Origin of the sequence: Pseudoalteromonas sp. T1lg48 (assembly GCF_002964785.1) — a bacterium.
Lineage (GTDB): Bacteria > Pseudomonadota > Gammaproteobacteria > Enterobacterales > Alteromonadaceae > Pseudoalteromonas.
In genome coordinates, this window is sequence record NZ_PQCC01000018.1 from 461,372 (window position 1) to 519,042 (window position 57,671).

General features: G+C 50.8%; 47 protein-coding genes and 2 pseudogenes (2 of these 49 running past the window's edge). 21 read left to right on the forward strand and 28 right to left on the reverse strand.

Annotated elements, in window-relative coordinates; genetic code table 11:
- On the forward strand, positions 1 to 798 hold the 3' portion of the coding sequence (locus tag C2M29_RS11335; RefSeq protein ID WP_233998411.1) for a patatin-like phospholipase family protein. The gene continues 72 nt to the left of window position 1, outside the view; only the last 798 of its 870 coding nucleotides appear in the window; its start codon lies off the left edge, out of view; it ends in the stop codon at positions 796 to 798.
- A 13-nt stretch (positions 799 to 811) separates the two neighbouring features.
- On the opposite strand, the gene C2M29_RS11340 is transcribed toward C2M29_RS11335, so the two are convergent.
- The 10 genes from C2M29_RS11340 to glk form a co-directional block, all read right to left on the reverse strand.
- Positions 812 to 1,237, reverse strand: a complete 426-nt coding sequence (locus C2M29_RS11340) for a hypothetical protein (RefSeq protein ID WP_105189879.1) — start codon at positions 1,235 to 1,237, stop codon at positions 812 to 814.
- Positions 1,238 to 1,302: 65 nt separating this feature from the next.
- Positions 1,303 to 2,010, reverse strand: coding sequence for a signal peptidase I (gene lepB, locus C2M29_RS11345; RefSeq protein ID WP_105189880.1), 708 nt, complete (start codon positions 2,008 to 2,010; stop codon positions 1,303 to 1,305).
- Positions 2,011 to 2,103: 93 nt separating this feature from the next.
- Positions 2,104 to 3,309 (reverse strand): organoarsenical effux MFS transporter ArsJ, encoded by a 1,206-nt coding sequence (gene arsJ, locus C2M29_RS11350; protein ID WP_105189881.1) that lies wholly within the window; start codon positions 3,307 to 3,309, stop codon positions 2,104 to 2,106.
- Between the two features lie 10 nt (positions 3,310 to 3,319).
- The gene (locus C2M29_RS11355) at positions 3,320 to 4,324 is read right to left on the reverse strand and encodes an ArsJ-associated glyceraldehyde-3-phosphate dehydrogenase (RefSeq protein ID WP_105189882.1); all 1,005 of its coding nucleotides are present in this window, start codon (positions 4,322 to 4,324) and stop codon (positions 3,320 to 3,322) included.
- Between the two features lie 26 nt (positions 4,325 to 4,350).
- Positions 4,351 to 4,695, reverse strand: a complete 345-nt coding sequence (locus C2M29_RS11360) for a metalloregulator ArsR/SmtB family transcription factor (protein ID WP_105189883.1) — start codon at positions 4,693 to 4,695, stop codon at positions 4,351 to 4,353.
- Between the two features lie 139 nt (positions 4,696 to 4,834).
- Positions 4,835 to 5,839, reverse strand: a complete 1,005-nt coding sequence (gap, locus tag C2M29_RS11365) for a type I glyceraldehyde-3-phosphate dehydrogenase (protein WP_105189884.1) — start codon at positions 5,837 to 5,839, stop codon at positions 4,835 to 4,837.
- A 14-nt stretch (positions 5,840 to 5,853) separates the two neighbouring features.
- Positions 5,854 to 6,477 (reverse strand): bifunctional 4-hydroxy-2-oxoglutarate aldolase/2-dehydro-3-deoxy-phosphogluconate aldolase, encoded by a 624-nt coding sequence (locus tag C2M29_RS11370; protein WP_105189885.1) that lies wholly within the window; start codon positions 6,475 to 6,477, stop codon positions 5,854 to 5,856.
- A 26-nt stretch (positions 6,478 to 6,503) separates the two neighbouring features.
- Positions 6,504 to 8,366, reverse strand: a complete 1,863-nt coding sequence (edd, locus tag C2M29_RS11375; RefSeq protein WP_105189886.1) for a phosphogluconate dehydratase — start codon at positions 8,364 to 8,366, stop codon at positions 6,504 to 6,506.
- A 374-nt stretch (positions 8,367 to 8,740) separates the two neighbouring features.
- A complete protein-coding gene (locus C2M29_RS11380; RefSeq protein ID WP_105189887.1) occupies positions 8,741 to 9,778 on the reverse strand; it encodes a LacI family DNA-binding transcriptional regulator in 1,038 nt (345 codons plus the stop codon).
- A gap of 18 nt (positions 9,779 to 9,796) precedes the next feature.
- A complete protein-coding gene (gene glk, locus C2M29_RS11385) occupies positions 9,797 to 10,858 on the reverse strand; it encodes a glucokinase (protein WP_105189888.1) in 1,062 nt (353 codons plus the stop codon).
- 357 nt (positions 10,859 to 11,215) lie between these two features.
- Between glk and C2M29_RS11390 the strand changes: the two genes are divergently transcribed.
- Entirely contained in the window at positions 11,216 to 12,241 is a 1,026-nt protein-coding gene (locus tag C2M29_RS11390) for a LacI family DNA-binding transcriptional regulator (RefSeq protein ID WP_105189889.1), read from the forward strand.
- Between the two features lie 32 nt (positions 12,242 to 12,273).
- Here the strand turns inward: C2M29_RS11390 and C2M29_RS11395 are convergent, their stop codons facing one another.
- Positions 12,274 to 12,738, reverse strand: a complete 465-nt coding sequence (locus tag C2M29_RS11395; RefSeq protein WP_158684720.1) for a hypothetical protein — start codon at positions 12,736 to 12,738, stop codon at positions 12,274 to 12,276.
- A gap of 253 nt (positions 12,739 to 12,991) precedes the next feature.
- On the opposite strand from C2M29_RS11395, the gene C2M29_RS11400 reads away from it, so the two are divergent.
- Positions 12,992 to 14,356: a hypothetical protein gene (locus tag C2M29_RS11400; protein WP_105189891.1), complete on the forward strand. Its 1,365-nt coding sequence runs from the start codon at positions 12,992 to 12,994 to the stop codon at positions 14,354 to 14,356.
- A 69-nt stretch (positions 14,357 to 14,425) separates the two neighbouring features.
- On the opposite strand, the gene C2M29_RS11405 is transcribed toward C2M29_RS11400, so the two are convergent.
- The 5 genes and pseudogenes from C2M29_RS11405 to C2M29_RS11425 all read right to left on the reverse strand — a co-directional run bounded on the left by C2M29_RS11405 (position 14,426) and on the right by C2M29_RS11425 (position 24,674).
- Complete coding sequence (locus tag C2M29_RS11405) at positions 14,426 to 16,834, reverse strand: glucan 1,4-alpha-glucosidase (RefSeq protein WP_233998412.1); 2,409 nt, start codon at positions 16,832 to 16,834, stop codon at positions 14,426 to 14,428.
- Positions 16,835 to 16,848: 14 nt separating this feature from the next.
- The gene (locus C2M29_RS11410; RefSeq protein ID WP_105189892.1) at positions 16,849 to 18,336 is read right to left on the reverse strand and encodes an MFS transporter; all 1,488 of its coding nucleotides are present in this window, start codon (positions 18,334 to 18,336) and stop codon (positions 16,849 to 16,851) included.
- Positions 18,329 to 20,167, reverse strand: a complete 1,839-nt coding sequence (locus C2M29_RS11415) for an alpha-amylase family glycosyl hydrolase (RefSeq protein ID WP_105189893.1) — start codon at positions 20,165 to 20,167, stop codon at positions 18,329 to 18,331. The genes C2M29_RS11410 and C2M29_RS11415 overlap by 8 nt, the downstream gene beginning before the upstream one ends.
- Before the next feature lie 132 nt (positions 20,168 to 20,299).
- A pseudogene (locus C2M29_RS11420) lies at positions 20,300 to 21,801 on the reverse strand (tryptophan halogenase family protein).
- A 62-nt stretch (positions 21,802 to 21,863) separates the two neighbouring features.
- A complete protein-coding gene (locus C2M29_RS11425; protein ID WP_105189894.1) occupies positions 21,864 to 24,674 on the reverse strand; it encodes a TonB-dependent receptor in 2,811 nt (936 codons plus the stop codon).
- A gap of 657 nt (positions 24,675 to 25,331) precedes the next feature.
- Between C2M29_RS11425 and C2M29_RS11430 the strand changes: the two genes are divergently transcribed.
- Together C2M29_RS11430 and C2M29_RS11435 are read left to right on the forward strand one after the other, a co-directional pair.
- Positions 25,332 to 26,948 (forward strand): alpha-glucosidase family protein, encoded by a 1,617-nt coding sequence (locus C2M29_RS11430; RefSeq protein WP_105189895.1) that lies wholly within the window; start codon positions 25,332 to 25,334, stop codon positions 26,946 to 26,948.
- A 252-nt stretch (positions 26,949 to 27,200) separates the two neighbouring features.
- The gene (locus C2M29_RS11435; protein ID WP_105189896.1) at positions 27,201 to 27,437 is read left to right on the forward strand and encodes a hypothetical protein; all 237 of its coding nucleotides are present in this window, start codon (positions 27,201 to 27,203) and stop codon (positions 27,435 to 27,437) included.
- 107 nt (positions 27,438 to 27,544) lie between these two features.
- Here C2M29_RS11435 and topA read toward each other — a convergent pair.
- A pseudogene (topA, locus tag C2M29_RS11440) lies at positions 27,545 to 30,195 on the reverse strand (type I DNA topoisomerase).
- A 426-nt stretch (positions 30,196 to 30,621) separates the two neighbouring features.
- Between topA and C2M29_RS11445 the strand changes: the two are divergent.
- Positions 30,622 to 31,956: a dicarboxylate/amino acid:cation symporter gene (locus tag C2M29_RS11445; protein WP_105190254.1), complete on the forward strand. Its 1,335-nt coding sequence runs from the start codon at positions 30,622 to 30,624 to the stop codon at positions 31,954 to 31,956.
- 73 nt (positions 31,957 to 32,029) lie between these two features.
- Here C2M29_RS11445 and sohB read toward each other — a convergent pair whose 3' ends face one another.
- Both sohB and C2M29_RS11455 read right to left on the reverse strand, forming a co-directional pair.
- Positions 32,030 to 33,046: a protease SohB gene (gene sohB / locus C2M29_RS11450; protein WP_105189897.1), complete on the reverse strand. Its 1,017-nt coding sequence runs from the start codon at positions 33,044 to 33,046 to the stop codon at positions 32,030 to 32,032.
- A 100-nt stretch (positions 33,047 to 33,146) separates the two neighbouring features.
- Positions 33,147 to 35,570, reverse strand: a complete 2,424-nt coding sequence (locus C2M29_RS11455) for a VolA/Pla-1 family phospholipase (RefSeq protein ID WP_105189898.1) — start codon at positions 35,568 to 35,570, stop codon at positions 33,147 to 33,149.
- A 199-nt stretch (positions 35,571 to 35,769) separates the two neighbouring features.
- Between C2M29_RS11455 and C2M29_RS11460 the strand changes: the two genes are divergently transcribed.
- Positions 35,770 to 36,516 carry a YciK family oxidoreductase gene (locus C2M29_RS11460; RefSeq protein ID WP_105189899.1) on the forward strand — a complete coding sequence of 249 codons (747 nt, stop codon included), beginning with the start codon at positions 35,770 to 35,772 and terminating at the stop codon, positions 36,514 to 36,516.
- Positions 36,517 to 36,591: 75 nt separating this feature from the next.
- Here C2M29_RS11460 and rluB read toward each other — a convergent pair whose 3' ends face one another.
- From rluB to rnm, 5 genes are read right to left on the reverse strand one after another with little or no spacing between them, the layout of a single operon-like run.
- Positions 36,592 to 37,461: a 23S rRNA pseudouridine(2605) synthase RluB gene (rluB, locus tag C2M29_RS11465; RefSeq protein ID WP_105189900.1), complete on the reverse strand. Its 870-nt coding sequence runs from the start codon at positions 37,459 to 37,461 to the stop codon at positions 36,592 to 36,594.
- Positions 37,461 to 38,048 carry an SMC-Scp complex subunit ScpB gene (gene scpB / locus C2M29_RS11470; RefSeq protein WP_105189901.1) on the reverse strand — a complete coding sequence of 196 codons (588 nt, stop codon included), beginning with the start codon at positions 38,046 to 38,048 and terminating at the stop codon, positions 37,461 to 37,463. Before scpB ends, rluB begins: the two co-directional genes overlap by 1 nt.
- Before the next feature lie 25 nt (positions 38,049 to 38,073).
- Positions 38,074 to 38,925, reverse strand: coding sequence for a segregation and condensation protein A (locus tag C2M29_RS11475; RefSeq protein ID WP_105189902.1), 852 nt, complete (start codon positions 38,923 to 38,925; stop codon positions 38,074 to 38,076).
- The gene (locus C2M29_RS11480) at positions 38,922 to 39,542 is read right to left on the reverse strand and encodes an L-threonylcarbamoyladenylate synthase (protein ID WP_105189903.1); all 621 of its coding nucleotides are present in this window, start codon (positions 39,540 to 39,542) and stop codon (positions 38,922 to 38,924) included. The genes C2M29_RS11475 and C2M29_RS11480 overlap by 4 nt, the downstream gene beginning before the upstream one ends.
- Before the next feature lie 19 nt (positions 39,543 to 39,561).
- Positions 39,562 to 40,401, reverse strand: a complete 840-nt coding sequence (rnm, locus tag C2M29_RS11485) for an RNase RNM (protein ID WP_105189904.1) — start codon at positions 40,399 to 40,401, stop codon at positions 39,562 to 39,564.
- Between the two features lie 500 nt (positions 40,402 to 40,901).
- Between rnm and C2M29_RS11490 the strand changes: the two genes are divergently transcribed.
- The 6 genes from C2M29_RS11490 to trpA are packed head-to-tail and all read left to right on the forward strand — an operon-like array spanning position 40,902 to position 47,448.
- On the forward strand, positions 40,902 to 42,500 hold the full coding sequence (locus C2M29_RS11490) for an anthranilate synthase component 1 (RefSeq protein ID WP_105189905.1): 1,599 nt from the start codon (positions 40,902 to 40,904) through the stop codon (positions 42,498 to 42,500).
- Positions 42,497 to 43,087, forward strand: coding sequence for an aminodeoxychorismate/anthranilate synthase component II (locus C2M29_RS11495; RefSeq protein WP_105189906.1), 591 nt, complete (start codon positions 42,497 to 42,499; stop codon positions 43,085 to 43,087). Before C2M29_RS11490 ends, C2M29_RS11495 begins: the two co-directional genes overlap by 4 nt.
- Before the next feature lie 3 nt (positions 43,088 to 43,090).
- Positions 43,091 to 44,095, forward strand: coding sequence for an anthranilate phosphoribosyltransferase (gene trpD, locus C2M29_RS11500; RefSeq protein ID WP_105189907.1), 1,005 nt, complete (start codon positions 43,091 to 43,093; stop codon positions 44,093 to 44,095).
- Positions 44,088 to 45,464, forward strand: coding sequence for a bifunctional indole-3-glycerol-phosphate synthase TrpC/phosphoribosylanthranilate isomerase TrpF (gene trpCF, locus C2M29_RS11505; RefSeq protein ID WP_105189908.1), 1,377 nt, complete (start codon positions 44,088 to 44,090; stop codon positions 45,462 to 45,464). Before trpD ends, trpCF begins: the two co-directional genes overlap by 8 nt.
- Positions 45,461 to 46,645 (forward strand): tryptophan synthase subunit beta, encoded by a 1,185-nt coding sequence (gene trpB / locus C2M29_RS11510; RefSeq protein WP_105189909.1) that lies wholly within the window; start codon positions 45,461 to 45,463, stop codon positions 46,643 to 46,645. Before trpCF ends, trpB begins: the two co-directional genes overlap by 4 nt.
- Positions 46,645 to 47,448 (forward strand): tryptophan synthase subunit alpha, encoded by an 804-nt coding sequence (gene trpA, locus C2M29_RS11515; protein WP_105189910.1) that lies wholly within the window; start codon positions 46,645 to 46,647, stop codon positions 47,446 to 47,448. Before trpB ends, trpA begins: the two co-directional genes overlap by 1 nt.
- On the opposite strand, the gene C2M29_RS11520 is transcribed toward trpA, so the two are convergent.
- Positions 47,445 to 47,720 carry an HU family DNA-binding protein gene (locus C2M29_RS11520; RefSeq protein ID WP_105189911.1) on the reverse strand — a complete coding sequence of 92 codons (276 nt, stop codon included), beginning with the start codon at positions 47,718 to 47,720 and terminating at the stop codon, positions 47,445 to 47,447. The two genes, trpA and C2M29_RS11520, sit on opposite strands and share 4 nt — an antisense overlap.
- A gap of 135 nt (positions 47,721 to 47,855) precedes the next feature.
- On the opposite strand from C2M29_RS11520, the gene C2M29_RS11525 reads away from it, so the two are divergent.
- Positions 47,856 to 48,449: an inner membrane-spanning protein YciB gene (locus C2M29_RS11525; RefSeq protein ID WP_105190255.1), complete on the forward strand. Its 594-nt coding sequence runs from the start codon at positions 47,856 to 47,858 to the stop codon at positions 48,447 to 48,449.
- Positions 48,450 to 48,507: 58 nt separating this feature from the next.
- Complete coding sequence (locus tag C2M29_RS11530) at positions 48,508 to 49,146, forward strand: CPBP family intramembrane glutamic endopeptidase (RefSeq protein ID WP_105189912.1); 639 nt, start codon at positions 48,508 to 48,510, stop codon at positions 49,144 to 49,146.
- Between the two features lie 15 nt (positions 49,147 to 49,161).
- Here the strand turns inward: C2M29_RS11530 and C2M29_RS11535 are convergent, their stop codons facing one another.
- Positions 49,162 to 50,586 carry a sodium-dependent transporter gene (locus C2M29_RS11535; RefSeq protein ID WP_105189913.1) on the reverse strand — a complete coding sequence of 475 codons (1,425 nt, stop codon included), beginning with the start codon at positions 50,584 to 50,586 and terminating at the stop codon, positions 49,162 to 49,164.
- A gap of 244 nt (positions 50,587 to 50,830) precedes the next feature.
- On the opposite strand from C2M29_RS11535, the gene C2M29_RS11540 reads away from it, so the two are divergent.
- The 5 genes from C2M29_RS11540 (at position 50,831) to C2M29_RS11560 (ending at position 54,006) form a co-directional block, all read left to right on the forward strand.
- On the forward strand, positions 50,831 to 51,133 hold the full coding sequence (locus tag C2M29_RS11540) for a YciI family protein (RefSeq protein WP_105190256.1): 303 nt from the start codon (positions 50,831 to 50,833) through the stop codon (positions 51,131 to 51,133).
- Between the two features lie 191 nt (positions 51,134 to 51,324).
- A complete protein-coding gene (locus C2M29_RS11545) occupies positions 51,325 to 51,579 on the forward strand; it encodes a PepSY domain-containing protein (RefSeq protein ID WP_105189914.1) in 255 nt (84 codons plus the stop codon).
- Positions 51,579 to 52,253: a response regulator transcription factor gene (locus C2M29_RS11550; protein ID WP_105189915.1), complete on the forward strand. Its 675-nt coding sequence runs from the start codon at positions 51,579 to 51,581 to the stop codon at positions 52,251 to 52,253. The genes C2M29_RS11545 and C2M29_RS11550 overlap by 1 nt, the downstream gene beginning before the upstream one ends.
- Entirely contained in the window at positions 52,247 to 53,584 is a 1,338-nt protein-coding gene (locus C2M29_RS11555; protein ID WP_105189916.1) for an ATP-binding protein, read from the forward strand. Before C2M29_RS11550 ends, C2M29_RS11555 begins: the two co-directional genes overlap by 7 nt.
- Before the next feature lie 2 nt (positions 53,585 to 53,586).
- Positions 53,587 to 54,006, forward strand: coding sequence for a lysozyme inhibitor LprI family protein (locus C2M29_RS11560; protein ID WP_105189917.1), 420 nt, complete (start codon positions 53,587 to 53,589; stop codon positions 54,004 to 54,006).
- A gap of 45 nt (positions 54,007 to 54,051) precedes the next feature.
- Here C2M29_RS11560 and C2M29_RS11565 read toward each other — a convergent pair whose 3' ends face one another.
- Positions 54,052 to 55,059 (reverse strand): AI-2E family transporter, encoded by a 1,008-nt coding sequence (locus C2M29_RS11565; protein WP_442792560.1) that lies wholly within the window; start codon positions 55,057 to 55,059, stop codon positions 54,052 to 54,054.
- A gap of 299 nt (positions 55,060 to 55,358) precedes the next feature.
- On the opposite strand from C2M29_RS11565, the gene C2M29_RS11570 reads away from it, so the two are divergent.
- The gene (locus C2M29_RS11570) at positions 55,359 to 56,249 is read left to right on the forward strand and encodes a TIGR01777 family oxidoreductase (RefSeq protein WP_105189919.1); all 891 of its coding nucleotides are present in this window, start codon (positions 55,359 to 55,361) and stop codon (positions 56,247 to 56,249) included.
- Between the two features lie 19 nt (positions 56,250 to 56,268).
- Here C2M29_RS11570 and C2M29_RS11575 read toward each other — a convergent pair whose 3' ends face one another.
- A protein-coding gene (locus C2M29_RS11575) for an ABC transporter permease (RefSeq protein WP_105189920.1) crosses the window boundary here: on the reverse strand, positions 56,269 to 57,671 show its 3' portion. It continues 1,099 nt past the right edge of the window; only the last 1,403 of its 2,502 coding nucleotides appear in the window; its start codon lies off the right edge, out of view; the stop codon is at positions 56,269 to 56,271.

Sequence of the window (57,671 nt, forward strand, 5' to 3'; positions counted from 1 at the left end):
TTTTTAGAACAGAAATTCACCCCCTTTGATTTGAAAGTCGGCGTCTCAGCCGGCGCTCAAAACCTCGCTGCCTACTGTGCCAGAGCCCACCAATACGCACACACGGCAATCTCCCAACTGACTACAGAACAAAACTTTTTTCGCCCCGCCCGGTTTTTTACCGGTGGTAATGTGATCGATCTAGACTGGTATTTTCGTCAGATACAGCAAGAAGGCAGGGTGCGCTTTCCGACCACGCCCTCCAATTTAACCCCGCAGAGCAACTTTTACGCGGTGGCCAGTCATTTTGACTCATTTGCCCCCCACTATTTACATACCTGGCACGATAATATATTCGATCATCTTAAGGCTTCCAGTGCCATTCCGTTTTTATATCGACCCGGCGTTGAAGTGAAGGGGCATGGCTTGATGGACGGTGGCGTAGCCGATCCCATCCCGGTGCGCTGGGCTCACGAACAAGGTGCTAAGACCATCTGGGTGATCCGCACGGTGGAAGCCCATGACGATGGGAAAATGCCGATTCTGGAGCGATTAAAACCCATTATGAGTCGCATCAACCAATCGCCGCGAATGTTTGCCATGTATCATCACTATCAGCACCGTTATGCCGATGCGGTGGACTTTATGAATGCGCCGCCAGAAGGCGTCAACATAGTGCAAATAGCGCCCACCCGGCCACTGCATTCCATGACTCTGGGCTCGGATGCTAAAAACTTGCAAGATGATTACCGCCTGGGTTTCGAATTAGGCATGAAGGCAGTTAAAAAGTGGAGTGTTCCTCCGGCAGACGCGGGTTAAATGGCAAACGATATTAATCGAGCTCGATGAGGACCCGTTTTATGTCTTGCCGCACACCATGTAAGGTTTCGATCAGCTCATCGGCCTTTTTATCATCACGGCCCAGGTCTTGCCAATGTGCCGCCCAAAGGCGTTTTAATTGCTGAGTTTGGCGTTCAATATCGCCGCTGATCAAAACACTTAAATCGGTGATAAGTCCGACCTGAATCCAGCCCTTTCTTGGGTTACCTTCGACTTCATCCTCATCATAATGGGCTGCATAAATGATGCGCTCCAGCTCCCACAATTCCTTGAGCACCTCGAAGGAAGCGGTGCGAACAATATTATTATCCTCTGAAACCTCTAACCGCCAGGCATTATACGTAAAGCCAATAACGGCAAAAATAAGACTGATCACGGCAGTGAAGTAATAGCTTCTTAGCTTGGCTTGTGTATCCATAAGAACCCACCGACATTGGCATAGGCCTGGCGCCTTTAAAACCCGTGTATCCAGTGTAGTCTTTTTTATCGATAAAGGCTTTTGCCGAAACGCTCCGACCTGGGTAAATAATGCTCATCATAGTCCAGCGAATAAGCCACATGGTGCGCCTTACCCTTCAGCTCGTTTCGGGGCACTAAACCATAAAAGCGCGAGTCGGCGCTATTGCGACGATTATCCCCCATCATCAGGTAATAGTCCGCGGGAATATGCACAGAAGCAAAGTTGCCGCTGGCGCCGGAGCGTTTTTTATCGATACGGATGGCATGGTTCACTTCACCGAGTTGTTCTATAGCCAACAGCGCGTTGGTATTATCAAAGGTGACGCTGTAGCTCAGCGGCTCACCATTGATCGTCAGTATTTCATTTTCCATGGCGATGGTGTCTCCGGGTAAACCGAGAACCCGCTTGATCAACAACTCATCGGCGGCGGCGGACTGAAACACCACAATATCGCCGCGCTTTGGCTCACCGGTGCGCATCAGCGAGTATTCGGTAAAGGGAATACGTAAGTCATAAGCCATCTTATTGACCGTTATCTGATCCCCTATTTCTATGGTCGGCAACATGGAGCCGCTCGGCACCCTATACCAATCAGCAAAGGAGCTGCGCATGGTAAATAAACACGCAAGAAAAAGGATCAAGCCCCAGTTATTTTTAAGGGCCTTGTGCGAAATAAGAGATACGTTAGAAAGGGTTAGGGATGATGTTTTGGTCGCTTCTTTTTTTGCCATGGTGCGCTCCAATTAGGATTTTATATTCCTGGTTAGAGCGCCCCATATAAGAAAAGTTTAGCCGCAAATGTAACAACTTATATAGTCGTCACATTATCCTTCAGACAAATGCCGCGACACCCACCAGGTTGCCAACTGAAATACCAGGGCACAGACTAGGCAGGCCAGCAAGCCACTCACCTGATAGAGCCAACCCGACAGCAAGGTGCCAAGCAAACGACCACTGGCGTTAGCCATATAATAGAAGCCCACATCCAAAGACACGGCATCACGGTCGGCCAGCTTCACCACCAGATAACTGTGCAGCGACGAGTTAATAGCGAATACGGCGCCAAACAGCAGCAAGCCCACGACCAAAACCCAGGTTTGTGCACTGATGCTGTCTGCCATCAGGGTCAGGGCCAACAGCAATAAGGCGGTGACCGCAGCCAGCAAACCACTGTATCGTTTCGCCTGCACAAACACCGAGTGCGCGGCGCTACGGGTAAACTTAGGCGCCATGCTTTGTACCACGCCATAGGCAATGATCCACAGCGCCATAAAGCCGCCCACCTGCTGATGCTGCCAACCCAACTGGCTAATAAAAAACACCGGTAAGGCCACCACAAACCACACATCTCGAGAGGCAAACAGGAGTAAACGGGCCACAGACAAGCGATTTAAGGCGGCGCTTTTAGAAAACACATCCCTAAATTTAGGCTTAAACTTGCTGCGCCCAAGATCCTCACCGAGCAGCAAGGAGCTCATTATAAATCCGAGTGTTACCAAGGCAATTAACGACCATACCGCGCCTTGAAACGACAACAGGGATAACAACAGGCCGCCAAGAAAGTAGCCTAAACCCTTAAGCGCATTTTTCGAGCCGGTCAGCAATGCCACCCATTGATATAAACGCCCTTGCTGCTGCTCCTTGACCACCAGCTTGATGGCGCTTTTAGCACTCATTTTATTGAGGTCCTTGGCGATACCGCTGAGCGCCTGCGCCGCCATCACCCAGGGCACGGTCAACATGCTCTTATCCACCAAAAGCATGGCCAGGGCGCCAATTTGCAGTGCCATTCCCAGCTGCATGGTACGGTTAAGCCCGATGCGGGCACCCAGCCAGCCGCCGACCAAATTGGTGACGACGCCAAAGAACTCATAAAACAAAAACAGCATGGCTATCGCCAAGGGCGTATAACCAAGCTGATAGAAGTAAAGCACCACCAGCATTCGCAGGGCGCCGTCACTTAGGGTAAAGGCCCAGTAGTTGGCAGTGATCACCCCGTACTGCTGCAAGGGCGTTGATTTCATCATCATAGGGCCCTAATTACAGACTGGCTGCCACCTTGTGCACCAACTCGGCGCTGCGGTTGGCATAACCCCACTCGTTGTCGTACCACAAGTATAGTTTCGCCTGAGTGCCGTTCACCACCATGGTTGAGAGCGCATCAACGATGCTCGAGCGCGGATCGGTGCGGTAGTCGATGGACACCAGTGGCTTTTCCTCGTAGCCCAAAATGCCTTTTAGCTCGCCTTCTGCGGCAGCCTTAAACCAAGCATTTAGCTCATGCTCCGTGGTTTCGCGATTAAGCTCGAACACACAATCCGTGATTGAGGCATTGGCCAGCGGTACACGAATGGCGTGACCGTTAAGCTTGCCCTTAAGCTCGGGGAAAATATGGGTAATGGCGGTTGCCGACCCGGTCGTGGTGGGGATCAGGCTCATACCACAGGCGCGAGCGCGGCGCAGATCCTTGTGTGGCGCATCCAAAATGGTTTGCGTATTGGTGATATCGTGCACCGTGGTCATTGAGCCATGCTTAATGCCGATATTGTCCTGCAGTACCTTAACCACGGGAGCCAAACAGTTGGTGGTACAGGAAGCAGCTGTCACAATATCATGCTCATCGCCCTTATAAAGGTGATCATTCACCCCCATGACGATATTGAGCACGCCCTCTTCTTTAACCGGCGCCGTTACTACAACTTTTTTAACCCCTTGATCCAAATATTGCTGTAACAAAGCTCGGGTTTTCATTTTCCCCGAGGCTTCAATCACAATATCGCATCCAGACCAGTCGACCTCGGCGATGGTTTTATATTGTGAACAACTTAGACTTTGGCCATTAACCTGCATCTGCCCATCGCTGGCGCTTGGAGCGTGATGCCAACGCCCGTGCACCGAATCAAATTCTAATAAGTGCGCCAGAGTAGCCGCATCGCCGGCGGGGTCGTTGATCTGAACAAACTCGAGCTCGGGCCAGTCGAAGGCGGCGCGCATAATCAGCCGCCCCATGCGACCAAAACCGTTGATCCCTACTTTGATTGTCATCTCTGTCTCCTTTGGGTCTATTAACCCTAATTGCAGCATGAAGCCTGGCGTTCAGGCCTGGCTCCCATATTGTCTAAACCGGTTAAGGCCGCCGCCAACAGGTGTGGATTCTCGCTTAATGTAGTGTCTAATACCTGACGTTGCCACGCAGGCATATGCTCATTGATACGGTAATACACCCACTGTTTATGTTTGCGTGTACGCAACATCTGCGCCTCTTTTAACAGCGCCAAATGACGGGATATTTTGGGCTGGCTCAGGGCTAAGGCACTGACCAGTTCGCACACACACAGCTCCTGCTCGTGGAGGATCAACAAGCAGATAAGTAGGCGGGTATCGTCGCTTAGGGCTTTAAAAAAGTTAACGGCCATCGTGTATATATGAAAATTCGTATATTGCGAATACTAGCCCAGCTTATGTATATACGCAATAACGTATATACATAAGCTGTTCAAAACGAGGGCATAAAAAAAAGCCGCTCTAGGCGGCTTTGACATAACAACAATGGAATTATAAAAACTTGGCGAGGTTTTGCACCTGATCCAACATGCGGTTAGAAAAACCCCACTCGTTATCGTACCAGGCCATCACCTTAACCAATTTACCATCCACCCGGGTTTGTGTGGCATCGAATACCGATGACGCCGGGTTGTGGTTGAAGTCGATAGACACCAGCGGCAGCTCATTGTAGGCCAACACCTCGGCCATAGCACCTTCAGAGGCGGCCTTCACCGCGGCATTGACCTCGTCGATACTGGTTTCGCGCTTGGCAATAAAGGTTAAATCTACCAAGGACACATTAATGGTGGGCACACGCACCGCCATGCCGTCGAGCTTACCGGCTAATTCCGGCAGCACCAAACCCACCGCCTTAGCAGCACCGGTTTTGGTCGGGATCATCGACTGCGTGGCACTGCGCGCCCGATATAGATCCGGATGATAAACGTCTGACAGATTTTGATCATTGGTATAGGCATGAATGGTGGTCATGCTGCCCTGCTCTATGCCGATGGCATCATTTAACGCTTTGGCCACTGGAGCCAAACAGTTGGTGGTGCAGGACGCATTAGAAATAATGCTGCACTGAGCATTAAGCACTTGGTCGTTAACGCCATGCACCACGGTAGCATCCATGTCGGTGCCCGGAGCGGAGACTATCACCTTCTTGGCGCCCGCTTCGATATGCTTGGCCGCCGCTTCCCGACTGGTAAAAAGACCGGTACATTCCAAGACGATGTCCACGCCCAGTTGCGCCCACGGCAAGTTTGCCGGATCGCGCTCCTGCACCAACTTGATTTCATCATTGCCAATCAGCATCACATCATCTTGCAAGCTGACCTTTTTCGAAAACTGCCCGTGTACCGAATCAAATTGGGTCAGGTGTGCATTAACATGAGCCGGTGCCAAGTCATTGATGGCAACGATGGCGATAGTCTCATTGCGACCCGATTCATAGAGCGCACGTAGGGTGTTACGACCGATACGACCATAACCATTGATAGCTACTTTAATCATCTTCACTCTCCCCATTAATTATTTAGTTGGCTGGCTTGGCGTGCAAGTTCTTCGATGGCTTGCCAGTCCTTATTTGCGATTAATGTTTTATCCAGCATCCAGGTTCCACCGACACAGACCACGTTGTCTAATGCCAGGTACTCGGGCGCACTCGCCAGGCTGATGCCGCCGGTGGGGCAAAATTTGACACCGGGTAAAGGGCCACCGATGGACTTAAGCATGGCCGTACCACCCGCTGCGGCTGCGGGGAAAAACTTTAAAAAAGAGAAGCCACGTTCGGCGAGCCTCATTACTTCGCTTGGCGTGGCCGCTCCGGGCAAGAAAGGGGTGTCACTTTGGCTGGCCAAAGCGAGTAATTCGTCGTTAACGCCCGGGCTTACCATAAAGTCGGCACCGGCGTTGATGGATGCTTCAAAGGTGGCCTTGTCGATCACCGTGCCGGTTCCAACATAGGCTTGGGGCACGGTTTCTTTCATGATTTTTACCGCCTCGGCCGCCACCGGCGTGCGCAGGGTAATTTCCAGCGCACGTAATCCGCCCTTGTATAGAGCCTGAGCTAAAGGAGCTGCATCTTCAAGGCGCTCTATTACCACCACAGGGACCACGGGGGCCGATGTTAAAATCTGTTCTATTGTCATGTAAAAATCCTCATTCCCAGTGACGTTTATTCTTGTTCGTAGGCCGGTGCAAAGGCACTGGCTCCTAAATCAGCGCTGCTGACAATATTTCTAAATCCGGCAAACAACTCGCGGCCGGTGCCAAAGGTGGCGCCGCTGTGCACCAATTCGATATCCCGTGCGGCCAGCTCTTCGTCACTGACATGCACTTTCAGTACGCCGTTTGGTGCATCCAGAGTCAATAAATCGCCGTCTTTTATCTTGGCTATCATGCCCCCTTCAACCGCTTCCGGCGCCAAGTGAATGGCGGCGGGAACCTTGCCCGAAGCACCGGACATACGCCCGTCGGTAACGATCGCCACCTTGAAGCCCTGATCCTGCAAGCTGGCCATGACCGGAGTAAGCTTATGCAGCTCCGGCATGCCCTTCGCCTTGGGGCCCTGCTCTTTAATGACGGCGATAAAATCCTGGTTTAATTCACCACGGGCAAAGGCACTTTGCAGTGAGCCCTGATCGGAAAATACCTTGGCCGGCGCGCTTACCACCTGATGTTGCTCCTGCACCGCGGAAACCTTGATCACCGCCTTGCCGAGATTGCCGGTCAATAGTTGCAGGCCGCCGCTGCGGTTAAATGGGTTCTCTGCGGGGCGTAATACGTCTTGATCATGGGATTGTTCGGCGCAAGGCACCCATTTGACCTTGGCTGGGCCAGTGCTGTCAGAGACGATTAAATTCACATCTTTATCCAAACGTGGCTCCGTGGTATAGGCTTCAAGCCCCTCGCCCAGTATGGTTTTTACATCATTGTGTAACAGGCCTTTGGCCAGCAGTTGCTGCATCAAATAGCCCATGCCGCCGGCGGCCTGGAAGTGGTTTACATCGGCCGAGCCGTTGGGGTAAATGCGAGTTAACAGAGGCACTACTTCCGAGAGGTCCGCCATGTCTTTCCAGGTCAGCTCTACGCCTGCGGCCTTGGCCATGGCCACCAAGTGGATGGCATGGTTGGTTGAGCCGCCGGTGGCCAACAAGCCAACCAGACCATTGATAATGGTTTTTTCACTCATCACCTCGGCCATGGGCACCGCATTCTTACCATTAACTAACTGTTTAAGCATGGTCTCTACCGCATGCGCGGTCAAACCATCACGTAACTCGGTGTAAGGGTTGATAAAAGAGCTGCCCGGCAAATGCAGGCCCATGATTTCCATCAACATCTGATTTGAATTCGCGGTGCCATAAAAGGTGCAGGTGCCGGCGCTGTGATACGACTCGCTTTCGGCCTTTAACAGCTCTTCGCGACTGACCAGGCCCTGAGCGAATTTTTGTCTTACGCGGGCTTTTTCTTTGTTCGGAATTCCCGAAGGCATAGGCCCAGCAGGAAGGAAGAATACCGGCAAATGGCCAAATGATAAGGCGCCGATGACCAGTCCTGGAACGATTTTGTCGCATACACCAAGACAAAAGACACCATCGAATACATCGTGTGATAAGGCGATGGCCGTTGACATGGCAATGACATCTCGAGAAAACAGCGATAAATCCATGCCGTCTCGGCCTTGAGTCACGCCGTCACACATGGCCGGCACGCCGCCGGCAACTTGCGCGGTGGCATCAAATTTGGTGGCGATCTGCTTGATCAGCTCCGGGTATTCTTTGTAAGGCACATGGGCGGACAACATGTCGTTGTAGGAGTTGATAATGGCTAAATTTGGTTTTTCGTCGCCGCTGAGGCGGGCCTTATCGTCGCTACTGCAGGCCGCCATCACGTGGGCGAGGTTGCCACATCCGATACCGGCACGGACGCGCGTTTGTGATTTGGCCGCTTGCATGCGAGCCAAATAGGCGGCACGGCTTTCTTTACTGCGTTCGATAACCCGTTCGGTGACTTCTTTAATGCGCGGATGCAACATAGTTCTGCTCTTTCTTGCCAGTTAGTGGATAAAAGGCTCAGCACTTCAGTACAGACTCCTCCCACTGAGGTACTGAGCAGCTTTGATTACCCGTTCAAAGGTACGCTGTCAACTTGTCTCTCACAACCAAGCTGACACCGGTGTCAGAGCATTAACTCACAACCGTGACACCGGTGTCAACCTTCCTTGTAAATTTAGTCTAAAAAATCTATGTTGCGAGTTTTTGACTTTTACTGTTTGCCTTAACTTAAGCCAAAAAGAGCCCGGTAAAGATAGACACGACCTCACTCAGTCTGTGGCCCAAAAACAAAAAACCAACACCTGGTTTGACCCGGGTGTTGGTTTTTAATTTCCGTGCAATTGGGATTAAATCGTTAGGATTTCGGCGCTGCGGTAGACTCACGACAAATCAGTTTGGCTTCCAAGGTGATCTGCAGTGGCTCTTTTTGCTGCTCCTCATCACCGTTGTCACCCTGATTGATCTGCTCAATAAGATGCTCAACCGCCAACCTTGTCATTTCTTCTACCGGCTGGGCTATGGTGGTCAGCCCCGGCCAGATATGGCGCGCAATCGGGGCATTGTCAAAACCGGCAATGGCAATGTCGTCGGGCACCTTTAAGTTCATCTGCGTGGCCGCCTTGAGCACCGCCGCCGCCATGTAGTCGTTCGACGCAAACACGGCTGTCGGTCTGGGGTTTAAATGCAAAATGGTTTCGGCACTGTCGGCACCGGAGTGATAGGAGAAGTTCCCCTCCTCCACAAGCCGCTCCTGATACTCGATACCATGTTGAGCCAGGGCTCGGCGATAGCCATTAAAGCGCTGCTCGGTGGCACTGTGATCCGGGTGACCCTTGATAAAGGCGATGTCTTTATGGCCAAGCTTAATAAGCAGCTCGGTTATCTCAAACGCGCCCTGCTCATCATTGCTGCGCACCGAAATCGAATCATCATCGAGTTTCACTGACGCAACACGGGCAAAGGGCACCTTTTTCTGGCGCAAAAATGCCACTAATTCGCCATGATCGGAAAACGGTGGTGTTAACACCAAACCGTCAAGTCGCGAGGTTTGCAATAACTGTTCTATATTATCGAGCAACGCCTGGCCACGCAGTTCACAAGGGTGGATCAACAAATTGAAACCATGCTGATGACAGGCCGCCAAGGCTCCGCTTTGTAAGCGGGTGATATAACTCTTGGACGGGTTATCATACAGGCAGGCAATAATAAAGCTGCGATTACGGGCCAGTCCGCGGGCAATAGGGTTCGGTGTATAGTCGAGCTCTTTAAATGCCTTTAGCACCTTTTCCCGGGTTACGTCACTGACATTGGGCTCGTTATTAAGCACCCGGGAGACGGTCTTTTTCGATACACCAGCATAGCTAGCAACACTGTTTATAGTTATCTTTTTCATCGTTGACTAGTATCTTCCTTAATCGCCTTGCCCGGTTGGGGAACCCGTCGGGGACCCCATTTGGGAGACCGATTGGTAACCCTGATGGATACAGGCGGCGGCCCCAATAAAGGGGATATGTTCTTGGCATACCAAGGTGACAGGGATTTGACTGTTATACTGCGACATCACCCCTTTAGCAATAAATCGTTCATTAAATCTGCTATTTAGCAGGCGCTGTTGCATTCGAGGTAAAATGCCACCGCCGATAAACACTCCGCCTAGGGCACCAAAACTTAAAGCAATATCGCCGGCAACGCTGCCGAGCCAATCACAAAAGTGGTTCAAGGTGCGATCGGCAATCATGCATTGTTTATTTTCTGCCAATGCCGCTATCTGCGCCGCATCGATATCTTCCACCTGCTTTCCATGCACCTTGGCCATGGCTCGGTATAAACGGGCAATACCCGGGCCGGCAAAAACATTTTCCACCGACACATGCTGCAGATCTTCACGCAATACATTATGCAGCTGACGATCCAGTTCGGTGACCGGAGCCAAACTGATGTGCCCCGCTTCACAACTCATGACTGCCTGTTGACCTTGCGAGCGCACCAGGCAAGCGGCGCCAAAACCGGTGCCAGGGCCGAACACGGCGATATTGGCATGCGCCTGGGCAATGCCCTGTTTCACGCAGATATTATCGCGTTCATTCAAGTAAGGGGCGGCATAAGCAAAAGCGGCGAAATCATTGATCACCTGTAAATTGGCAAAACCAAAACGCGCCTTGAGCTGGTTGACGTTAAATTGCCAACCCAGGTTTGTGAGTGTCACCTCCTCGCCCTTAACCGGACCGGCTACGGCAAGACAGGCTCGGGTAATGCTGATGGCGTTAACCTGAGATAAATAGGCATCGACCGCATCTTCGAAAGATTTAAATTCGCAGCTTGGAAAGGTGTGCTGGTGATCGATAGCGAAAGCGTTACTGCTACTGCAATAATCGGTAATTAACGCAAAACGGGCGTTCGTGCCGCCAATGTCGGCGACTAAAATAGGTGCAAAAGCCACCTTGCTACCTGCCTGTGGACCTGATGAGCTCATTGTCGTTTCTCTTTTTTAATTTATACCAAGTCTTGGGGTCGTCTGGGGTTATCCAGTGACATAGCTTGTACCCACCATTGACTTACTTGGTATAAACTTATTAAGTTTATGTTAGCAGTTCTTTTTTCGCGCTACTGAAAAAAGTGCTGCCCGGGCAGCGGGCAGCCAAACCGTTTTGTGACAACAAAATGATAAAACGCCAACATTATGACACCGGTGTCAGATGAGGATCAATAAAAATTTTCAGTTCGCCGGAAAAATAATGCAAAATGCGCCCCCTATTAAATCCGTAGGCTGCGTGCTGAACGCACAACTATCAGTTTTAACTGGGTTGGTTACCAACCCATGAGGAAGTACATGAAAGGCAAAGCCACCTCTTTCGATATCGCCCACTATGCAGGGGTATCGCAATCAACGGTCTCTCGGGCACTGCGCGGCAGTCCCCTGGTCAATGAAGAAACCCGCCGCCGGGTGGTCGAGGTGGCGCGTAAGCTCAACTACAAGGTCGACAAAAACGCTAGCAACCTAAGGGCGCAACAAAGCTCGACCTTGGCCGTGCTGCTGTTCGAAGACCCGACGTCAGACGAGTCGCAAATCAATCCCTTCTTCTTGTCCATGCTCGGCTCCATTACTCGCGCCTGCGCCAAGGCCGGATATGATCTATTGGTTTCATTTCAATCCAGTAGCAACGATTGGCACGCCGATTATGCCGAAAGTCACCGCGCCGATGGCATTATCCTGCTCGGCTATGGCGACTATATTGATTATCAAAGCAAGTTTGACCGCCTGCTTGAGAGCAACACCAAATTTGTCTGCTGGGGTGCCAATGTTGAAGGGCGTCCGGAATTAACCGTGAGTTGCGATAACAGTCGCGGTGGCACTCTGGTGGCCGAACACTTTATTGAATTAGGGCGGACCGACTGCGCCTTTATTGGCGATACGTCGCATCATAGCCCGGAATTCAGCGCCCGCTTTAATGGCTTTGCCGAGCGCCTAAAAGCCCATGGCGTGCATGTGAGTGAGCGCAAAATTGCCACCGCCATTTCCACCGAGGAATCCGGCTATCAGGCAACCAAGTCTTTGCTGGCCAATAACATTAAATTCACCGCCCTGTTCGGCGCCAGCGATTTAATTGCCATTGGTGCCATTCGCGCGCTGCAAGAGGCGGGGCTCAGGGTGCCTCACGATGTTTCTGTGGTCGGTTTTGACGACCTGGCGGTGGCTCGTTTTTGCACCCCGCCACTGTCTACAATTCAGCAAAACACCACCTTGGCAGGACAAATGTTGGTGGCTAATTTACTTAACCTGATTGCCGATCAAGAGGTAGATGTTGCCAGCAGCGTGCTGCCGCCGCAATTAATCGTCAGGCAGTCAAGCAAGTAGGTTATGCGGTTTTGTCTAAAAGAAACGCATAGTTAAAGGATAATAACCTTTGCTTTTAGCCCTTGCGGCAAGGGTAAACCGAGTTTACTTTTGCCTCTTATCTCCCATACCTCATCCACATCGGCGGCATCGACCTCTAATATAAAGCCATCTGATAGGCTTATAAATCCTAGTCTCGATGCAAGCTGTTCATCATGGGTTATTAAACCAAATGCTTTGGAAAGAGAACGATATCCGCAAATGATAAACTCGTGCCCCTTGTAACGCCCTCTTGTTTCTACTTCATAAGCATTGCTCATATCTGCAATTTTGATACTTTTACAATAGCGGTCTTCCTTCTCATCCAGTGTAAACCCTCTGATATAACCTAACTTTTTTGCATAGGAGATTTCTCTCATCTTGTCTATTTCAGGGTCTGATATGCCATGCCCATAACACTCCCTGACCAGCATATGGGTATTATTATACAGGGTGTAGGTCCCATTTCTTATTTCCACACCATTACCTCGAGTAAACCTGGTTTCTCTCGTTTATATCTACGCCAGCTTACACCAGGTAAATTCATTACGCCTAGTTTAAAGACCGCAACTTAAGAGCTAAAGAGTAAACAACGAAGAATACTAGCAGGATTATAACGCACACTTTGATACACATGTTAATTAACTACCTGTTTTATTTACAATAATAAATCTAGGGCTATTATGAAAATGACCCTCTTAGTCAATAACAAAAAAAGAAGGAACTTGTCCGATGTATCGCAGCTTTATCCTAAGTGCATTAAGCATTGCCGTGTTAGCCGGTTGTGGTGGCTCAGGCGATTCTAGCTCAACAAAAACTCCTGAGCCCAGCGGTAAAACGTTAACCATTACCGCTGTGTACAGGGACGCCTGTGGCAACGAAACCCCGGACAGGGATGCAGCCCTGATCATACATAATGCCGATTATTCCAATAAAGCCACGGTTTATGCCGATGATAATGGCGTCATTAGCTACCCAACCACGAATGGCTCTGAAACATTTTCTTTAGTCAGGCTAGTACAAGAGAAAATCGATGGTATTACGCCCGTAGATTTGCTCACCTTTGTTGACCACCCTGTGATTGATCTAGGAAAAAACGCTTTCCAAACGGGTGATTCCAGCGCATGTGAATGTAGGACAAGCAATGTACAAGTAGACGTCCCCGCACGCGTTAACAGCTATGTAGAAAGAAGCATGTTGCGTGGTGCAATGTTCGACACCTACCAGAAAGGGACTGGTTCAGTCACGTATCAAGCAGTTACTCAGTGTAAACAAAGTGGTTCCGAGCAATGGCCGCAGCTTTCTGTGGTTAACCAGTTTAGCTCGCCTGAGCAAGCGTATGGCGCTTTATTCGCCGACCTCAATGACGGTGGCACAACAGAGGTTGCAGCGGAGCTTATCGGCACCCCTGTTGTCATCAATTCTTATATGTCCTACAAACAAGTCTCTGCTATCGTGGATAACGGAAACCACTTGTACAATTATGCATTTAACGGCTCAAACGATGTCTACGCTTTCACCCATGAGAGCATCGAAAATCACAGCATTACTGCTTACGAATATGAGAATTTAGACAATCCAACCGGTGATGGATACATATTCACCTCATCAACTGTCAGAACAAAAGAAGTAAATCAAACATTTGATTTACCACCCATAGCTCTGAGTGTAGATGACCTGGCCTCTGTACTGACGCTTGACGGTCAAGATTATGATATAGCCGAAAGCGGAGTAGACTACGCTTTCATTTTCATTGGCATGGAAGCTTCTTACAATAATCGTCCACTTCTTGCGTGGAGTATTTTTGCGCCTCCAAGCGGCACAAGTGTAAATATCGAAAATTTAAACCTTGCTGAGTTTATAGATGAGTCAGCACTTGAGTCTAAAGTGAATTCACTAAGTTTGTCCGTAACTGCTCGAGATTGGGGTGGCATAGCCGGCTACGAAGATTATATGAGGCGACGTCCGACTAGACAACTCAGTACCTTTAATGACCCTGAATATGCGCGAGCTAAAACAAAGACAGTTCAACTGACAGTAAATGATCTTAATTACTCACAATCAGCCTTGTCTAACCTAATACCGACACAGTTTTAAACGACTCCACACTAAAAAGCCGCCTATAAATATAGGCGGCTTTTTTTAGCCTAATTGGGCGCAGCCCTATTAATCTTGCTTAAGTTTCTGCTCCACCAGCGGATAGTGATCCCACACCCGTTTATCGCTTAGCGAGCGCAGCAGTTTCACATATTCTGCATGGGTCCAGGCCAGTGGTGTAGCCGAGTTAGTGCCCTGCCCTAGTTCATAGCCAAACGGGTTGACGCCCACACCATCCCACACTTGCTCGGGTAGCATCATGCCCTTATTGGCAAAACCTTCCATGCCACGCACGTATGTGTGTTGGATATCGGCGTACTTCTGCGCTGCCGCCTCACCTGTTAGCGATTTTGCCGCGGCAATTTCATAATGACCGCGCTCGCCGGTAAAGAAAGGCCACACGCGACCGCGCTGACCGTCGGTGTTTACTCCGCCCTCGGCGTAGTTGGTTCCGCGTTTTTCATCCTCACCATAGCCATCGTTACCGTAACGGCGCCAGCCCGGAAAGGCCTCGCCCTGAGCGTCGGTAAAGGTGTATTTAACGCGCAGGTTTTCCGCCAAGGATTGATCATCGTACTCTGGCAGAGATTCGAGTACCGAGTCACTGCTTGCGGCGCGTACGCCATAACGCACCAGCTCCAGGAAACCACCATCGAGGATTTGCTTTTTATCCATTCCCTGACGGCCATTGTTGGCGGCCAGTTTAGTGTCGGCGTTGGCATCCAGGTCCTGGGCAATACGGACAAAATAACGGCCATCGACGCCGTCGCCTTCAAGTGTCCCTTTAGTCGTAAACATCAGGGCTTCAACATCCTGGTTATATTGTTTGGCCGTCGCCAGGTAACGGGTAGCGTTTTTATCATCGCCGCTGAGCTTGGCGATTTCCGCGGCACTGATAAGACCGGCAATCACCGCCGCCGTGGTCGAAGGCGAATAACCGGCCTGCTCTTCCCAGCGCTCCTGCTGCGTCAGCGGAGGAGTGATCTGGGTATCATTCCAAAGAATTTTGGCCAAACCACCGTCGACAAGGAAATCGGCGGCGGGTTTAAGCATCTGGGTATACCAGGTGCTCAACTCTTCCTTGGTGAGTACCTCACCCTGGTAAAGTTTCCACGCCAGCATAATGGGCATGGCGGTTTGATCCAGCTGGACACCCACCCATTCCAACTCACCATCAACATGGGTCTTTTGTAAGAACCAACCACTGTCGCCCTGATTGCCGGGCGTGTTCTCACGCACCTGAACCTTAGGCAAGTAGTTGAATGCAGCCTTGGCGGTATCGCTATCGCCCATGGCCAAAAACGCCATGGCAACCTGATAGAAATCACGCACCCACACCGCCTTATAACCTGTGTGGCCCTGCTCCGCTTTCACCGTATCGCCCCAGGGGTTGGACAATGACGCAATCAGTGCACCGGCGTGCGTCTTATCTTCCTGCGCTTTGAGTACCAGGGCACTGGTGTTAAGCAGCTTGCCGCCGTCTTTGGTCGCAGCATATAAATCCGTTACAGACAGGCTTTGCAAATAGTCCTGCCAGCCAATAAAGTCGCCTTCGCCATTGTAATGGGCAAGCACCGTATCATAGCCGCGCTTTAGGGTTTTCTGTCCCTCATCAATAGCACTTTGTTCCGTATTACCATAGCTCAATACCAGATCAAACTCGCTGATCTTGTTGATCTTCCCCAGGGTTGCACTCAGGGTGACATTACCGGTTTGCTCACCGGTGCTGGTGTAACGCGAAAAGGTATTTTCCTTATTTAGCTGGGTTAGGCGATCACTTTGACCAAAAAAGCCTACCGAAGCATCGCTCAGACCTTGTTTGCTTTGCAGGCTTAGGAAATGTTTGCCTTCGCTATAGGCAAGCAGAGCACCGCCAGCAACCTTGGCGCTGTCGTTTAAGCCATCATTGTTTACATAGGGATTCACCTGCACATGCGCCGTTAGGCCGGGCTGGTTGGCTTCAAAGCGCGCCCGCACCATCAGCGACTGGGCATCCGGATCGGTAAAAATATCCTTGATAATACGAAAACGTCCCTGCTCGTCTGCGCTGATCACCCGATACGCCAAGGAGCGTGGACGGCCCTGCTCATCGGTATCAAGATATTCCACAGTGTTTTTTAAGCCATCTTGTTCGCTGACCACAAAGTCTGCACCGGTGACAATAAACTGCATATCGCGAATTTGCGCCTGATGAATAAGGCCAAACATGGTTTCGGTGATCATGCCCTTGGCCAGGGAGAACCACACCTTAGACACGGGGCCGGTCACAGCCTGATCGCTGTATTGGCCGTTATGATAGGCCTCAAACGAGGTGCCTATGCCGGTTTTACCCGAATAGGCCCAATAAGGCGTATCGCCGGGGGCGCCCGGTGCAGTCTCGGAGGAAGCCACAACCGCAGTTGTTTGTTGCTCGGCGCTGTTACAGCCCGTCAGCCCTGCGACCAGCATGGCCGCCATAATTGAGTTTAAAACTTTCACTGAGTGTCCCCTTATTATTTTACTAATTTGACTCGACTAACCGCGATGGCACCCAGGACAAAGGAAATGCCGCCAATCACTAAGGCATAAATAGGCTGGTTGGCGAACCCATGCTTGAGGATAAGGCCCAGGATGCTGGCCGCGAGCAACTGTGGAATAACGATAAAGAAGTTAAAAATACCCATGTAGACCCCCATTTTTGCACTCGGCAAGGTGGTCGATAGCATGGCGTAAGGTAAAGAGAGAATCGACGCCCACGCAAAACCTATGCCTACCATGGGTAACATGAGCCAGCTGGGATCTTCAATAAACATAAAGCTAATTAGCGCCGCCGCGCCTAAGATAAGATTCAGCGCATGGGTCAAACGAATCCCCATTCGCTTAACCATGATAGGAATAATAAGCGCAGCCAGGGCGGCAAAACCATTGTAGGCGGCAAACAGCACACCCACCCAGTCCGCACCGTCGTTATAAGCCTTGGACGTCACATCCAAGGTGTCGTAGTGGTAACTGGTTACCGCTGCCGTGGTATAAATCCACATGGCAAAGAGTGAAAACCAGCTGAAAAACTGCACCCAGGCCAATTGGCGCATCGCCGTCGGCATGGTGAAAACATCGTACACCACGGCAAAAAAGCCGTTTTCTGTGTATTGCTTGGTTTGTTGCCAAAGGGCAATGCCTTGGAGCAAGGCAAAGGCCAATAGCCCTGCACCCAGCAGGTACAGCTCTTTTTCCAAGCCCATCAGGGTAACCAAAGCGACAATTGCCGCGCCAATCACACCGCTGATGCTCATGGTGCGACCAAAGTTAATCACCTGTTTTTGTGTTTCAACCTCAACGTGAGCTTCGCTCTTTTCAAACGCCGCCAACTGCTCTGGACTGTATTCCTTGGTGGTAAACACGGTCCACATCACGCACACCAATAAAAAGGCACCTCCGATATAAAAGGCATATTGCACCGACTCTGGGATCACCCCGGCGGCGGCTGTATTGCTGACATCGAACCAGTTACTCAAGATCCAGGGCAAGCTTGAAGCTACCACGGCACCGACGCCAATAAAGAAGCTTTGCAGCGAATAACCCAGGGCGCGCTGTTTATTCGGCAAGTTATCGCCTACCAGGGCACGAAACGGCTCCATGGTAACGTTAATGGAAGCGTCCATAATCCATAGCATGCCGGCGGCCACCCACAAGGTCGGCGAGTTTGGCATCACCAACAATGCTGCCGTGGTGACGATGGCGCCGTAAAAAAAGTAAGGACGGCGACGGCCTAAACGGCCCCAGGTCTTATCGCTCATATAGCCGATGATCGGCTGTACGATCAAGCCGGTTAAAGGCGCTGCGACCCAAAGAATGGGAATATCATCGATGTCGGCGCCCAGGGTTTGGAAAATACGGCTGACATTGGCATTTTGCAAGGCAAAACCAAACTGGATACCCATAAAGCCCAAACACATGTTCCAAATTTGCCAAAAACTCAGGCTCGGTCTTTCATTATTCATCTACTTGGACCCCCAGCTGCAATACGGTAACGCCCTGATATGGCAACTTGATTGGAATTTGCTTTTCTAAATACAGAGGACGTGTGCCCAGGAGGGTTGTCCCGACCACGGCTTGCTCCGGCTCAATATCTACAAACACCGGATGCTTGCCAAAGTTAGCAACCACGACAATACGCTGCTCGCCTAGCCTGCGCTCAAAACTGATCACTGAATCGGGCGCCGAATTTGGCACTGGGATCAGCTCACCGGCGACAATCGCAGGAAGAGAATTAAGCGCCATCAAATCAACATAAAACTGACGCAGCGCACGCTGCTTATCGTTAAGCGCGCCGCCGTCGAACTTACCGCCGTTCATCCAGGCTTGGTGGGCGGGTACGCCGATATAATCGAAAATACTGGTGCGTGTTGGGTCGCCGAATCCCGGCTCTTCAGAGCCGTCTTCGCCCACGGTTTGGCCGAAATACAGCATGCTCGGTGAGCGCCCAATCAGGGTTGAGACCGTCATCGCCGGCTTGCCCCAGTTCATATCGCCGGCGAAGTCCGGGCTCGCCAGGCGCTGCTCATCGTGGTTTTCCAAAAAGTGCAGCATATGTTGTTCAATATCTGCCACCTCTTGGTGCGTTGTCAGCAGCTCGCTGGCCTCTGCTTTATCTTGAATAATGGCCTTAAGGCTGTCGTAGAAACCGACCTTGTCGTACAGGTAATCCATCTTGCCTAAATGAATATAAGGGCGGTATAGCTCGGGGTTATAAACCTCGGCCAGCAAAAAGGCATCCGGGTTGCTCATCTTGATGGAGGAGTTTAAAAAGCTCCAAAATTCCACCGGCACCATTTCCGCCATATCGTAGCGGAAGCCATCTACGCCCTTTTCGAGCCAGTATTGGGTGATATCGCGGAACTTATACCAGCTATCGGGCAGCTCCTGCTCCTGCCAAAAGGCATAATGGGCACGGTGATCCAGCTCGGCGTAGTTATCCGGCAAACGGGGGAAGTCATAGCTGCCATCGGGCTTAACACCGTAGTTGATCTTCACCGTCTCATACCAGTCGTTAATATCCGGCTGTGCCTTGCGCGCGCCGTTGCCGGTCCACTTCGCCGGACTTTCGGCAAATTTACCATCCGCTAACGGGTGGCTTTGGCCGCCCAGCACCTGGTAATTGGTGTCTTGGGGAACAGTAAAGTCCTCACCCACCACATAATAGAAATTATTGTCGCGCTTATAAGCAACGCTGGTATCGTCTTTGGCACCAAAGTCTTCAACGCCCTGAGGTTTACTGACAGAGTGGTAATCGCGGGCCACATGATTGGGCACTATGTCGATGATCACCTTCATGCCATGCTTATGGGTGCGTGCGATCAGGTCCTCAAATTCACGTAAGCGGTCGGCGGGCTTAGCAGCCAGGTCGGGGTTTACGTTGTAGTAATCTTTAATAGCGTAAGGAGATCCGGCACGGCCTTTGACCACATCCGGATCATCGCCGGGCAGGCCAAAGTCGCTGTAATCGGTCACCATGGCGTGATGCAAAACACCGGTATACCAGATATGAGTGACACCCAGCTCTTTAATGCCTTCAAGGGCCGCATCGTTGAAATCTGCAAATTTACCGACACCGTTTTGCTCCAGGGTGCCCCATGGCTCGTTGGTGGTGTTGGTGTTACCAAATAAGCGGGTAAAAACCTGGTAAACCACGGGCTTTTGCACCTGCTGCTGACCCTGCTCTATGCTGCTATCGGCGTCTGAGCTCTGCTGCTGCGGCTCCTGGCCACAAGCGACCAGCGCCGCGCTCAGCGACAATGCCAATAACGGCGTTTTCAACTTGCTATTTATCATTCGCTTACTTTGTTTATCTATTGTTATGACAAAAATATTACGTGCTCTGGACCCACTTGGGTATGGCGTGCATACGTATTCAAGCCATACCAAAGCCATATTATCCGCCCGTTCAGGCGCGGATCAGCACCTTTATTTGGCGCTCGCTACCAGGGTATCAATATATTCCTGATGGCTCGGCATTTGCGCTACGGTGCGCTCTATCAGGGTGCATAAACTGGCAAGTAATTCGCTGCGCTGCTCGGCACTGAACTGCTCGGCCAAGGGATGATGCTGCTGCGGCAAGCAGTTTTGCCCTAGCAACACCTGCTGCCAGGCCACTTCGGAGAATAACTCGTCCTGGTGGCGAAATACCGTGCCCGTTTGCGCAAACAAGGCCAGCTTTTGAGTTAACGACTCAGGTAACTCCATGCTTTGGCAATGACGCCAAAATGCACTGTCCTGGCGCTGATTCAAGGCGTAGTGGAGGATAATAAAGTCGCGAATTTGCGCCATTTCGGTGCTAAATTGCTGATTATACGAGTCCCGCGCCGCAGTGCTTATTTGCTGATGAGGGAAATGCTTAATCAAGCGAATAATGGCGGTTTGAATAAGATGGATACTGGTGGACTCCAGAGGCTCCAAAAAGCCACTGCTTAGACCGATGGCCACCACATTGTTTTGCCATTGTTTGCGTCGCTGACCGGTGCGAAATTTTATGACTCTGGGCTCGGTGATGGCCTTACCCGGCAGATGCTCATTCAGTTGCGCCATCGCCTGCGCTTCATCCATGTAGCGCGAGCAATAAACCAATCCATTGCCCATGCGATGTTGCAGCGGAATTTGCCATTGCCAGCCATACTCTCGAGCAATAGCCCGGGTATAAGGCTTAGGGCTGTGCCCATCGGGTAATTCGCTTTGCACGGCAATAGCACGATCGCACGGCAGCCAATGACTCCAATCCTCAAAACCCACGCCCAGAGTTTGTTCAATAAGCAAGGCGCGCAGACCACTGCAGTCGATAAAGAGGTCGGCTTCCACCTCTGTGCCGTTATCCAATGTCAGAGCGCGAATATCGCCATTTTGATGCTGGCTAACATAGGTCACCTTGGCATCGATACGTGTCACTCCTAAGGCTTCGGCACGCTCGCGAAGCAGTTGAGCATACAGTGAGGCATCGAAATGATAAGCGTGTTGAGTGCCAGGCAATTGCGTGCCCGGAATGTGCGCCATAGGCGTAAAACGCTCCGCTTGGGCGGCTTGGTAATTTAACGAGTAATCCCAAAGCGAGCCACTGTGGCCCTGTTCTTTGGCAGCATGAAAAATATGGTGGAAGTCACAAAATGGAAAGGCCTTACCGAGCGAGCCGAAGGCGTGCATATAGCTGTCGCCTACTTGACCCCAGTTCTCAACTGGATACCCAGTTTAATGGTGGCACTGGTGCGCGCCAAAAGGGTTTGCTCATCGATACCAAGGGCCTGATTAAAAGCGACTATGGGCGGTATGGTCGCCTCGCCTACCCCGATGGTGCCAATGTGCGTCGACTCCACCAGGGTGATATCAACACGCGACCCCATCAATTTCGCCAACAAGGCCGCGCTTAGCCAACCGGCGGTACCGCCGCCAAGGATCAGCACCTTTTTTACTTCCGCCATATTTCTACTCCTGTGAAAAAGCCCTTGAAAATTCAAGGGCTTTTTTAAACTTCATTTAAGAGTTATAGCTCATACCTGAAACCCAGCAAGTAAGTACGACCATAATCCTGGTAGTCGCGTACTTGCAGTGAGTTATCACCTTGTAGAGACACAAATGGCTCTTCGGTGATGTTCTGCACCTGGAAGGTCATCTCTAATCCTTCTAGGCCGGCAATACCCGACTCACCAAAGTCATACCCGATTTGCGCATCCCAAATGGTCTCACCTTGAATAGCAACCTGGTTAGTTGCAAAACCCGGTCCGTACACATCGCCTTTAAAGTCGCTACGCTTACGCATGCTGGTACGGGCACTGAAACCATAACGGTCATAATATAGGGTCAGGCTTTGAATGCTATCAGAAAGTCCCGGCAGTTCATATTCGTTACCATTTTGGTCTTCGATATCCTGCTCAACCCCGGTGTGACTGGCAAGCAAACCAAAGCCTTCAAGCTCATCGGCGAACAGGTTAAATGGCAGTGCTACAGATAGCTCATAACCCCACAGATCACCGCCGCCGCCGTTGATCTTACTGCTGCGTGAAGCGGTTTGTCTGTCTGCCGGAGGAACGATACCGGTGGCCGGATCAGGTCTGTCACCCATGTCGACAAAGTATGTCTCGTCGAATGTCCACTCTTTCAGATCCTTGTAGAAAATAGCCGCTGAGAAGTAACCCTCGTCGCTAAAGTAGTTTTCATAACTCAGATCAAAACCCACCGCCTCTTTCGGCTCAAGCTTAGTGTTACCGCCTGAAACAGACCAGAAGTTACCATTCTCATCTGGCTTGTCCGTGGCGTTGTAGCTGATCGCTACCGATGAGTTCATCTCATCCAAACGGGCACGAGAAATGGTCTTGGCCGCACCAAAACGGATCGTTTGGTCATCGGTGATCGCCACATTAAGGTTCACGCTTGGTAGGAAGTGTGAGTAATCATGGCTTACATCGATTGGCGTTGCCACCACCTGGCCATCAACCGTTGCGGCTTCAAAGCCCTGTGATGATTGCTCGGTTTTAACATAGCGAGCGCCAATATTACCGGTTACCGGCATGTCACCTAGCTCGGCGTTGATATCGGCCTGCACAAACATCGCTGTCACTTCTTCCTGTACGGTCCAAGAACGCGTCTTGTGCTTAGAGTCGTTCAAGCTTTCTTGCAACAGATCGTAGTAACCATCGTCAATCAGGGCACGGGTATCATAGGCAATCATGTCGCCCATACCAATAAAGTCGAGGCTAGCCGAACCCACACGGTACTGCTCAGGCACCATCATCATACCCGGGTTATCCAATGAGAAGCTTGAAAGCGTCATAAAGTAGCCTTCAGATAGCTTGCTCTTTTCGCGGTCCCGGTAAGAAATACCAAAGCTCACCTTGTTGAAGTAGGCATTGTCTAACAGTTTGCTGGCAGCAAGCTTTAAAGTGCTTAACTCGTCTTCAATCTCAGGAGCGTTAATAAAGCCATCCTGAGCGGCATTTTCGTATGGTGAACCGATAAGGCCGTATTTCTCATTGAGTGGTTGGCTGTAACCCCAAGTCAATGGGCCGCCCAATTGGATCAGGTTAAAGTCGCTGTAATCGAGGCCATGGGTAAATTGCGCACCCGTATTACCGCCGTTAAAGGTGTAACCCAGATCATCGGCTACGCCATTATTGTCTCCGCGGCCGGTACCCGAGTAGCTTTCGATACTCCATACCTGACGCTCTACTTCAGAACGGCTGGCGTCAAACTCGACCGACCATTCGTCGCTGATGAGGTATTCAACATTAAAGCCAAACTGAGTCAGCTCGGCGTTACGCTCTTCAAAGTCGTTACGGACGACGACGCGCTGACCTTCGGTGATGGCGCTGGTGATAAAACCCGATTGCGCATCGACTTCAACACTGTCTGGATCGATTGAGCCTTGACCCCAGGCAAAAGGTACCTCAATGCCGCGCAAGATTTTCTCATCCGAAAAATCAACGTAAAGGGCATCGAACGTCATATTTAGTTCGCTGGTCGGTGCATATTCAAGTACCAACATGGCCGAGTCACGCTCTAAGGTAGAGGAGCGCACGAAGGGTTTGGCGCCGCCTAGTACCGAATAGGTGTTGCCATCTGGGGCTTCAAGGTCCGGATAGCCCCACGAGTTCCAACGCTTCTCCTGGTTAGGTGAGCTCATAGTGGTGTAGGCAAAGGCCACGCCGAAGGTGTCATCGGCAAATTGATCAATATAAGAAAGGGTGCCACGGAAACCTTTATCGTCGCCGTCCGGGTTTAGTTTATCGAAGCTGGTTTGCTCGTACTGACCGTTAAACTGGATAACCTGCTCACCTTTACTTAAAGGACGCACGGTCTGCATGTCGATTACACCGGCAATGCCTTCGGCTTCAATCGAGGCACTCGGTGTTTTATATACGGTTACACCGCTCATAATCTCAGACGGATACAGGTCAAATTCAACACCGCGGTTATCGCTGATAGATACCTGCTCACGACCATTAAAAGTAGTGGCGCTTTCGTTTTCGCTAAAACCACGTACGCTCACGCGCGATGCACGACCGTCAAGGCGCTGCGCCGTCAGGCCGGGTAGGCGCGCGATTGACTCGGCAATCGATGAATCCGGTAGCTTACCAATGTCTTCGGCAGAAATAGACTCTACTACTTCACTGGCGAAACGCTTGGTGTTGATTGACTCAGCGACGCTGCGACGAAAGCCGCGCACTTCGATCACTTCAACCTTTTGTTGTTCTTCAGCGCTTGCCGCATCATTTTCTTGTGCCAAGGCAACATTGCTACTGGCAACCCCGGCGCTGATCAACGCAAGAGTTAGCATACTTGGTTTGAACATAGACATACTGTTTTACCCCAATTAACCATAATTTGTGGCCGAACGAGGTGGTAGTTAGCGCTGCACCAAGTTGGCTCATGTTGTTGTCGCAAAAAATACTAACTCCCGTGCTAAATTAATAACAAATTTATGCATACGTATTCAGAGGCTATAACAGGGACTTTGTTAACATTTGGATTACACGAAAAATAACACCGATATAGGCACGGCGCCAGTTGACGCAGTGTACAGCGGAACCGCATGTATAAAAGTGTTAAGTGATAGCCATTCGACTGACTAAATGGAGTAAATGTTAACAAAAGTAGAGCCTCTATCGCCGTCCAGGTCAGCCCCCGGACAAACGATAATTTGCGCATTAAACACGGTGTTAATTGGTCAGACCAAAATATAATAACACCATGGTGGTGCAAAACCCAGCCGTAACGCCCTAACCCAGTGCATCTTGATTGTTGTCCAAACAGCAACTAAGTCGCGCACGACTGACATTGGTAAGCTTGTCTTTGGGTTGATGACCTGCCCCCGGTGGAGTTCAAGAGAAGCCCGCTCCCTTACTCTATGCATACGTATCCAGCATGCATACGTATGCAGTTCTTTTACAAGCCTTTGCGGCTTGCCGTATTCTTTTCCCAGTTTGACTAATTAGGTTTTCATCTGGAGTGCGATATGGCAAACCCACAGTGGTGGAAAGGTGCGGTTATTTACCAAATTTACCCCCGTAGCTTTCAAGACACCAATGGCGATGGAATTGGCGATCTTCGCGGTATTATCAACCGCTTAGATTATATTAATGACTTAGGCGTGGATGCCGTGTGGATCTCGCCTTTTTTTAAGTCGCCCATGAAAGACTTTGGTTACGATATTAGCGACTATCGCGATATCGACCCACTGTTTGGCAACCTTGCCGACTTCGATGAGCTGATAGAAGAAGCTCATAAACGTGATATCAAGATTATTATCGATCAGGTGCTCAGTCATACCTCGGACCAACATCCTTGGTTTATAGAAAGCCGCGAAAGCAAAGACAGTGACTTAGCGGATTGGTATGTGTGGGCCGACGCCAAAGAAGATGGCACCCAACCGAACAACTGGTTATCAATTTTCGGTGGTCCGGCTTGGCAATGGGAGCCCCGTCGCGGCCAGTATTACCTGCATAACTTCTTAACCGAGCAGCCGGATCTTAACTTCCATAATCCGGACGTACGTAAGGCGGTACTGGATAATGTCGAGTTTTGGCTGAAAAAGGGTGTAGACGGCTTCCGTTTGGATGCCATTAATTTCTGTTATCATGATGCCCAACTAAGGGATAACCCGGCTAAGCCGAAGGAAAAGCGTCAGGGTCGCGGCTTTAGCGAAGACAACCCTTATGCCTTCCAGTATCACTATTACAACAACACTCAGCCAGAAAACCTTGAGTTTATGCGCGACATCCGTGCCCTGCTGGATAAATACCCGGGTACAGTAGCGCTGGGCGAGATCTCTTCGGAAGACTCGTTAGCGACCATGGCCGAATACACCGCCGGTGGCGACAAGTTGCATATGGGTTACAGCTTTGAGCTACTAACCAATGACTACAGCAGCGAATACATACGCACTACGGTAGAGACTTTAGAGGCACGTATGCTTGAAGGCTGGCCTTGTTGGGCCTTTAGTAACCACGATGTGGAGCGGGTCGCCAGCCGTTGGTCAGCAACCGGCGAAGTGCAGCCGCAGCAGGTGAAAATGCTCACGGCAATGCTCGCGTCCCTGCGCGGTAGTGTGTGCATGTATCAAGGTGAGGAGTTGGGGCTGGGTGAAGCCAGTGTGGCGTTTGAGGACCTGCAAGACCCTTACGGCATCACCTTCTGGCCGAACTTTAAGGGCCGTGATGGTTGCCGTACGCCGATGCCTTGGCAGGACGGTGAGCAAGGCGGCTTTAGTAGCGCCAAACCCTGGTTGCCGTTGAGTCCTGCGCATCTGGCAAGCAATGTGGCCACGCAGCAGCAAGATCAAGACTCCATGTTAAATGCATACCAAGAGTTTATGCACTGGCGCCGTACCAAAAGCGTGCTGCTTGAAGGTGATATCACCTTTATTGACAGCAATGAGCCGATTTTAGCGTTTCAACGAGCGCATCAGGGTGAAACTCTGCTGTGTTACTTCAACCTGGCAGCACACAGCGCACAGATCAATTTAGAGACGCAACCGGTAAAAGAGTTTAGCGAGTTAAGCCATCACACTGGCAGCCTTGAGGGAAGCACCCTTACCCTGCCCGGCTTCGGCTGCTGGTTTGCCGCGCATTAAGCTCGCTTAAAGCAAGTTTTAAATACGCTTACGAAATTCACAGTTACAAGCGTTCATCATGAAAGAGCACCATGCGGTGCTCTTTTTTTGTCTTTCTCACGGCAACCGCAGTTATGGCGATTTAATTTATCCTGACGATAAAAATAACTCACTTCTCTAAGTACCAACACTGGGCTAAAAATACAGCCATGTTGAATGGCCATGCCGACCCAGCAGCCATGGCAACTATATTAATTCCTAGAGGATAAGAATATGAAATGCCAACTTTTAAGTGTGTTATTTGCTATTAGCTTAAGCAATGCTTACGCCAGTGATGATTTACCAGTCGCCCCCGCGGAGACGATCAAGGAGTACACGCAGATGTGCCTAGACTGGGCCAAGGAAGATGACATCGACGAGCAAGGCTTGTATCAGTACGTTTTGGACTGCGTCAACGATGAGTTGACCTCTGCCGGCTACCAAACGGTAGAGAAAGTGGATATCAAATAACCACTTAGCTTATTCATAGCAAGTGCTTTCAAACGCTTGCTATAAGCCTAGGGGAAAATAAAAAGCCGCCTCAACTTAGTTGGGCGGCTTTTTTATATGCTTAAATCTTATTTGGCTTTTTTAGCAGCGGCTTTTTTCTTTTCTTCAACCACCCACTTGCCATGCTCGTAGGTTGCCTTCCAGCCCGTTGCCTTACCATCGACCTCGGTCATCACATACTGAGACTTGGTTTTACGGCTAAAGCGCACAATCGCCGGATTACCGTCCGAGTCTTCTGCAGGCGCATCGGCAAGGTAATAAAACTTAGGCGAAATACGGTCGCGGAAGCGCTGCAACTCTTCCACCTTAGGCGCTCGTGTTTCCCGTGATTTCGGGAAGGTCGAGGCGGCCAGGAATATCCCGGCAGCACCATCGCGCAACACAAAGTAGGCGTCCGATTTTTCACAGGGTAATTCCGGCAGATGGACCGGATCTTCTTTCGGTGGCGCCGGCTCGCCGTTTTTCAACAGCTTACGGGTGTTTTTACACTCTTCATTGGTACAACCAAAATACTTACCAAAGCGACCGTTTTTAAGCTCCATATCGTTGCCGCATTTATCGCACTCGATAATGGGGCCATCATAGCCCTTAAGCTTAAACTGCCCCTGCTCTATGATATAGCCGCTACAACCCGGGTTATTACCACAGACATGCAGTTTACGGTTTTCATCGATCAGGTAGGAGTCCATGGCGGTTTCACACTTAGGACAACGCTTCATCTGCATCAGGGTTGATGTTTCTACGTCTTCCACCTCGTCGGCGTTAACCGCTTCCTCACCTGGAGTCAGGTTCATGGTGGTAGTACAACGCTCTTTCGGCGGCAGGTTGTAACCGGTACAGCCTAAGAACACGCCGGTCGAGGCGGTACGAATACCCATTTTACGGCCACAGGTGGGACAATCGATATCGGTTTCCACCATTTGGTTTTGACGCATGCCGCCTTCGGCTTCATCACCACTGGCAATGCTTAGCTGGCTGCTAAAGTCCTCGTAGAAATTATCCAGCACCTGAGTCCACTGACGCTCGCCCTCGGCGATATCATCGAGACGCTCTTCCATCTTGGCGGTAAAGTCGTAGTTCATCAGCTCGGTGAAGTTCTCCACTAAACGATCGGTGACGATCTCACCCATTTTCTCGGCAAAGAAGCGGCGGTTTTCAACGCGCACATAGCCGCGGTCCTGAATGGTGCTGATAATAGCGGCATAGGTAGAAGGTCGGCCAATGCCACGCTTTTCAAGTTCTTTAACCAGGCTGGCTTCGCTGTAACGCGCCGGCGGCTTGGTAAAGTGCTGCTGCGGATCAAGCTCAACCAAGGACAGCTCATCACCCACTGCCAATGCCGGCAGCGCCTGCTCTTCTTCATTCTTTTTACGTACAGCAGGTTGCACCCGAGTCCAACCGTCAAAGCGCATCACTCGGCCCTTGGCTTTAAGCTCAAAGTCACCGGCCTCAACACGAATGGTGGTTAAGTCGTACTGTGCAGGAACCATCTGACAAGCCACAAACTGACGCCAGATCAGCTCATAGAGCTTCTTGGCATCGGCATCGACGCCTTCAACGTGCCCTGAAAGCACCTTAACATCGGAAGGACGAATCGCTTCGTGCGCTTCCTGGGCATTGCCTTTGGCGCTGTAGATATTCGCTTTTTCCGGTAGGTAATTGGCACCGAAGTTATCGTTAACATAGTCGCGACACATGTTGATGGCGTCTTGCGACAGATTGGTCGAGTCGGTACGCATATAGGTGATATAACCGGCTTCGTACAGACGTTGCGCCAGCATCATGGTTTTCTTTACGCCATAACCCAGGCGCGTACTGGCGGCCTGTTGCATGGTCGAGGTAATAAAGGGCGCACTTGGACGGCTTTTGCTCGGTTTTTCTTCTACTTCGCTGACCACATAACGCGCGTCTTGTAGCAACGCCGTAGCCGCATCAGCCTGTTCTTTATTAACAGGTTTGAATGCCTGACCTTGTTGTTTGCTAACCAACAAGCGCAACGCTTCTTCTTTGGCACTCACATCGGCATGGATATCCCAAAACTCCTGCGGGATAAAGGCCTTAATTTCACGCTCACGCTCAACTAACAAGCGTACCGCAACGGACTGCACACGACCGGCAGACAAGCCTCGGGCGACCTTTTGCCAAAGCAGAGGCGACACCATAAAGCCCACCACACGATCAAGGAAACGACGCGCTTGCTGCGCTTGGACCATGTCGGTGTTGAGTTCGCCGGGAGCAGAGAAGGCTTGTTGAATGGCGTTCTTGGTGATTTCATTGAACACCACACGCTTATATTTGTCTTTATCGCCACCGATGATCTCTTCCAGGTGCCAAGCAATGGCCTCCCCTTCTCTATCCAAATCGGTTGCGAGATAGATTTCATCGGCATCTTGCGCTAGCTTTTTCAGCTCCTGAACCACCTTCTCTTTTCCGGGAAGGATTTCATAATGGGGCTGCCAGCCTTTTTCCGGATCGATACCCATGCGCGCAACTAGGTTTTGGTAGTCTCGCTTCTTTTTATATGCCGCCTTTTCTTCCGCGCCATTTTTCGTACTTCTGCCGGAGACTTACCTGCAGGTGCTTTGGCTTTACCCGAGCCAGACGTCGGCAAGTCACGGACGTGACCAACGCTGGACTTAACGATGTAGTCCTTACCCAGGTATTTATTGATTGTTTTTGCTTTTGCAGGAGACTCTACAATGACTAGCGATTTGCCCATAATAGCCTAAGTTGACCCATCTCTTGTATGTAATGACTGCCCTTGTCCTGGGCACGAATAAATATAGGTATATCTACTATCACCCATTGTTACAAGCTTTAACACTAAACTTTTATCCAACCAGTGATTTTTTAACCAGCGCTTGCTGCGCTTTTAACCAGGGGCGAATTATGTAAAATAGCGCCCCTTGGCAAATTCGGGGCAAATATATAGGAATAAAAACAAAATTGCCAACCGCGACCCCTCCATTTACCACTAAAGGTGAAAAAAGGCCTGTTTATTCGCTGTTCACCGCCTAACAAAACGTTTCTGACAGCCTGCTTAATTAGCGCGCATATTGATAAAAAGTTATCGTTTTTCGCTGCATTAAAGCCGGTTCGCTGATAGGCTATAGCAAAATTATTATAATGAAGTTGAATGTTACTTATGTCTTCACAAGGTTCATTAAGCCTCACCACACGCATTATGCTGGGTATGGGACTGGGAGTATTTGTTGGCTTCCTGTTCAAATTCATACTCGGCGGTGAACAAGAATTACTGCTTAATTTAGGGCTTTTCTCCCTGCCTGTAAAAGCATTTTTCGTCGATGGATTGCTCCATATAGGCGGACAAATCTTTATCGCCAGCTTAAAAATGCTGGTAGTGCCCTTAGTGTTTGTGTCTTTGGTATGCGGTACCTGTAATCTCAGCGATCCAAAGACCCTGGGACGCCTGGGCGGCAAATCCATCGTCATGTATCTTGCCACCACCGCCATTGCCATTACCGTCGCCATTACCCTGGCTCTGCTGTTTAACCCAGGTGAAGGCATTGCCCTGCCCCATGATGCAAACTTCGATGCCAAGCAGGCTCCGACCCTGGCGCAGGTGATTATCGGTATGTTCCCGACCAATCCAATCGATGCCATGGCCAACGGTAACATGCTGCAGGTCATCGTGTTCTCATTGCTTTTTGGTGTTGCTATGGCACTGAGCGGCGAAGCGGGACAGCGCCTTAGCGCGATTTTCGAAGACCTAAATAATGTCATTCTTAAGCTGGTGACTCTGCTTATGAATATCGCCCCATACGGGGTGTTCTGTTTGATGGCGAAATTATTTACCACCATTGAAATCGGTCTAATTTGGAGCCTGGCAAAGTACTTTGGCATCGTTATTGCTGCACTGCTTATTCATGCTTTGGTAAACTATTCGATTATATTCAAACTCTTTACCGGCCTGAGCTCAGTTAGGTTCCTGGCGCAAATGAAAGACACCTGTCTGTTTGCATTCAGTACCTCAAGTTCCAGCGCAACCATGCCGGTGACCCTTGAAACGGCCACCAAAAAGCTAGGTGCCAGTAACTCGGTGGCTTCTTTCACTGTGCCACTCGGCGCGACCATCAATATGGATGGCACCGCCATTATGCAAGGTGTGGCTACGGTGTTTATCGCCCAGGTGTTCGCCGTTGATCTCACCATTTCCGACTACCTAATGGTTATTCTTACCGCCACCCTGGCTTCGGTAGGCACCGCTGGCGTGCCCGGTGTCGGCCTTATTATGCTGGCCATGGTACTGAACCAGGTGGGTCTGCCGGTAGAAGGGATTGCCCTGATCATAGGCGTTGACCGTCTGCTCGATATGACCCGCACCGCGGTGAACGTCACCGGTGACTGTATGGTAACCTGTGTCGTAGCCAAATCAGAAGGCCAGCTTGATGAAGCCGTGTTTAACGATTTAGAGTCGGCGAAAGAGCTCGAAGAATATAAGCCTAAAGCACAGAGTTAACGCCGCTGGCTAATACTCTCGCCCATAAAAAAGCCTCGCTATCCGCGAGGCTTTTTTAATTCAGGTTTTAAAATTAAGGTCTTAACCCTTTACTTTTACTCCAAAGACGCATGCCCAGGTGCTCTATGCTGATGGCAAAGTTTTTCGCCACCTTCTCGGCCAATCCTTTTTTCTGTTTATAGGTTACCTTGTAGGTCTGATAATCCTTCACCAAACTCAAAAGCTCATCATCGCTGGTACTGATCCTGTCCACCAAGCCCTTGTTAAGTGCATCCAGGGCGAACCAATGCTCGCCGGTGGCCACTTGCTCCATATCTAAGACGGGACGATGCTGAGCGACAAACTGTTTAAACAAGACATGGGTTTGTTCGATTTCTTCGCGAAATTTTTCTCGACCCGCATCGGTATTCTCACCAAACAGAGTGAGGGTGCGTTTATATTGACCGGCGGTGATCTGTTCAAAATCAATATCGTGCTTCTTCAATACCTTATTAAAGTTGGGGATTTGCGCGATCACGCCAATCGAACCAACAATAGCAAAAGGCGCGGCAATGATCTCATCGGCCACACAGGCCATCATATAGCCGCCGCTGGCAGCAACCTTATCTATGGCCACGGTCAGTTTAATACCTGCATCTTTCAGGCGCTGTAGTTGAGATGCACCTAGGCCATAGCCGTGTACCACGCCACCGCCGCTTTCCAACCGCACCAACACCTGATCCTTTTCTTTATCCGCCAAACTAATAATGGCGCTCACTTCCTGGCGTAGGCACTCCACCTCATGGGCATCCATTGAGCCTTTAAAGTCAATCACATAGAGTCTGCCTTTGGGCTCTTTATCCGCTTCTTCCTTGGCCGCCTGTTTACGCTCTTTATTAAGTATCTTCAGCGCCTTTTTATCCAAGGTATTGTCTAGGAAGTCATCCTTTATCTGCTTCATTTCCTTCGATAAATCATCAACTTCCAAAAAACCAGGTTTACTTTTTGGCTTTGCCGCGGCGCCTACAATAAGCGCAATCACCACGCCTATGGCTAACACTATGGTCAGGGCTTTAGCCAAAAACAGGCCGTATTCGAATAAGTATTCCACTGAAATTCCTCTTAAATTAGGTATGCAGGCAATGTAACACAGCGTACAGGCATACAAAAAGCCGCACCCTAGGTACGGCTTATCTCTTTACTAAGTAGCCTTATTGAGCAATCACAGAGGTATCTGTGATAGGCAGCACCGTGCCCTTGGTTGCAAGATAAGTAGCAAACTGACGTTGCATTTCGGCATTAGCCGCCGCACTGTTTTGCGCATCTTCCTCGGCTGAAGAACTCAAGCTAGCCGACGGATCTGGCGCTGGCGTGAGTAGCGAACCATGGTGACCCTTGGCATAGCGCACCAGGTAGCTTGCCGGCTCTGGCGTCATTTGCATTTCGGTGGCCACAGAGGCACCCATCAATAACGACAGCGGGATCGTACCGGCAATTGGGTTGGTTGCCACTTGCACCGGAACTACTGTGTCAGGTTTTGTTGTCATACCATCGCCGACAACTGCGGTCGTTAATACCGGCGTGCCCTGAGCATTGACGCGCATGGCGTAGTTGGTTGGGTCACCTGCGTCGATAAGGGTCTGCGCCGCAAAGGAGAACTCGCTGACCAGGTCTTGAATGCTCGCCAGGCTGGCACTGTCGCCCGTAGCGTTAAGCGAAGCCAGGAAAGCCTGATAACTACAGGTTACATAGGCTTCTTGGTTTTCTACATACTGGGCACAGCTGGCCAGGGCACCGTCTTGCAAGAAGGCATTAAAAGTGGCCGATTCTGCCGTTCCCGCACCTAGCAATACCGAGCCCTGAATAAAGGGTCCAAAGGTGTCAGAATTAAGCAGAATGCTGGCTGCACCGCCACCGCCACTGCTCAGCGCTGCGGTATGAACCTTGAATAATGGGTCTATCTGAGGTGCCAGCGGCGTATTGGTTGTTGCCAGGAACGAAGGCGACACAATAGAGCCCATGGAAATGGCACCCAGGCTCACGTCTTGGGCGTTTAGTTCTGGGTCACCACTGAAGTTTAAGGCCAAACGCAGACCCAATAGATCCGCCGTTGACTGGCGTACATTATCACGACCTACTAATAATGATTGCAGGTTCATATAGGCCAAAATAGAGCCAGTGGTGGCATTGAAATCGTCTTTACCATCATGATCAACGTCAATGCCGCGCTCACCGTGCGCCGGTAAATCGATGGCCACGGTTGCCAAGCCTTGCAGGCTAAGCGCACCAGTTAGTGCCAGCATGTCTTCTTTTTTACGGGTAATGCCGTGTTGTAAGATAACCACGGGCCAGCCGCCTTCCGGCATCGTCATGGCCGGTAAGCCTAACTGGCCGCGAATCGTGTTAAGGGTTGCCAAATCGCTCGGCTTGGTGATTTGCACCGGAATATTGGCGTAACTTTGTACTTTAGGGATCTTGTTGTATTTGGTGAGGTGACGCTTATCATCAAGACCAAGATCGCGCAGCAGGCCGCCACTTAAGGTGTAACAAAAACCGTCCTCGGCAGTTAATGGCTGCTCTGGGAAGGCTTCACCTACTTCAGCTTTATACGCCATTACCGCTACGGCATTGTCACAGGCGCCCTGCCAGTAAATGTCTTTTAGATCGCTAAGCTCGGTACCTTTTGGCGTCTTAATATAATTAGGAAGTACCACACTCCCCTTTTCATAGCTCACCGCGTTAAACATCATAGGAACATTCTGCATCCCTTGTGACGCGAACACCTGACCGACGGTAATAAGCGGCTGTTCCGGAATTTGTACCGCAGGAGTCGGCAGGCTTGGCTCTTGCAATGAGGCCGCCAGGATACTCTTAATGGTATTGAGGATCTCACCAGCCGATTGCATGGTCATGGCCGCCGAATAGATGATATCGTCTTTATTTAAATCGGTGCTGCCGACAATGACATTCTCATAACTGTTTAGCACGGCTTGCAGTGATTTTTGCTCGGGAGTCACCAGCGGCTCTTCACCGCTTGCTAGAGCATAAGTTGACGAGGGCGCGATAGAGCGACCTTCACTGTCTTTGAGACCCGTGGTCAATACCGTGATGTAAGAGCGACCTTGGGTAAAGGGTTTTAAAGGCACCACGGCAACCGCATCGCCACTGCCCTGAGTAATAAAATCTACGCCAAAATTTAATTCTTTCACAAACTCACAGGCGATACCGGCAGGCACGGCCGCACAGGTCTGCGAGCTTTGATCTGCGCCCATCACCACTTCAAAAATACGCACACTGCCCGGGGTAGCCGCCGAGGTTGCGTCCAGACTTACACCGGCTGCGAAGCTTAAATCGATTTTAAATGGGGTTTGCGTTGACCAACCGTCCAGGGCACCTAAGGCCAGCTGAGGGCTGCTGTAATCATCTCCCTCGCCAGGAATCGCTAACGTGCCATCTTGAGTGCCGCTAAAAAGCAGGTCGTTAGGAACCGACACCTTGCCGTTACTGGGGTCAAAAACCACGGTGGATTGCGGGATTACAGTCGGGGTCTCTGTTTTGATTTCTTCGAGCGTGTCTTCGCTGCCACAGCCAGCGAGAGCAGAAGCTACAGCGAGAGAAAGTAGCATTTTTTTCATTGTGTTGGCTCCAAACCTATTCTTATTGTTCTGCGCAAATAATGTTAATCAAAAGGATAGAAAATCGTTAATGACACATTAGACCAGTTTAACTTATCGTAAACAGGTACGTTTCGCTACTTAAATTTGTAATAAATCACTTACTTGTTTATTGACTGTGGTAAAATCCCGCAAAAATCATGCACTGGGTGCTACAGCTATGCAAAACTACAATGCAAGTGCGAATGCATTAGACCAAAAAGTAATCCTTGTTACCGGCGCTGGTGACGGCATTGGCCGTGTCGCCGCCCTGACTTATGCCAAACACGGCGCTACCGTGATCTTGCTGGGTAAAACCACCAAAAAATTGGAGGCCGTGTACGACGAAATCGTCGCCGCTGGCTACCCGCAGCCCGCGATTGTACCTCTTGATTTAAAAGGTGCGACCAAGCAAAACTATCGCGATCTGGCTGCCACCATAGAACAACAATTTGGCAAGCTTGATGGCCTGTTAAACAACGCCAGCATCTTGGGCTCACTGGGCCCTCTTGAGCACTTTTGCTCATCGACCTTTGAAAGCATTATGAAGGTCAATGTCACCGCCCAGGCTTTGCTTACCAAAGCCATGTTCCCTGTGCTGCGTAAGGCGCCACATGCGTCAATTATCTTTACCTCATCGGGCGTAGGCCGCGAAGGCCGTGAATTTTGGGGTGCATACGCTATCTCTAAATTCGCCACCGAAGGCATGATGCAGACCTGGTCTAAGGAAGTGGGTAAAACCAATATCCGCATCAACTGCATTAACCCAGGGGCGACCCGCACAAGCATGCGTGCCAGCGCCTTCCCAGGTGAAGACAGAGATAAATTGGCGACCCCTGAAGATCTTATGCCGACTTACCTTTACCTGATGAGTGATGACTCAATCGAGGTAAACGGTCAATCGCTGGATGCACAAGTGAAAAAGTAACCCGACCGGTTTACTTAGCTCAAAAATAAAAAACGCCGTTTAATACGGCGTTTTTTATTAGCTGTTGCGCAGGGACTACCTGCGTTTCTTTTGCTGCTGCACACGTTGATTGTGCTTTTTCTCCGCCTTACGAATACGATTCACCTGGGCGCGCTTGTCCTTACGCTTAGGCTGCATCTGCTCAACGGTTAACTTGGTTTGCTTCTCTGGACGCAGGCCTACACTTTTGCGCAAATAGTTGACCCGACCCAATTCCAGCTCTTCCCAGCCGCCTTGAGGTAAACGTTTGTTGAGCTCCAGCTCGCCATAGCGCACGCGAATAAGACGGGATACTTCCACGCCCTGCGATTGCCACATACGACGTACTTCACGATTACGGCCTTCGCTCAGGGTGACGTTAAACCATTTATTGATCCCCTCACCACCCATGGGCTTGATGGTATGAAAGCGTGCAGGGCCATCGTCAAGCTCCACGCCCTTGGTCAGGGTACGCAGAGTTTCATTGGTGACATCACCGAAAACGCGCACCGAATACTCACGTTCAATTTCATAACTGGGGTGCATCAGGCGGTTTGCCAATTCACCGTCATTGGTAAACAGTAACAGGCCCGAGGTATTGATATCCAAACGGCCGATAGCAATCCAACGATCGCCGTCGATACGCGGCAGGCGGTCAAACACGGTACGACGCCCTTCCGGGTCTTTACGGGTACACAACTCGCCCTCGGGTTTATGGTACATCAATACTCGGCAAATACGCTCTGCCGGCTGCTCAATCTTGACAATATGACCGTCAACACGGATTAATTGGGTGGGTTCGACTCGGTCGCCCAAACGCGCCACCTTGCCATCAACACTGACACGGTTAGCTTCGATGTACTTTTCCATCTCACGACGGGAACCGACACCGGCTCGGGCTAACACTTTTTGTAACTTTTCACTCATTAAGATGGTTCTCTCACAGAAGGATCATGTAATAGTTGCTCTATCTGGCTATGCTGCTGTGGCGGCAAGGGCGGTAATTGCTCCAGGCCAGATAAAGAAAAATAGTCTAAAAACTCGTTGGTAGTGGCATACAGGGCGGGTCTTCCCGGCACCTCTTTATGGCCCACAACTTTTACCCACCCCCGCTCCTGCAGGGTTTTCATAATATTGCTGGCCACGGTCACTCCGCGCACCTGCTCAATTTCGCCACGGGTTATGGGCTGGCGATAGGCGATTAACGACAAGGTTTCTAGCAGCGCCCGCGAATACTTAGGCGCACGCTCAACAAACAACTGGCTTAGCCAAGGGCTGAGGCTGCTGCAGGCCTGAAAGCGATACCCCGACCCCACCTGAACCAGGCGAATGCCGCGAGTTTGATAGTGATTTTCTATACTCTCCAGGGCCTGGTTTAACCGCTTGGGCGCCACGCTGATATCACTGAGTACGGTTTCTTTTAGTTGTTTTTTTGTCAGTGGTTGCGGTGACACAAAAATCGCCGCTTCAATGAGCTCGATCAGTTGCTCATCACTAATACGTCTGCTGCTCATGACTGCACCTCCGTCGCAGCGGCTATTATGGCAGAGCCTCGGCCGTAGGCAAAGGGGAACATGCCTCTTCCTGTGGTTTTAAGCGCACATGAATGAGCGCATCGCTACCGGCCTGTTGGCATAAAATCAGCCCCTCTTTGGTCAACTCTAAAATAGCGATAAAGGTGACTACAACACCTGCTCGGCCTTCGGAGACGGTAAATAAGGCATGAAAGTCGAGATAACCCGGCGCCTGTTGCAGCCGTGCGAGAATATCGCTCATCCGCTGTCTAGTAGACAGTTGTTCCGGGCTAATATGATGATGCTCGAAGGTTTTTGCCCTCGCCATCACATCACTGAGCGCCAGCATCAGATCCTGCATGGAGACATCGGGCATCAAGGGCTCGGGCTTGGCCTGCTCGTCAACCAAAGCATGGGCGGTAAAAATATCCCGCTCCAGCCGTGGAATTTCATCGAGACGCTCGGCGGCCTTTTTAAATTGTTCGTATTCTTGCAGACGACGCACCAGCTCGGCACGAGGATCTTCCTCGTCCTCCCCCAACTCCTGATGTACCGGCAGCAACAGGCGCGATTTGATTTGCGCCAACAGCGCCGCCATCACCAGGTATTCTCCCGCCAGTTCAAGCTGAAACTCACGCATCATCTCCACATACTTCATGTATTGCTCTGTGATGCTAAACACCGAGAGCTCCAGCACATCGAGTTTATGCTTTTTGATCAGATATAAAAGTAAGTCAAGCGGACCTTCAAAGGTCTCCAGCACCACCTCGAGGGCATCCGGGGGAATGTACAAGTCTTCCGGCTTTTCTATCATGGCTTCGCCGCGAATAAAGGCCAGAGGTAACTTTTGCTGCTGGGGTAGAACGTGCTCTGTCATTGAAATGGACTTGGATCACCACAGCCAACGCGCAGTACTTCAATATCGTCCTCGGACATATCGACGACGGTCGTGGCCTGCTCGCTTAAATAACCGCCATGAATAATGACATCCACCTGTTTTTCCAAACGCAGACGAATTTCATCTGGGTCCGACTCGGTAAACTGATCACCGGGTAGAATCAGCGAGCAACTCATCAAGGGTGCGCCCAACTCTTCGAGCAGAGCCTGACTGATAGGATGGTCACTGACGCGAATACCTATGGTTTTCTTTTTCTCATTGAGCACCCGGCGCGGTACTTCTTTGGTGCCCTTTAAAATAAAGGTATAGGGTCCCGGGGTATTGTTTTTAATGAGACGAAACATCTGGTTGTCGACCCGAGCATAGGTGGCAAGTTCGGATAAATCGCGGCACATCAGGGTAAAGTTATGATGCTTTTCGATGCCACGAATGCGAGTGATGCGTTCCTGCGCTTGTTTCTCCCCGAGCTGACAGCCGATGGCATAACCTGAGTCGGTTGGGTATACCACCACCCCACCTTGGCGAATAATGTCCGCCGCCTGCTGAATAAGGCGACGCTGCGGGTTTTGCGGATGGATATGAAAAAACTGACTCATTGCTGTCCTTGTAATTCAATTATGGTTCTGACCGCCAGCGTTGCCATACGCCTTCGCAGTCTTTTGGTAAGTATAGGTTCTTTCCTAATTCTATGTAAGGTAAAGGGAAATGGAAATCTGAACCCTGTGAGCATAGGAGTCCATGCTCGCGCGCCAACTGGCCTAAAAACTGTCGCTCACATGGGGCTTGCTGGGTTTGCGCCACTTCCATGGCATCGCCACCGAGTGCGCTAAATTCAGCAAGCAGCTTACGTAACCACTTGTTCGAAATTTTATAACGCCCGGGGTGAGCCAAAACGGCCTGACCACCGGCACTGTGAATGGCGTCTACGGCGGTGCCCATATCGCACCAAGTGCTAGGTACATAACCTGTGTTACCGCGACTGAGGTATTTTTTAAACACCCCCTGCATGGTTTTAGCCGCTCCCTGCGCCACCAGCACCCGGGCAAAGTGGGCACGGGTTACCTGGGCTTTTTCGGCCAGCGCCAAGGCCTGTTCATGAGTATTTTCAAAACCGGCCTTATCGAGACGTTCACCTATTTTCGCCGCACGTTCTCTGCGCTTTTGCTGCTGTTGACCGAGCAATTCGTTGAGTTGTTCGGTTTCGGTGTCGACCTGCAAACCAACGATATGAATTTCAAAACTATGCCAGCGGGTGGAGATCTCCACGCCCGGCACCAAAGTCAGGGGCAAGTCCAATTCACGAATGGCCGCTTGCGCCGGTGCAATACCGGCGATGGTATCATGATCGGTCAAGGCCAATACATCCACACCCTTATCGGCGGCACGCTGCACCAACTCGGTGACACTAAGCTTGCCATCGGAAAATTGACTGTGGCTATGGAGATCATACTTCAACGCGGTTATCCCATTTGGTAATACTGTTAAGACCCAGCCAGTGTACCATTTTATCGCCGCTGGCGCGGCAACAAAGTTTTCTTTGTATTTTTATACTCTTCGGGGTTGACACTAATGTCGAGGTAAGTTCTACTAAACGACATAAATTAATCGGTTCTTAAAGAAAAACTTATGTGTACAGCAAAACTAATTCATATCACTTGGTGGTGGCACTCGAACTAGCGGGTGGGATTAGTCGTGGCTGCAAGCCAACAATGAACTGATAACAAACCCGCCCATGTAGCGGGTTTTTTTGTAACTAAATTTGGTCACTAACAATGAATTTTACTCAGTCGAAACAAACTATGATTTGGTGGTGGCACTCGAGATAGCGGGTGGGCCCAATCGTGGCTGAGCAATTTTCCAACCCGCTGCTTATTCTTAAGTCAGCGGGTTTTTTTATTATGTAACGTTGAAAACCGAACACCTCGGTTAAAGCAAAAGGGAATGAGGACCTTTTTATGATCTTTAGTCACATCTCGACAACCGCCGGGCAAGTGACCAGCATTAGTTTGCGGCGGGCGTATATTCCTTCCGCGCTAAGCCTGTTTGCCAAGTTGGATAAGGACAATGCCTTATTACTGGAGTCGGCCGAAATCGACTCCAAAGCCAACTTAAAAAGCCTGGTACTGGTCGATGCAGCGCTGCGCATCGAGTGCAACGGCAATCTGGTGCAGGTACAGGCACTTTCCAACAATGGCGCCCAGTTGCTGCCTTATTTGCAACGGCATATGGGCGATGCCAGCACCGAGTTGCAAAAGGACAGGCTGGATATACGCTACCCCAGCGTTGACCAAAACCTGGATGAGCATGCCAAACTCAAGGCCGCCAATGCCTTCGATACCCTAAGACAATGTATCAAGCGTATCGAAAGCAACGGCGATAATCCCTTCTCGGTGTTTCTCGGCGGCGTCATGGGTTACGACATGGTCGCCAATGCGGAGGACTTACCGAGCGTTCCTACCAAGGAAAACACCTGTCCCGACTATGTTTTTTACCTTGGAGAAACCCTGGTGGTGATTGACCATCAGCAACAAAGCACGGAGATCATCGGCAACGTCTTTAATGGCCCCGAGGTTCATGCCAATTGCTTTGAGGTAGGACAGCAGGTTGAGCGTCTTAATGCGCTCTGTGACAACCTGAGCGAATTCACGCCCCCGAGTCCAAAAGCAAACACCCTAGTGTCGAGCGACGTACAAGTCGATATTGACGACGCCCGCTTTATGGCCCAGGTCAGCGAATTACAGCAGCATATTATCGATGGTGACATCTTCCAGGTCGTGCCTTCGCGCACCTTTACCCTGCCCTGCACCGAGCCCCTGGCCGCCTATGCTCAGTTGAAGCAGCAAAACCCCAGCCCTTATATGTTCTATCTACGCGATCAGGATTTCAGCCTGTTTGGCGCTTCGCCTGAGTCGGCACTGAAATACTGTGCCAGCAGTAACCAGGTCGAGGTATACCCCATTGCCGGCACCCGGCCGCGCGGCAAAAACACCGATGGCAGCATTAACCTGGATCTCGACTCGCGTATTGAGCTGGATCTGCGTAATGATGCCAAAGAGCGCGCCGAGCATATTATGTTAGTTGACTTGGCCCGCAACGATGTGGCCCGTATCAGCCAAGCTGGCACCCGCTACGTCAAAGAGTTACTTAAAGTCGACCGCTATTCTCATGTTATGCACCTGGTATCCCGGGTTGTCGGTCAATTGAAGGTCGATTTGGATGCCCTGCATGCCTATCAGGCCTGCATGAATATGGGTACCCTGGTTGGCGCCCCCAAGGTCAGTGCCGCCCGACTTATTCGTGAGGTGGAGCAAAAGCGTCGTGGCAGCTACGGCGGTGCCGTCGGCTATCTTACCGGCGATGGCTCCATGGACTCCTGCATCGTTATTCGCAGCGCATTTGTTAAAGACGGTTACGCCCACGTGCAAGCCGGAGCTGGCGTGGTTTTTGATTCAAACCCGCAAAGCGAGGCCGATGAAACCCGAGCCAAGGCCGGCGCCGTGCTCAGTGCCATTGCGGCTAGTCAATCGGCTGGCGAAAAGGAGGCAAGGGCATGAAATATAAGATTTACTTCTTAGATAACATCGACTCATTCAGCTATAACCTGGTCGATGAATTCGCCCAGCTAGGACAAGATCTGGTGGTGTATCGCAATACCGTCGAGGCCAAGAGCATTTATCAGCGCATGTGCGCCGAAACCCAGCCGGTAGTGCTGGTGCTCTCTCCGGGCCCGGGCGCGCCTAACGACGCCGGTTGCCTTATGTCCTTAATTGAGCTGTGCCGGGGTCAGTTTCCCATGCTGGGCATTTGCCTTGGCCAGCAGGCCCTCACTCAGGCTTACGGCGGCACGGTCGGGCACGCCAGGGAAACGGTGCATGGCAAGTCATCGACTATTTCGCTGGCCCCGCATCCTGCATTTGCTGGATTTGGCGACACCCTGGTGGTGGCCCGTTATCACTCTTTGGTGGCAACACAGGTACCCACAGAGCTGGATGTAATTGCCGAATATGAGGGCATGACCATGGCCATTAGTAACCCGCAGGATAAGGTGCTCGGGTATCAATTTCATCCGGAATCGATCCTCACGCCCAATGGTGCCCAGTTGCTGCGCCAAAGCCTTGACTATTTAACCGCAAAGGAGTGAGCCATGGACGCACTAACCCAACTTTACCAACAGCAAGATCTGAGTTTTGCACAAGCCCAGGCGCTCTTTAACGACATTATGCAAGGGCGCATCGATGATATCACCCTGGCGGCTGTGCTTAGCGCACTAAAAATCAAAGGCGAAAGCAGCGATGAAATCGCCGGTGCGGCGGCGGCCATGCGTGCCAATGCGGTGCCCTTTCTCACTCAAGCCACAGATTTAATTGACAGCTGTGGTACCGGCGGCGATGGCGCCAATACCATCAATATCAGTACCACAGCGTCTCTAGTGGCGGCTGCCTGCGGCCTTAATGTGGTCAAGCATGGCAATCGCAGTGTCTCCAGCAATAGCGGCTCGTCCGATTTACTTACAAGTCTGGGCGTCAATATTACGATGACCCCGGAGCAGGCCGCTAATTTACTAGAGCAAACCGGATTTACGTTTTTATTTGCGCCCCTGTACCACAGTGGTGTAAAACACGCCATGGCGGTGCGCACTACCTTAAAAACCCGCACCCTGTTTAACCTGCTTGGGCCCTTGGCCAACCCCGCTAAACCTCAGGCACAGCTGCTTGGCGTGTATGATCCGGCCCTATGCCTCCCCATGGCGAAAACCTTGATGCAACTGGGCTGCCAACGGGCTATGGTGGTGCACGGCTGTGGCACCGATGAAATCGCCCTGCACGGCGACACTAAAGTCGTAGAGCTAGAGCGGGGCGAGTTGCGCGAATATACCCTCAGCCCCAGTGATTTTGGTCTGTCACATTTTAGCCTCGATGAACTCAGTGGTCAGGGCCCGCAATACAATGCCCAGGCGGCACGCGCCATTTTCGCTGGGCAAGGAAGCGATGCCCATAATAGTGCCATCATTGCCAATGTCGCCGCCCTACTGGTTATCAATAATAAGGCGGGCAACTTTAGAGACGCTGCCGAGCAGGTGCGCCAGGTTTTGGCCAGCGGCCAGGCACAACACACACTTAATGCCATCATAGAGGTGAGTCATGGCTAATGTTTTAGAAAAAATCGTCGCCGACAAGCGTCTAGAGGTCGAGCAAGGTAAAAAGAGCCGCCCGCTGGCAAGCTTTAGCGCGCATATTGAGCCCAGTCAGCGCGATTTCTATGGTGCTCTCAGCTCGGCGCCGACCAGTTTTATTCTCGAGTGTAAGAAGGCGTCGCCGTCAAAGGGATTGATCCGCGAGGTGTTTGATCTTGAGGCCATCACCTCTGTGTACAAGCACTATGCCAGCTGCATCAGCGTGCTTACCGACGAAAAATATTTTCAAGGCAGCTATGACTACCTGGCCCAGGTACGTACCTTGGTCGAGCAGCCCCTTATCTGCAAAGACTTCTTTATCGACCCCTACCAGGTTTACCTGGCGCGCTTACACGGTGGCGATGCCATTTTATTGATGCTCTCAGTGCTTGACGATGACACCTACAAGGAGCTGGCGGCACTGGCGCAATCGTTGAACATGGCGGTACTGACCGAGGTCAGTAATGAAGAAGAAGTGACCCGTGCTCTGGCGTTAAAGGCAAAAATAATAGGCATAAACAACCGTAATCTTAGGGACTTAAGCACGGATTTAGCCACTACAGAGCGTCTACGGGCACTTATTCCTGCGGAGACACTGGTGATCTCCGAGTCCGGCATCTACAGCCACCAAGATGTTAAACGCCTTAGCCCGCTGGTTGATGGCTTTTTAGTTGGCAGTTCGCTCATGGCCCAGGCGGATCTAGAGGGCGCCTGTCGCAGCCTTATTTTCGGCGAGAACAAGGTGTGCGGCCTCACGCGCACCCAGGATGCCCAGGCCGTGTATCAGGCCGGCGCCTATTATGGCGGCCTGATCTTCTACCCTGGCTCGCCTCGATATGTGGATATAGACTGTGCCTCGGCCATCGTCGACAGCGCGCCGTTGCGCTACGTGGGCGTCTTTGTCGATGCCGCTATCGAGCAGGTCAGCGAGTACGCCAATCGCCTTAAGTTGGCCGCGGTGCAGTTGCACGGCCATGAAGACGAGACTTATATTCGCACCCTGCGCAATACCCTGCCGCTGACCTGTCAGATCTGGAAGGCCCAAGCGGTGGCCGACACGCTACCTCAAGGAGTTCAAGGGGTCGACCGTGTGCTGTATGACACCTTTAGCAAAACAGCGAAGGGCGGCACCGGCATGCAATTCGATTGGAGTTTGCTAAGCGGCGCCAATGCTCCCTATATGCTCGCTGGCGGCCTTAATGCCGACAATATCCCCGGCGCCCAACAAAACCGGGCTATGGGTTTAGATTTAAATTCTGGGGTGGAGTCCACACCTGGCAAGAAATGTATTAATAAAATTAACGCTGCCTTCGCGGCCAATTCGGAATTACTGAGGTGGTTATGAAAAATCCAGCCTATTTTGGCGACTTTGGTGGCATGTACGTGCCGCAACTTTTGGTCCCCGCGCTTAAACAATTAGAAAATGAATTTAACAAGGCGCAAAAGGATGCCTGTTTCGAACAGGAGTTTCGCTCCCTGCTAAACGAATATGCCGGGCGGCCGACACCGCTGACCCTAACCCGTAACCTGGTAAAAAACCCTAAGGTGAAGCTGTATCTTAAGCGTGAAGACTTGCTCCATGGCGGCGCCCACAAAACCAACCAGGTGTTAGGCCAAGCCCTGCTTACCAAACGCATGGGCAAAAAAGAAGTCATAGCGGAAACCGGTGCCGGTCAGCATGGCGTCGCCACCGCCTTGGCCTGTGCCTTACTCGGACTTAAATGCCGCATTTATATGGGTGCCAAAGACGTCGAGCGTCAGCAACCCAATGTGTTTCGCATGCGCTTAATGGGTGCCGAAGTGATCCCGGTTACCGCTGGCTCCGGCACCCTTAAAGATGCGGTCAACGAGGCGCTGCGTGATTGGTCTGCCAATTATAAAACCGCGCATTATTTATTGGGCACTGCGGCAGGGCCGCACCCATTCCCGACCCTGGTTCGCGAATTCCAAAAAATGATCGGTGAAGAAGCCAAACAACAGGTGCTGGCGGCGGAAGGACGTTTACCAGACGCGGTGATCGCCTGCGTTGGCGGCGGCTCAAATGCCATCGGCATGTTTAACGACTTTATCAACGAGCCTGGCGTCAAACTCATTGGCGTTGAGCCCGCGGGTAAGGGCCTGGATAGCGGTGAGCACGGCGCGACCTTGTGCCGCGGCACTAAAGGCGTGCTTCACGGCGCCTACACCTATATTATGCAAACCGAGCAAGGACAAATTGAAGAGTCGTACTCGGTGTCCGCTGGACTTGACTACCCAGCGGTGGGGCCACAGCACGCCTATTTACATGAAACCGGGCGCGCTCAGTACGTAGGGATCACCGATGATGAAGCCCTGGATGCCTTTAAGGCCTTGGCCCGCAACGAAGGAATTATTCCGGCACTGGAGTCCAGTCATGCCCTGGCATACGCCTTAAAATATGCCGAGCAGCAAGAGCAGGACACCATTTTAGTAGTGAACCTCAGCGGCCGAGGGGATAAGGATTTAGCTCATGTTCACAGTGTGTTACAAGCAAAAGGAGAGCAGTAATGAACCGCTACAGCACCACTTTCGCCACGCTAAGCGCCAATAACGAAGGCGCCTTTGTGCCCTTTGTCACCATAGGCGATCCCGATAAGGAGCAAAGCCTGGCGATCATTAAAAGTCTGATCGATGGCGGCGCCGATGCCTTGGAGCTGGGCATTCCTTTCTCCGACCCCATTGCCGACGGCCCGGTGATCCAACAGGCCAATATTCGCGCCTTACAAGCCGGTATCAGCACGGACACTTGCTTCGACATCATCAAACAGGTGCGCGAGTACGACGCTGACATTCCCATTGGCCTGCTGCTGTATTCAAACCTGGTCTTTGCCAAGGGGTTAGATAACTTCTACCGACTGGCCGCCGAAGCGGGCGTCGATTCCATTTTGGTCGCGGATGTCCCCCTGCATGAGTCCAAGGTATTTCGTCGGGCGGCGATGAGCCAAGGGATAGCGCCAATCTTTATCGCCACTCCCAATGCCGACGATGACACCCTGCGTCAATGCGCCTCCTATGGCCGCGGCTACACCTATTTGCTATCGCGCGCCGGGGTAACCGGCACAGAAACCAAGGCGCAAATGCCGCCCCAGGAGTTGATCACCAAGCTCAACGAGTATCATGCTGCGCCGGCATTACTGGGCTTTGGGATCAGCACCCCTGAAGATGTCAAACAAGCACTGCAAAGCGGTGCTAGCGGTGCCATCAGTGGCTCGGCGGTGGTTAAGATCATTGCCCAGCACCTGGGTGATGAAGCGGCCATGTGCCAGGCTTTACGCGAGTTTTGTGGAGAGATGAAAGCTGCGACCCGTTAAGCGTGCAGCCGGTCTTTAAGTGCCTTGGCGCACTTAAAGGCCACCTTGTTTTGCCCTGCAATTTCAATTTGTTCACCGGTTTGTGGATTACGGCCTATTTTCGTTGGGTGGTAGCTCAATGAGAAGTTGCCGAACTTAGGAATAAACACCGCATCCCCTTCATGCAATGACCGGCTAATGGCGCCAAGCATGGCCGTTAGCGCTGCACTGCATTGCTTTTTCGTTAAACCGCTGTGTTGCCCCATGGCATCAATAAGCTGTTTTTTATTCACATTATTACCTACTAAAAACTGTAAAGGCGCGCAGCCTAAAAGCGCCGGCGGTAAATGTCAAACCTGGACCTTTACCCTTGAGCTTAGGGGCCGTTACTGGTAAAACAACGGCTACCAGAAGTAATGGATGTGGCTATGAGCACACTAATCGAATATATCCCGCTAATTTTATTTTTTGCCGTTTATAAAATGGTCGATATCTATTGGGCCACCGCGGTGTTAATCGCTGCCTGTGCCATACAAATGGCCTATGCCTATTTTAAGGAAGGAAAAATAGGTACCCGCCATTGGGTGTTTTTCGCCATCGCCCTGGTGCTAGGTACCATGACCATACTGTTTCGCGATGAGCATTTCATTCAATGGAAGGCAACCTTTGTCTACGCCATTTTGGCGCTAACCCTGATTGTTTCGCGATGTTTTTTCAATAAAAACCTAGTACAGAAAGCACTCATGGGGTTGTTGGACTCGGTTGCAGAAAAGCAAAATGATACGAATACCGACGCCAGCCCAGAAAGTATCTTGGTACCACAAAAGGTGTGGGAGCAATTGAATGTCTTTTGGGTTGTGTTGTTTAGCGCCATTGCCGCGCTGAATATCTATGTGGCCTATAATTTCTCCCTTGATTTTTGGGTAAATTTTAAGGTCTTTGGATTGATGGGCATCACCTTTGTTGCCATCATCTTTACCATAGCGCGCCTCTATCGCTATTTTCCCGACGAACAGTCATAACCCTGCCTTAATCCATTGCTACACTTAATGCATCGCGGTGTAGCAATGGAGCGTCTCCTTGACGAATACCCAATATCGCTGGCTTGAGCTTTTCTGCGTTTTTATCCTCTTGCCCCTGGTGGGCCTTGGCCTGCGTGAGCATTTACAAAACTGGCTGATCCCGGCGTTGATCACCCTCACCGCCGTTTGCTGCTTTATTCTGTTAACCGACCCTCATTTTAAACGCTTTCGCATTACCTCCATGGGCCAGTTTCCCGTGGTAAAAAAGCGCATGGCCACCTTCTTTCTCACCGGCGCCCTGCTCTCAGGCGTCCTATACGGCATTATTAATCAGGAAAATTGGTTTAGTTACCCACTGCAATCGCCCATGAGCTGGCTGATGTTGCTCATTCTCTACCCCTTACTCTCGGTATTGCCACAGGAATTAATTTTTCGCACCTATTTCTTTCATCGCTATAAGCCAATTATTCCCAATAAAACCAAGCGAGTTTGGCTCAGCGCCGCGGTCTTTGCCTTGGCTCATGTGGTCTATGGCAATGTGGTAGCCGTGCTGCTGGCATTTTTTGGTGGCTTGCTGTTTTCTTACACCTATGCGCATTCGCGCTCGACAATAGCCTGTGTGCTTGAACATAGCTTGTGGGGGTTGTGGATGTTTACAATTGGGGCAGGCAGTTATTTGGATGCGGGAGCCATTTAGGCTCCCGCGTTAAGCTTAGAATCCAAAAATACTCACGGCGAAGAATTTGGTCGCCACGGTATTTATAAAGATCAGCAATAAGATCGCAGGGATAAAGGTCGACAGCGAAAAGTTAACGTACTTTTCCATAAAGCTGCCGGCGTAGCTATCACAGCCTTGCGAGAGCTCGGCGCTTAGCTTAGCCTTTTTCCAGCGATACATCACGAATAAACACACCATCAAACCGTTTAGCGGCAATATGGTGTCATAGAAAACATCATAAACCACATCGAACATGCTCTTGTCGCTGCCGCCGTAATTGGTCAATTGCGTGAGCCAATCAACCATGCCAAATGACAAGGTACAGCCCACGGTAAGAATACCAATGGCACCGGCCAACACCACCAAGGCCTTTTTACGGCTGTAGCCACGCTCTTCGATAAGGGTGGCGGTAGGTACTTCAACGATAGACACCAAAGAAGTAATAGCGGCGAAGAATACCAGCAAGAAGAATACAAAGGCGACGATGGACGCACCAACATAGCCAATGTCTGTTTGCAGTGCGAGTAGGATTTTTGGTAGGTAAACAAAAATCATCGATACCGAAGACTCGGACAACTCGCTTGGATCGGTGTTTGGGTTAAAGCTGAAGATAGCGGGTAACACCATAAGGCCGGCGGTAAAGGCCACTAGGGAGTCGGTGATCGCCACCATTTTGGCGCCGCTAACGATATCGTCTTTTTTCGAGATATACGAGGCGTAGGTCATGAGGATACCCATGCCCAGCGACAAGGAGAAAAACGCCTGCGATAGCGCACCGTTTAGCACACTGGCATTCATCTTGGAGAAATCAGGCACTATATAGTAGCGCACCCCGGCCATGGCGTTGTCCAAGGTCAATACGTACGCAACCAGAGCAATAAGTAACACAAACAAGGCGGGCATTAAAAACTTCGCCGCCTTTTCTATGCCATCTTTTACCCCACCCACGAGGATCAGGTTGACCACCACGGCCACCACCAGCATATAGGCAAAGACGCTGTACTCATTGATAAAGCGACCAAAGTTACCCGGATCGGCCAGGGCTTCCAAGTTACCAAAGGCAGTCTGCGCCAAATACCCGAATATCCACACGGTGATCACCATGTAGAAGACTGCAATCATAAAGGGGGTCATTACCGCCAGGATGCCTGCACCACGCCAACGCGGCGAGTTTTCCGATAACATGCGATACGCGCCGTAAGGGTCTTTTTGAGCCTTACGACCCATGGCCATTTCCGCCATCATCACTGGCAGACAAATAAAGGCCACAAACAGCGCATAGACAAGTAAGAAGGCACCACCACCATTTTTGGTGGCCGAAACAGGGAAACCAACCAGGTTACCGATACCGACCGCCGAACCGGCGGCTGCGAGAATAAAGCCCAGGCGCGAGCTAAAGTGTTCACGTTTTTCGCTCATAGAAAAACCTTGTTATTGTTTTAACCCGACTCTAGCAGTGTTAAACCGGCCTTTTCAAGCTTTATAGAAGTATTTGCCCGAGTAAATCGGTGTGCATTTGTTTACAGCGTAAATTACGTGCATTCGTGTTAATACATGCCCTTTTATTCGTCAAGCGACTATGTCATTGCACGATAAAAATTTACAAGCGCCCTCAATGCTGGCTATCATAAAAGTAATTCATACCAAATACTTGGTTCTATTTATGTTGTACATGATTTATTCAAGCGATGTTGAAAATTCGCTGGAAAAACGCCTAGCCGCCCGCCCCGCTCATTTAGCCCGTTTACAGGAGCTTGAGAGCCAAGGCCGCTTGCTTGTAGCCGGACCTCTTCCCGCCGTCGATAACAACGACCCGGGTGAAGCCGGTTTTACCGGTTCGCTGGTTATCGCCGAGTTTGAGTCGCTACAACAGGCACGGGAATGGGCTGCCGAAGACCCTTATATCGCTGCCGGCGTTTACGACAACTCCATCGTAAAGCCATTTAAGAAAGTACTAGGGGCCTAAAAGGTCTATTGAACTTTGTTGTTTATTTCTGCACTAGGCAAGTTCAGTAAAGGTTAATTGGTGTTCCGTATGCTAACCATATGTCACTGCCTATGGGTACGCCCTCAACTTAGTCCTAGGATTAGTTCGGGGATAAGCCACAGGTTAACCCATATAAGGTTACCGAGGATTCACCGGGAGCTCTTTGAATCATGTTAAGACTAATCGCAGCCATCTTAATTACATTTACACTGTCTATCTCCGCGGCCTATGCCGCTCCGGCACCGACTAAGGTGATCGATAAGAAACAGGCAGTGACTATTGCGAAAGAAGCCGAAAACGGTAAAGTTTTAAAAATTACGGAACAAAAGGATAAGTTTGTTGTTCGAATTTTAAAGCCCAAAGGCCGAGTTATCGACATTATTGTCTCTAAACGCACGGGACAAGTTGAGAAGGAAAATAATTAATGCGTATTCTAGTCATCGAAGACGATTTGCATTTAGCAGATAACTTACGTAGCGCTCTAGAAAAAGAGCGTTATAGTGTGGATCTATGTAACGACGGTGAAGCCGGTTTGTTCCACATTTGCGAATACCCGCTGGATATGGCGGTGGTCGACCTAGGCTTGCCAAAGATTGACGGCATTGAAGTGATTAAGCAGGCCCGCAAAAACGGCGTTGATATTCCTATTTTGATCCTGACCGCGCGTGACCGCTGGCAGGACAAGGTAGAAGGCCTAGATGCCGGTGCCGACGATTACCTGACCAAGCCTTTCCACGTAGAGGAGCTGATCGCCCGCTGTAACGCCTTGATCCGCCGCAGCGCCGGACAGGCCAACCCGGAAATTAAAAATGGCCCTATTCGTATTCACACCCGCTCGCAACAGGTATGGGTTGAAGACCGTGAGCTCAACTTAACCGCATACGAATACAAGGTATTGGAATACCTGATGGTTAATCCGCAAAAGGTGATCTCAAAATCGGAATTGACTGAGCACATTTATGACCAGGACTTTGACCTGGACTCTAACGTCATCGAGGTTTTCGTCCTGCGATTACGGAAAAAGCTTGACCCCGAGGGCACGCTAAACCCTGTTGAGACCCTGCGTGGTCGAGGATACAGGTTACGTTCGCAGTGGTAGGCAATCAGGTTTCACTGAAAATAAGACAAGGATTTATCCTTGTCTTTTTGTTGATCGTGGCCATGCCCACGCTGTTCGTTTCCATTGGAAATGCCTATCGCGCCTCCTTAATCGAGGCCACCGAAAAAACCCTCGAAGCACACCTTTACTCGCTGATCTCCGAAGTCGAATACTCGGAGCAAGGAGTGGAAATGCCGCGCAGTATCCTCGCTCCCGAGCTCAACCGAGTCACTTCAGACACCTATGCGATGATCTACAATGGCGATCAACAGCTATGGCAAAGTGAGTCGGCACTCAATATCGACTTTAAACCGGATCTTTTTATCGCCGAAACCGGCAAGTCCGATTTTCGCATGGTCACCCATAAAGGTAAGAAGTATTGGCAGCTGTCGCTTACCGGTATACTTGGCAACCTCGACCAGGACATAGAAGCCCGCTTTATTCTAGTTAAAAGCAATGACGGCATTTTACGCCTGATGGAAGGCTTTAAAGAAACATCCATCAATTGGATGCTGATCATGGGCGTGGTAATCACCGTGCTGATGATTATCGGCTTTTTTTGGAGTTCTCGGCCTCTGCATCGTCTCGATAAGGAAATTAAGGCAATCGAAAGCGGCGACAGCATGAGTATCAAGGGTCATTACCCGGTGGAGCTGCAAACCATCAAGGCAGATCTTAATCTGTTGTTGGAATCTCAACAGCGCCAAAAAGAACGTTATCGCGCTTCCTTAAGCGACCTGGCTCATGCCTTAAAAACCCCTTTGGCGGTGTTAAAGTCGAGCCCCTTAGCCCAGGATAGCGATGCTCAGGAACAACTCGACCGTATTAATGTGATGATCGAGCACCAATTAAAACGGGCCGCCACCGGTGCCTCGGATACTTGGAAAAAGCAAACCCTGATCAAACCCGTGGCCGACTCCATCTTTAACGCCATGAGTAAGGTGTATCGCGATAAAAATATCCAATTTAACGTCGAAGTTAATGATAAGCACTTTTTCCTTGGCGATAAAACCGATTTAATGGAGTTGCTTGGCAACTTGGTGGATAACGCCTGTAAGGCCTGCGAGTCACAAGTAAGTCTCAAGGTTGTACAGATTAAAAAACGCCTGCGCTTGATCATTGAAGACGATGGTCCGGGCGTCCCCGAGCAGAAACGCGAATTACTATTACAACGTGGTACCCGCCTCGACAGCTATGAAAGCGGGCACGGTGTAGGTATGGCCATTGTTGCCGATTTGGTAAAAGGTTACCATGGCCACTTGACCATAGGCGACAGCCCCCTTGGCGGCGCCCTATTCGAACTAGAATTTGATTATCAGGAAACCACTTAAGCGTGATAACAATCTATAAAAAGCGCTTTGTGGCATTGGTTCTGCTTGGCAGCGCCTTTGCCACCGATGCAGTTCAAGCGCAAGAATCCGCGTGCGAGCTCGAAGGCACAACGCCTGCAGCACACCGTGATTACCTACAATGTTTGGACTCCGCCCTGCAAGGAGCAGAGCGTCAATTACAAGCCTGGTCTAATAAACGTCGCTTGCAGTTGGAAACGGAAGCCAAGCACTCGGGGCTGACTCAGGCACTGGATATTTTTCTGCGTGCCGAGCAAAGCTTTGAGACCTACCTGGAAGACAGCTGTCGCTGGCGTTATGTTCGCCTGTTGCCGGACAGTCAAAAGGCCGCCGGCGTCTACAAGCAATGTAAACTCCATATGTTTGAACAACGCATGGCCAGCCATAAACTGGCGCTGGATTAAACCTTAGGGATTAAACCTTAGCGCCCACCAGACCCCTGTGGACCTTTAGCTAGGCTTATTGATCCCCTCGGCCTCGCTGCCTAATAAGGTGGCGATCCAGCGCCCCTCTTCACTCTCTTCAAGGGCAATTTTTACCACCATGGTCAGCGGCACCGACAACAGCATGCCAACGCTACCCAGTAACCAGCCCCAAAAAATCAACGATAAAAATACCACCAGTGCAGACAACCCCAAGCCTCGGCCCATAAAGCGCGGCTCTATCATATTACCCATCACCATGTTGACCAGCATATAACCACCGCCCACCAGCGCCGCGGTCACCGGGCTTTGGGTTATCAGCGCCAAAAGCACCGCAGGAATGGCGGCAATAATGGAACCGATATTGGGAATATAGTTGAACATAAAGGCGACTACACCCCACAACAGAAAGTAGTCAATATCAAGCAGCCATAACATCAGGGTAACCAAGACACCGGTGGCGAGACTGACCAGGGTTTTAATCGCCAGATAGGAGTTGATAGAGGCAAGAAAACGGTCGATTTGCGCCATTTTCATGTCCGGATCATCCATGGCCAGGTGGATTTTGTTGCCTATGCTCGGGCCCTCAAAAAGCATAAACACCACGGTGACTATGATTAAAAATAAATTGGCCATCACCCCACCAAAACCGGTGAGCATATTAGTGGCCACGTCTATCATTTTGGCCGGGTCAAACATGGCGATAATTTGTGACTTATCGAGGAAGATATTGTATTTTGCCAGGGTGTTGACCAGCCACTCAAACTCGCTTTTTAGCTGCTCTTTATATTGGGGCAATTGCGCCGAAAAATCATTTACCGACTGCCCGACCAACCCGGCCAGGCTCAAAATCAAGCCAAAAACCAGCATAATCACCAGGGTAATGGCAACGCCCTTGGGAATTCGGTAGCGCCCTAGAGCATTGATCAAAGGGCTACAGATCACCGCAATAAACACCGAGAGAATAAACGGCACCACCAAAGGGCTGGCAATTTTTATCCCGGCCAGAACTATGACCAAAGACGCCATCACCATTAAACTTTTACTTGCTCCAATAAAGCTAGGCACACTTCATTCCTTTTTATTGTTCTAATATTAGGGTCTGTTTATCTTTGCGGCATAGGTTGCTTCGATTTAAACGTATGTTGATCGCAACGCCAGCTAGGCGCGTATGGTTATTCTTTTAATTAACGCTCAACCAAGGTCAACGACCCTAGTTTAGGCGACTTGCTTACGAAAATAAACTCTTGATATGGGTTAGAAAATAGACGCAATCGGCACAGAGCCAGAAATGTCCTACACTTGTATAGAGCGGCTTGGCATTAAATAGCAATATGAATATTCTTATTACCGGAGCCACCGGTTTGATTGGCTCTGAGCTTTATAAACACCTTTTAAATCATCACAGCGTGACTGTGCTCACACGCACGCCCGCTAAAGCCTACCTAAAACTCGGCCACCGTATCGAGGCGGTGCGTAGCTTAGACAAGGTTAATTTCAACGACACCGACGTGGTGATTAACCTCGCCGGAGAGCCCATCGTCAACAAGCGCTGGTCGCCGGAGCAAAAGCAGCGGGTCTATGACTCCCGTATCACCCTCACCGAAGAAATAGCCGAGCGTATAAACCAGGCTGAAAAAAAACCAAAAACCCTGATCTCCGGCAGTGCCATCGGCTATTACGGCCGCCAAGGTGATCAGGTGATTGGCGAAGACTACGAACATTGTCATGACGAGTTTAGTCACCAATTGTGTAAGGATTGGGAGCAGGCAGCGCAAAAAGCGCAAACCCGAGTGTGTCTGCTGCGTACCGGCATAGTGCTCTCCGCCCGGGGCGGAGCTTTAACAAAAATGCTGCCGGCCTTTCGCTTTGGTATGGGGGGTCCCTTGGGCGATGGCCGTCAATACATGTCCTGGATCCACCTCGATGACATGGTGCAGGTGATCATGTATCTGATCAAATACGACCATATCAGCGGCCCCATTAATGCCACTGCCCCACACCCGGTGAGCAATGAAGAATTCAGTAAAACCCTGGCCCAGGTCCTGCGCCGTCCGGCATTTATGCGTATGCCTAAAGCCGTGTTGCGGCTGTTGATGGGGGAAATGGCCGATCTCATGTTGTACGGGCAAAATGTGCAACCCAAACGCATGCTCAAAGAAGGCTTTCGTTTTCGCCATCCCGACCTGAAACCGGCGCTTTCGCAGATCCTAAGCCGCCATTAGCGGCTCAGGTCCGCTAACCCTACATAATTTTGCGCAGCAACCCACTGGTGTTCTTGTTGAGTGTGCGCGCAATCATGGTGTAGCCAAGGACCGCCACAAATAGAGCGCCCGCTAAGGGCCCTATCAGCCAGATATCCGGATGCAGCTTGCCCGGCAGTTCAAACAGGGTACGCTGCACTACAAACAAGGCGATATCGCTGGAGAGCGCCGCCACCACACCGGCAACCAGGCCGAGCAGTAAGAACTCATACAGGGTTGCATGGCGAATCAGTTGCCCACGCGCCCCCAAGGTGCGCAAAATAACCACCTCCTGCATGCGCTCACCCAAGCTCGCCTGCACCTGGGAAATAAGCACCAGAGCGCCACAGACCACGACAATGGCAAGCACAAAGCCGATTGCCAAGGAAACCTGCTCTATGGTCGAGCGAATTTGGTCAACAAAATTATCGACATCAATGGCGGTGATGGTTGGATACTGGCGCAGCAGCTGGGTAAAGGCCTTGCTCTCACCGTCGTCGATGCGCGCCGCGGCAATATAGGTAGCGGGGAAATCCGCCAGTACATCCGGGCTTAAAATCATAAAGAAGTTCGGTTTTAAGGTTGACCAGTTAACCTCTCGGAAGCTGGTTACCTTGGCCTCAAAGCTTTGCGCACCAATTAAAAAGCTCAGGGTATCGCCAAGCTTGATGTCCAAACGCTCTGCCATGGACTGCTCTACCGACACTTCGCCCTGGCTATCGGCGCTAAACCACTGCCCGGCACTCAAGGTGTTGTGGCTGGGCATATCACTAACCCAGGTAAGATTGAGCTCGCGGCCCACCCCCGAGCGCGCTTCCTCATCTTTTTTCTCATTGTCTTCTAACGACACCTCACGGGCTACCAGCTCGCCATTAATGGCGTTAACACGACCGCGAATGGTAGGGTAAAAGCGCGACACCTCGATGTCTTTGGCCGCTAAATAGTCGCTAACCGGCTGTTTCTCCTGCTCGGTGATGTTCACCAAAAACGCATTTGGTGCATCCGCTGGCAGCTGAGATTGCCAGTCATTGATCATGTCGTTCTTAAGCACGATTAAAAACAGCAGCAGCTTAATGGCCAGCGCAAAGCTGATCAATTGCACCGCATTGGCGTTGGCCCGCTTTTGAATGGAGGCTATGGCCAAAGACCAACTGTTACCAGGACTTAGACCTAGTTTACGGCCGCCGCCGAAGATCAATTTTGACAGGATAAAGAGCACTAAGACCACGGCCGCCGAGGATAGGAACAAGATAATGGTGATCATAATCTTGCCGCTGAACAGCCACATCAGGGCAAACACGGTGAATGCTGAAAGCGCTAGGTGAATCTTGCTCACCAGTAAACGGTCACCCAGGTTACGACGCAAGACCCTAAGGGGTGGAATATCGAATAGATCGAGCAGCG

What these genes read in the sequence shown, in the direction of transcription:
- C2M29_RS11525 (WP_105190255.1), top strand. Translation starts at nt 47,856, where the DNA reads ATGAGCACACTAATCGAATATATCCCGCTAATTTTATTTTTTGCCGTT.
- trpA (WP_105189910.1), top strand. Translation starts at nt 46,645, where the DNA reads ATGAACCGCTACAGCACCACTTTCGCCACGCTAAGCGCCAATAACGAA.
- arsJ (WP_105189881.1), bottom strand. Translation starts at nt 3,309, where the DNA reads ATGATGATGAAATCAACGCCCTTGCAGCAGTACGGGGTGATCACTGCC.
- C2M29_RS11380 (WP_105189887.1), bottom strand. Translation starts at nt 9,778, where the DNA reads ATGAAAAAGATAACTATAAACAGTGTTGCTAGCTATGCTGGTGTATCG.
- C2M29_RS11360 (WP_105189883.1), bottom strand. Translation starts at nt 4,695, where the DNA reads ATGGCCGTTAACTTTTTTAAAGCCCTAAGCGACGATACCCGCCTACTT.
- C2M29_RS11445 (WP_105190254.1), top strand. Translation starts at nt 30,622, where the DNA reads ATGTCTTCACAAGGTTCATTAAGCCTCACCACACGCATTATGCTGGGT.
- C2M29_RS11390 (WP_105189889.1), top strand. Translation starts at nt 11,216, where the DNA reads ATGAAAGGCAAAGCCACCTCTTTCGATATCGCCCACTATGCAGGGGTA.
- C2M29_RS11430 (WP_105189895.1), top strand. Translation starts at nt 25,332, where the DNA reads ATGGCAAACCCACAGTGGTGGAAAGGTGCGGTTATTTACCAAATTTAC.
- trpCF (WP_105189908.1), top strand. Translation starts at nt 44,088, where the DNA reads ATGGCTAATGTTTTAGAAAAAATCGTCGCCGACAAGCGTCTAGAGGTC.
- C2M29_RS11495 (WP_105189906.1), top strand. Translation starts at nt 42,497, where the DNA reads ATGAAATATAAGATTTACTTCTTAGATAACATCGACTCATTCAGCTAT.
- C2M29_RS11370 (WP_105189885.1), bottom strand. Translation starts at nt 6,477, where the DNA reads ATGACAATAGAACAGATTTTAACATCGGCCCCCGTGGTCCCTGTGGTG.
- C2M29_RS11570 (WP_105189919.1), top strand. Translation starts at nt 55,359, where the DNA reads ATGAATATTCTTATTACCGGAGCCACCGGTTTGATTGGCTCTGAGCTT.
- C2M29_RS11425 (WP_105189894.1), bottom strand. Translation starts at nt 24,674, where the DNA reads ATGTCTATGTTCAAACCAAGTATGCTAACTCTTGCGTTGATCAGCGCC.
- C2M29_RS11460 (WP_105189899.1), top strand. Translation starts at nt 35,770, where the DNA reads ATGCAAAACTACAATGCAAGTGCGAATGCATTAGACCAAAAAGTAATC.
- C2M29_RS11540 (WP_105190256.1), top strand. Translation starts at nt 50,831, where the DNA reads ATGTTGTACATGATTTATTCAAGCGATGTTGAAAATTCGCTGGAAAAA.
- trpD (WP_105189907.1), top strand. Translation starts at nt 43,091, where the DNA reads ATGGACGCACTAACCCAACTTTACCAACAGCAAGATCTGAGTTTTGCA.
- lepB (WP_105189880.1), bottom strand. Translation starts at nt 2,010, where the DNA reads ATGGCAAAAAAAGAAGCGACCAAAACATCATCCCTAACCCTTTCTAAC.
- C2M29_RS11490 (WP_105189905.1), top strand. Translation starts at nt 40,902, where the DNA reads ATGATCTTTAGTCACATCTCGACAACCGCCGGGCAAGTGACCAGCATT.
- edd (WP_105189886.1), bottom strand. Translation starts at nt 8,366, where the DNA reads ATGTTGCATCCGCGCATTAAAGAAGTCACCGAACGGGTTATCGAACGC.
- C2M29_RS11355 (WP_105189882.1), bottom strand. Translation starts at nt 4,324, where the DNA reads ATGACAATCAAAGTAGGGATCAACGGTTTTGGTCGCATGGGGCGGCTG.
- C2M29_RS11340 (WP_105189879.1), bottom strand. Translation starts at nt 1,237, where the DNA reads ATGGATACACAAGCCAAGCTAAGAAGCTATTACTTCACTGCCGTGATC.
- glk (WP_105189888.1), bottom strand. Translation starts at nt 10,858, where the DNA reads ATGAGCTCATCAGGTCCACAGGCAGGTAGCAAGGTGGCTTTTGCACCT.
- C2M29_RS11455 (WP_105189898.1), bottom strand. Translation starts at nt 35,570, where the DNA reads ATGAAAAAAATGCTACTTTCTCTCGCTGTAGCTTCTGCTCTCGCTGGC.
- C2M29_RS11565 (WP_442792560.1), bottom strand. Translation starts at nt 55,059, where the DNA reads ATGGTGATGGCGTCTTTGGTCATAGTTCTGGCCGGGATAAAAATTGCC.
- C2M29_RS11550 (WP_105189915.1), top strand. Translation starts at nt 51,579, where the DNA reads ATGCGTATTCTAGTCATCGAAGACGATTTGCATTTAGCAGATAACTTA.
- gap (WP_105189884.1), bottom strand. Translation starts at nt 5,839, where the DNA reads ATGATTAAAGTAGCTATCAATGGTTATGGTCGTATCGGTCGTAACACC.
- C2M29_RS11400 (WP_105189891.1), top strand. Translation starts at nt 12,992, where the DNA reads ATGTATCGCAGCTTTATCCTAAGTGCATTAAGCATTGCCGTGTTAGCC.
- C2M29_RS11545 (WP_105189914.1), top strand. Translation starts at nt 51,325, where the DNA reads ATGTTAAGACTAATCGCAGCCATCTTAATTACATTTACACTGTCTATC.
- C2M29_RS11435 (WP_105189896.1), top strand. Translation starts at nt 27,201, where the DNA reads ATGAAATGCCAACTTTTAAGTGTGTTATTTGCTATTAGCTTAAGCAAT.
- C2M29_RS11415 (WP_105189893.1), bottom strand. Translation starts at nt 20,167, where the DNA reads ATGATAAATAGCAAGTTGAAAACGCCGTTATTGGCATTGTCGCTGAGC.
- scpB (WP_105189901.1), bottom strand. Translation starts at nt 38,048, where the DNA reads ATGAGCAGCAGACGTATTAGTGATGAGCAACTGATCGAGCTCATTGAA.
- C2M29_RS11480 (WP_105189903.1), bottom strand. Translation starts at nt 39,542, where the DNA reads ATGAGTCAGTTTTTTCATATCCATCCGCAAAACCCGCAGCGTCGCCTT.
- trpB (WP_105189909.1), top strand. Translation starts at nt 45,461, where the DNA reads ATGAAAAATCCAGCCTATTTTGGCGACTTTGGTGGCATGTACGTGCCG.
- C2M29_RS11475 (WP_105189902.1), bottom strand. Translation starts at nt 38,925, where the DNA reads ATGACAGAGCACGTTCTACCCCAGCAGCAAAAGTTACCTCTGGCCTTT.
- C2M29_RS11410 (WP_105189892.1), bottom strand. Translation starts at nt 18,336, where the DNA reads ATGAATAATGAAAGACCGAGCCTGAGTTTTTGGCAAATTTGGAACATG.
- C2M29_RS11535 (WP_105189913.1), bottom strand. Translation starts at nt 50,586, where the DNA reads ATGAGCGAAAAACGTGAACACTTTAGCTCGCGCCTGGGCTTTATTCTC.
- rluB (WP_105189900.1), bottom strand. Translation starts at nt 37,461, where the DNA reads ATGAGTGAAAAGTTACAAAAAGTGTTAGCCCGAGCCGGTGTCGGTTCC.